Raw genomic sequence first — 48,345 nt, 5'->3', positions numbered from 1 at the left:
CCCAGCTCGGGCATGAATCCCTGCACGGCCGCCAGGATCGCGTAGTCACCGCAGCCCGGGCACCAGCGCACCTCCTGGTCCGACTTGAAGTCCTTCATGGACTGCTTGGCCTCGGCCTTGGGGACGAGCTGCAGCAGCCCGTCGGTGGCGTCGGTGAGGGCGTCAGTCATGGATGGCCTCCTTGAGCGCCGCGGCGAGCTGCTCGGCCTTGAACGGCATGCCGTTGACCTGGTTGTACGAATGCGCGTCCACCAGGTACTTCGCCCGGATGAGGGTGGCGAGCTGACCGAGGTTCATCTCGGGGATCACGACCTTGTCGTAGCCCCTCAGCACAGCGCCGAGATTCCTCGGGAACGGGTTGAGGTGCCGCAGATGCGCCTGCGCGATCGGCTCGCCGGCCGCGCGCAGCCGCCGTACCGCAGCCGTGATCGGCCCGTACGTCGAACCCCAGCCCAGTACCAGGGTCCTGGCGCCGTCCGGGTCGTCGACCTCGATGTCGGGGACGACGATGCCGTCGATCTTGGCCTGCCGGGTGCGGACCATGAAGTCGTGGTTGGCGGGATCGTAGGAGATGTTGCCCGAGCCGTCCTGCTTCTCGATACCGCCGATGCGGTGCTCCAGGCCGGGCGTGCCGGGGATCGCCCACGGCCGCGCGAGGGTCTGCGGGTCGCGTTTGTACGGCCAGAAGACCTCGGTGCCGTCCTCCAGGGTGTGGTTGGGGCCGCTCGCGAACCGCACCCGCAGATCGGGCAGCTCCTCCAGCTCCGGGATCCGCCAGGGCTCGCTGCCGTTGGCCAGGTAGCCGTCGGACAGCAGCATCACGGGGGTCCGGTAGGTCAGCGCGATCCGGGCCGCCTCCAGCGCCGCGTCGAAGCAGTCGGCCGGAGTCCTGGGGGCGACGACCGGGACCGGCGCCTCGCCGTTGCGGCCGAACATCGCCTGCAGCAGATCCGCCTGCTCGGTCTTGGTCGGCAGTCCGGTGGACGGCCCGCCCCGCTGGATGTCGACGACCAGCAGCGGCAGCTCCAGGGAGACCGCGAGTCCGACCGTCTCCGACTTCAGGGCCACGCCGGGACCGGAGGTCGTCGTCACGGCCAGCGAACCGCCGAAGGCCGCGCCCAGGGCCGCGCCGATGCCTGCGATCTCGTCCTCGGCCTGGAAGGTGCGCACGCCGAAGTTCTTGTGCTTGCTGAGCTCGTGCAGGATGTCGGAGGCCGGGGTGATCGGGTACGAACCCAGGAACAGCGGCAGATCCGCCTGCCGGCTCGCGGTGACCAGGCCGTACGCCAGGGCCAGGTTCCCGGAGATGTTGCGGTAGGTGCCCACCGGGAACGCCGTGGTCGCCGGGGCGATCTCGTACGAGACGGCGAAGTCCTCGGTCGTCTCGCCGAAGTTCCAGCCCGCCCGGAAGGCCGCCAGGTTGGCGTTCATGACCTCCGGCTTGCGGGCGAACTTCTGCTTCAGGAATCTCTCCGTGCCCTCGGTCGGCCGGTGGTACATCCACGACAGGAGACCGAGCGCGAACATGTTCTTGCTGCGCTCGGCCTCCTTCCGGCTGAGGTCGAACTCCTTCAGCGCCTCCACGGTCAGCGTGGTCAACGGCACCGGGTGGAGGCTGTAGCCGTCGAGCGACCCGTCCTCCAGGGGCGAGGTGCCGTAGCCGACCTTCTGCATCGCCCGCTTGGTGAACTCGTCCGTGTTGACGATGATCTCCGCGCCGCGCGGCAGATCCCCGATGTTCGCCTTCAACGCGGCCGGATTCATCGCGACCAGCACGTTCGGCGCGTCACCCGGAGTGAGGATGTCGTGGTCGGCGAAGTGCAGCTGGAACGAGGAAACCCCCGGCAGAGTGCCTGCGGGGGCCCGGATCTCGGCCGGAAAATTGGGAAGAGTCGACAGATCATTGCCGAAGGACGCGGTCTCCGACGTGAACCGGTCACCGGTGAGCTGCATACCGTCACCCGAGTCCCCCGCGAACCGGATGATCACCCGATCCAGGCGCCGGACGGCCTTCACACCGTCCGGCTTGCGCTGCTCTCCCACGACGGTTCCGTCGGCCTGTTCCCTTGTCCTGCTGACCTGGCTGGTCACTGAACTGGACCTCCTTCGAGGCGGCTGCCCGGGCGTGGTCGTCCCACGGACCATCCCGCAATCAACCCTACGTCGGTTAGGGTCGCCTTCCCGTGCCAGCTCGCATGCTGGACAGACTTCTGAGACGACCTGTCGCCCTGACTTGTCACGATTTTCCCTCCCCCTGGTCGCCTTCGGGTGCCGACACGGTGCCGTCGGCCCGTCAGGAGTTCAGATACGTCAGAACGGCCAGAACGCGCCGGTGGTCACCGTCGCTCTGGGAGAGTCCGAGCTTGAGAAAGATGTTGCTGACGTGCTTCTCGACGGCTCCGTCGCTCACGACCAGCTGCCGCGCGATCGCCGAGTTCGTCCGCCCCTCGGCCATCAGCCCGAGCACCTCCCGCTCCCGCGGGGTGAGGCCCGCAAGCACGTCCTGCTTCCTGCTCCGCCCGAGCAGCTGTGCGACGACCTCCGGATCGAGCGCCGTACCGCCCTCGGCGACCCGCACCACGGCGTCCACGAACTCCCGGACGTCCGCGACCCGGTCTTTCAGCAGATACCCCACGCCCCTGCTGGAACCGGCCAGCAGTTCGGTGGCATAACGCTCCTCCACGTACTGCGAGAGCACCAGCACCCCGAGCCCCGGATGCGCCTTCCGCAGCCGTACGGCGGCCCGCACGCCCTCGTCGGTGTGCGTCGGCGGCATCCGCACGTCCGCCACGACCACGTCCGGCAGCGCGTCCTGCGCGTCCAGCTCGGCGATGGTCTTGACCAGCGCCTCCGCATCCCCGACGCCCGCGACGACGTCATGCCCCCGGTCGGTCAAAAGCCGGGTCAGTCCCTCCCGCAGCAGCACGGAATCCTCGGCGATGACCACCCGCACCCTGTCCTCCACTGTTCTCCGGCCCCCCACACCCCGTCCGGCGTACATGCCTGCCCTGTCCGAAAGTCCAGCATTCCAGCATTCGGATCGGAGTGCGTGCAGCCAAGAAGAGGCGACAAACCAATCAGGCCGCCTGCCCGCGCCTTCGCCGGCCGACAACCAGCCTGTATGGCGTTTCATCATCCCGCCGACGTTTGCGGAGGAAGGCCGGTCTGCGCCCCCCCACCGGCCTGTCGGGTGTTTGTGGACGAAGGGCGGCTTGTACGCCCCACCGGCCTGTCAGGGGTTTGTGGACGAAGACCGGTCTGTACGCCCCACCGGCCTGTCGGGGGTTCGTGGACGAAGGCCGGTCCGTCCCCCCACCAGCCCGTCGGGTGTTTGAAGACGAAGGCCGGTCTGTACCCCCTCATCAGCCTGTCAGGCGTTGGTGGACGAAGGCCGACCCGTACCCCCCACCAGCCCGTCCGGCGCTGGAGGACGAAGACCGGTCCGCACCCCCCACCACCAGCCCGTCCGGTGCTGGAGGACGAAGACCGGTCCGCGCCTTCCACCCACCAGCCCGTCCGGCGTTTGAGGACGAGGCCGTTCAGGCCGATGCGGGGGTTCGGGGGCGGCAGCCCCCGGAGCGGGCGGTCGAAGGGGGCCCACCCCCTGGAGGACGGGACGGGTAGGGGCGGCGGGGGCGAGAACCCGCCCTCAGCCACGCCAGGGCAACTCCGCCGTCACCCGCGTAGGCCCACCCACCGGCGAGTCCACCACCAGCACCCCGTCGACCGCGTCCAGCCGCTCGGCCAGCCCCGCCAGCCCCGACCCCCGCGCCGTGTCCGCACCCCCCACCCCGTCGTCCACGACCTGCAGCATCAACCGGTCCGCACTCCGCCACACATCCACCACCGCCCCACTCGCCCGCGCATGCTTGCTGATGTTCTGTAGCAATTCGGACACCGTGAAGTACGCGATCCCCTCGATCGCCGCCGCCGGCCGCTCCGTCAGGTCGACCTCCACCCGCACCGGCACCGTGCACCGCGAGGCCACCGCGGACAGCGCCGCGTCCAGCCCCCGGTCGGTCAGCACCGCCGGATGGATCCCGCGGGCCAGGTCCCGCAACTCCTGCAGCGCGGTCTTCACCTCACCGTGCGCCTCGTCCACCATCCGTGCCGCGGCCTGCGGATCCTCCCGCAGCTTCTCCTTCGCCAGCCCCAGATCCATGGCCAGCGCCACCAGCCGTGCCTGCGCCCCGTCGTGCAGATCCCGTTCGATCCGCCGCAGATCGGCGGCCGCCGCGTCCACGACGATCCCCCGGTCCGACTCCAGCTCCACCACCCGCGACGCCAGCTTCGACGGCCCCAGCAGCCCGTGGACCAGCACCCGGTCCACCAGCGTCAGCGCCCGTACGATCCACGGCGTGGCCAACGTGAACAGCAGTCCCACCAGCGCGGTCACGGTGATCTCGAACGGGTTGTCGAGGTAGACGCTGTGGTGCGCGTCGCCATACAGCTGGAGCCCGCCCTGCCCGACCCACACCGGGAACACCCAGAACCACAGCGGATACGTCAGCAGCGCCCAGCCGTACGCCCAGAAGTTGAGGGCGACGACGAAGGAGAACATCGACCAGGGGAACTGCAGGACCGCGTACAGCAGATGACGCCAGGACGTGCCGCTCTTCAGGACCGCGCCGACCCAGGCGAAAAAACCCGGCTTGCGCATCCGCAGCGGCTCCGGATCGGCCACCTCCAGCTTCAGCAGCGCACGCGCGCGTGCCCGTTCCAGTGTCCCGAAGCCACGGCACCCGGCGAGGGCCACCGCCAGCAGCGGGATCCCGACGAAGGTGACCAGCAGACCGACGCCGAGGGACAGCATCGTCACGGTCCACACGAACAGCGTGACGCCGACCGGAAGACCCAGCAGGACATAGCCGAACTCACGCCGGCTGCGCGCCTCGAACGGCGCCCGCAGCACGGCCGGCACCCGATGCCGACGCTCCCCGTACGGCTCGTGGCCGTATCCGTGGTCCTGCCCGTACCCGTACCCGTACTCGTGTCCGTATTCCGTGGCCATCGGCGCCGTCCCCTCCTGTCCTGTCCGGTCCAGCCCCGCCCCATCGGCTTCACGGGCTTCACGGGCTTCACGGGCTTCACCGGCCCGTCCTGCCGAACCTCCTCCACCCTGCTGTGCCGCAGGTCCACGGACCATGGAGTCCGTCGGCGTCTTGAACGGGGGGTTTTCCCCACCCCCCTCCTGTTCCGTCCGCCCTGTTCCCCGGCTACGCCCGGTCGCGCCAGGGCAGCTCCGCGGTGACCGTCGTGGGACCGCCGGCCGGGGAGTCCACGACGAACAGGCCGTCGACCGCACCCAGCCGGTCCGCCAGCCCGCGCATCCCGGAGCCGCCGTCCAGACTCGCCCCGCCACGCCCGTCGTCCCGCACCTGGATCAGCAGCCGGTCGTCGGCCCGCCACACGTCCACCGAGGCGGTACGCGCCCCGCTGTGCTTGCTGATGTTCTGCAGCAGCTCGGAGACGGTGAAATAGGCGATGCCCTCGATCGCGGGCGCCGGTCTGGACGGCAGGTCGGCGGTCACCTGGACCGGCACCGTGCAGCGGGAGGCCACCGACGACAGCGCCGCGTCCAGCCCCCGGTCGGTCAGCACCGCCGGATGGATGCCCCGGGCGAGATCCCTGAGCTCCTGGAGCGCCAGCTTCACCTCGCCGTGCGCCTCCTCGACCATCACCGCGGCCGCGTCGGGATCCTCCAGCAGTTTCTCCTTCGCCAGACCCAGCCCCATCGCCAGATTGACGAGCCGGGCCTGGGCCCCGTCGTGCAGATCACGCTCGATGCGCCGCAGATCGGCGGCGGCCGTGTCGACGACCACCCCCCGGTCCGACTCCAGCTCGGCGATACGGCGCTCCAGCTCGTCGGAGGGCGACAGCAGCCCGCGCACCAGCGCCCGGTCCACGTTCGCGAGCCCGCGCGCGATGAACGGCAGCACCGGCCACAGCACGAACAGCGAGGTCAGCGTGGTGCAGAAGGTGAGGATGCCCCATGGCAGCCGAATGAAGTCGTACAGCAGCGTCCGCCAGCCCACCGGGTCCTTCAACGTCATCCACAGCCGCTGGGTGCCCGCACCCCGCCTGGCCCGGGGCAGCGGGGTCGGCTCCTCCACTCGCACCCCGAGCAGCGCACGCGCGCGGGCCCGCTCCAGCTTCCCCAGTTGCCGGGCGCCCAGCAGGGTCGCGGCCAGCAGGGGTATGCCGATCACCGTCAGCGTCAGTACACCGCTCACCCACACCGTCGTGACGACGTAGACGAAGCCGAACAGCGACACGGGCAGGTTCAGCAGGAGGTGCGCGATCTCCTTCCAGGTGTGACCGTCGTAGGCGAAGCGCACGGGCGGCAGTCGTTCACGGTCTTCTCCGCCGTCGGCGAAGCTGAGGGATCGGGGTGCGGATGCGGTCATATGCGCCAGCGTGCCGTGTGCCGTGGCGCGACGCCATGGAGTTCGCCGCCGGGCCCGTCCTGGGGAAAGCCCCCCGGTGCCCCGGTCTTGTGTCTCCTCTCGGGGCTCCACCCTGTCCCACCGCGTGACGGGCTGCTTACCGTGTCTTTATCAGGGCCTAGACTCCCGTGCGTACAGATCGTCGAATCAAGAGTTGACTGAGGTCACGGCACCGGGCCGGTTCGGGCCTGTGGTCAGTCGAGGGAATGAGGGACGGGCGATGCGGGAGACGGTGGGTGGTGAGCCGACCGTGGCCGTCGCGGCGGGCTACTTCGCGTCCTACTCGGTCGTGGGGCTGATGACGCTGGTCGGCGTGATCTTCGTCGCCGTCGCCTTCGGCGCCGGCCGGCTGCTGCGCCCGGTGGTCCCCACCCCCGAGAAGCTCCTCACCTACGAGTGCGGCGTCGACCCCGTCGGCGAGGGCTGGGCCCACACCCAGGTCCGCTACTACGTCTACGCCTTCCTCTATGTCATCTTCGCCGTCGACTCGATCTTCCTGTTCCCCTGGGCGACGGTCTTCGCCGCCCCCGGCTACGGCGCGACCACGCTCGTGGAGATGTTCGTCTTCCTCGGCTTTCTCACCGTCGGCCTGTTGTACGCATACAAGAAGGGCGTCCTGACATGGACGTGACGCCGGACGTGACGCCGTCGGAGCCCGTGCTGCTCCCGGAGCCGAAGCGGCTGGGCGCGCTCGCCCGCCTCGCCCCCGAACCGATGAAGGTCGTCCTCAACTGGGGCCGCCGCTACTCGCTCTGGGTCTTCAACTTCGGCCTCGCCTGCTGCGCGATCGAGTTCATCGCCGCGTCGATGGCCCGCCACGACTTCATCCGCCTCGGCGTGATCCCCTTCGCGCCGGGCCCTCGCCAGGCCGACCTGATGGTGGTCTCGGGCACGGTCACGGACAAGATGGCCCCGGCGGTCAAGCGCCTGTACGAGCAGATGCCCGAACCGAAGTACGTCATCTCCTTCGGCGCCTGCTCGAACTGCGGCGGCCCCTACTGGGACTCCTACTCCGTCACCAAGGGCGTCGACCAGATCATCCCCGTCGACGTCTACGTCCCCGGTTGCCCGCCGCGCCCCGAGGCGCTCCTCCAGGGCATCCTCAAACTCCAGGAGAAGATCGCCGCGGAGTCCCTGGGCGAGCGTTACGGCACCCTCCGTCCGTCCGCCGCGGCCCTCCAGAGCGGCCTGGTCCGGCCCCCGGCCGCCACGGCGGACGAGAGCGAAGGGGACGCGCGATGACGGCCCAGGCCGGCTGGCTGCCGGCCCCCGTCGAGGAACTCTTCGGCACGGACGCCACAGCCGACGAGTCCTACGGCGTCCTGACCGTCGACATTCCTCCCTCCTCCTGGCTCGCCGGCCTGGAGATCGCCCGTACGACCCTCTCCTGCACCTACTTCGACTGGCTGAGCGCGGTCGACGAACCCGGCACCGGCTTCCGCGTCTCGGCCCACGTCGTCGCCCTCGCCCCGGTCCGCCGTCTGCTCCTTCGTACGACCGTCCCGCACGCCGCCCCCGAACTCCCGTCCGCCGTCGGCGTCTACGCGGGCGCCCGCTGGCACGAACGCGAGACCCACGAGATGTTCGGCGTCCGCTTCACCGGCCACCCCGGCCTGGACCACCTCCTTCTCCCGGAAACCTTCGAAGGCCACCCCCTCCGCAAGGACTTCGTCCTCGCCGCCCGCGTCGCCAAGGCCTGGCCCGGCGCCAAGGAACCGGGCGAGTCCGACCACGGTGGCCCCAGGCGGCGCCAGACGCTCCCCGCGGGCGTCCCCGACCCCAACGAGTGGGGCCCCCTCAAAGGCCAGCTCCCACCCGCCCCCGCCCGCCCGGGCCGCCCGGCGGCCGGCCGCACGGCCGGCGACCGCCCGGTACGCCGCACCCGCACGACCGCGGAGGGCTCGGCGAGCCAGCCGACCGGGGCGGCTGAGGCAACCGGGACGGCTGAGGCAACCGCGGCGGCTCCGGCGACCGGGGCGGTTCCGGCGACCGGGGCAGGTGCGGCGGGTGCGCCAGGTCGCCCGGCCGCTCCGCGCCGGGCACGGAGCGCGAGTGCGGGATCTGCTTCGCAGCGGACAGCCGCCGGTACGGAAGAAGCGCCCGCCAGGGAGCCCGCCGCGGAAGGCTCCGGTGCGCAGGCGACCACTCCCGCGGCGGGGCCGCCGGCCGCTCCGCGAGGGCCGCGCCGGTCACGCACGGCCTCGGGCGGCTCCGCTTCACAGCGTGCGCAGGAGACGGACACGCCGGTGGTGCCCGCCACTCCGGCCCGCCCCACGACCCCCCGCAGCTCCGACGCGCCGTGGCACCACGCCCGTCCGGCCTTCGACGAACCGGAGGCCGGGAAGCCACGCGGGACATCGGTCGGCTCGACGGAGGCAACCGGGGCCGAGGCCGACGAGCCGGGGCCGGCCGCGGGGACGAGGGCGGTGCCGACGGGGGAGCCGACGGCACCGGGGCCGGCCGCGTCCAGCCCCGCCGCTGCCGAGGAGCCCGAGCCGGACCCCGCCGGGCCTGAAGCGCCCGACGACTCCGGCCCTGAACCATCAACCTCGCGGAACCGGGCTTCCGAGACCCCGGCCCCCGAGATCCACCCCTCCGAGGCCCCGCCCGACCGCGAAGCCCCGACCCCCGGCCACGTCACTCCCGACGACACTCCCCACGACGACTCCCCAGGAGGCCCGCAGTGAACGACGCTCTGGACGTCGCCCTGCGACTCCTCGTCGTGTTCGTCGTCTTCCTCACCTTCCCTCTGCTCGTCGGCCAGACCGAGCACAAGGTGATGGCCCACATGCAGGGGCGCCTCGGTCCTATGTACGCCGGGGGCTTCCACGGCTGGGCCCAGCTGATCGCCGACGGCGTGAAGTTCGCGCAGAAGGAGGACGTGGTCCCGGCGGGCGCGGACCGCCGTGTCTTCCAGCTGGCTCCCGCGGTGGCCCTCCTTCCGTATCTGCTCGTGCTGCTCGCCATCCCGATCGGCCCCGGTGAGGGCGCGGTCGGCCAGGTCCTGGACGCGGGTGTGTTCTTCGTGCTGGCCGTGATGGGCGTCGGTGTCCTCGGCTCGCTCATGGCCGGCTGGGCCAGCGCCAACAAGTTCTCCCTCCTCGGCGGCCTGCGCACCGCCGCCCAGCTCCTCGCCTACGAACTCCCGATGCTGCTCACCGCCGCGTCCGTGGCGATGGCGGCCGGAACCGTCTCCCTGCCGGGCATCGTCGCCGCCTTCCACTGGTGGTGGCTGCCCTGGCAGATCACCGGCGGCCTGGTCTTCTTCACCGCCGGTCTCGCGGAACTCCAACGGCCCCCGTTCGACATGCCCGTCGCCGACTCGGAGATCATCTTCGGCGCGTACACCGAGTACACCGGCCTGCGTTTCGCCCTGTTCCTGCTCGCCGAGTACGCCGGGATCGTCGTCCTGTGCGGTCTGACCACCGTCCTGTTCCTGGGCGGCTGGCACGGCCCGTGGGGTGCCGACGGCCTCGGCTGGCTGTGGACCCTCCTGAAGACGGCGCTCCTCGCCTTCGTCGTGATCTGGCTCCGCGTGACCTATCCCCGGCTGCGCGAGGACCAGTTGCAGAAGTTCTCCTGGACTCTCCTCGTCCCCCTTTCTCTCGCCCAGATCGCCCTCACCGGCATCGTCAAGGTGGTGATCTCCTAGTGGCCCCCATCCCTGGCTCCGGCCTCGCCAAGGGCCTGGCCGTCACCCTGCGCACGATGACCCGGAAGTCGGTCACCGAGCAGTACCCGGACACCCTTCCCGACCTCCCGCCCCGGACCCGGGGTGTGATCGGCCTGTTCGAGGAGAACTGCACGGTCTGCATGCTCTGCGCCCGTGAGTGCCCCGACTGGTGCATCTACATCGACTCCCACAAGGAGACCGTCCCACCGGCGGCCCCGGGCGGCCGCGAACGCAGCCGCAACGTCCTGGACCGCTTCGCCATCGACTTCGCCCTGTGCATGTACTGCGGTATCTGCATCGAGGTCTGTCCTTTCGACGCCCTGTTCTGGTCACCGGAGTTCGAGTACGCCGAGACCGACATCCGCGAACTCACCCACGAGCGCGACAAGCTCCGCGAGTGGATGTGGACGGTCCCGGCCCCGCCAGCCCTGGACCCCGGCGCGGAGGAACCGAAGGAGATCGCCGCCGCCCGCAAGACAGCCGAGAAGCTCGCGGCCGCCCAGGCCGCCCAGGCCGAGCCGGCCACCGACCGAACCGAGCCGGGGGAGGGGGAGGCGTGAGCCCGCTCACCCAGGCGCCGCACGGCTTCCTGTCCCCGACCGGTGTGGAGATCGCCTTCCTTCTCGTCGGACTGGTCACCTTCGGCGCCGCCCTCGTCACGGTCACCACCCGCCAGCTGGTGCACGCCGCCCTGTGGCTGGTGGTCGCCCTCGGCGGGCTCGCCGTCGAATACCTGCTGCTCACCGCGGAGTTCATCGCCTGGGTGCAGGTCCTCATCTATGTGGGTTCCGTCGTCGTCCTCCTGCTGTTCGGTCTGATGCTCACCAAGGCCCCGATCGGCCGCTCCCCGGACGCCGACTCCGGAAACCGCTGGGTCGCGCTGGCCGTCGCCGTCGTCGCCGCGGCCGCCCTGGTCTGGGTGGTCGTGGACGCCTTCCGTACCACCTGGATCGACCTGGACGGTGCCGCCGCCGGCTCGACGAAGGTCACCGGCGCGAGCCTCTTCCAGAACTGGGTCCTGCCCTTCGAGGCCCTCTCCGTCCTCCTCCTCGCGGCCCTGGTCGGAGCGATCGTCCTGTCCCGGAAGGCGAAGGCGGAGTCGGCCCCGCCCCCTGTGAACGGCCGGGCCGTCACACGGAGTTCCCCTTCCGTCACGGGTTCCGGGATTCACCCGATCGAGCAAGGGGCCGAGCAGCAATCCAAGCTGGTATCCCCGCAGGGATCCGAGCAGGGATCCGAGCAGGAAGGCGCCCGCTGATGCACCTCGCCTATCCCGCCGTTCTCTCCGCCCTCCTCTTCTGCACCGGCCTGTACGGCGTCCTGGCCCGCCGCAACGCGATCCTGGTCCTGATGTCCGTCGAGCTGATGCTCAACGCCGTCAACCTCAACCTCGTCGCCTTCGACGTCTGGCTGAGCAAGGCCGCCCGGGACACCCTGCACTCCGGTCAGGCCCTGACCCTGTTCACCATCGCCATCGCCGCCGCCGAGATCGGCATCGGCCTGGCGATCGTCCTCGCCGTCCACCGCAACCGCGGCACCTCCGACATCGACCGGCTCCGCGACACCGCCGAGGGCCCCGAGGACGGCACGCCCACGGACGGGGCGGCCGACGAGAAGGCTGAGGCCACCGCGTGACCACGACCACCCTCGCCGTCCTCGTCCCCCTGCTGCCGTTCCTCGGCGCCGTCGCCGGTCTGCTCCTGGGACGCGCCGCCCCCCGATTCGTCCGCCCGCTTGCTGTCCTGCCGACGCTCGCCGCGCTGGCTCTCGCCTGCACGGTCGCCGCCGACCAGGGCGGCGGCCGAGCCGTGGACGCCCACACCGAGCTCACCCCGACCGGCTCGGTCCCCATCGAACTCGCCCTGTACATCGACGGCTTCGCCGCCCTCGTCGCCGTCCTGGTCGCCTTCGTCGCCGCCTGCGTGCAGATCTACTCGACCGGCTACCTGCGCGACGACCCGCGCTACCCGTCGTACGCCGCCCTCGTCTCCCTGTTCACCTCCGCGATGCTGCTCGTCGTCTACTCCGGCGACCTGATCGTGCTGCTGGTCGGCTGGGAAGTCATGGGCATCTGCTCCTACTTCCTGGTCGGCCACTACTGGGAGACCCCCGAGGCACGCGCCGCCTCCATCAAGGCCTTCCTGGTCACCAAGCTCGGCGACGTGCCGTTCCTGATCGGCCTCTTCGCGCTGGCCACCGACGCCGGGTCGTTCCGCATCACCACGGTCCTCGGCACCGTCGCGCACGGCGGGCTGCACCACCCCACCCTGGTCGGCCTGCTGCTTCTGTGTGGTGTGGCCGGCAAGTCCGCGCAGTTCCCGCTGCACACCTGGCTCCCCGACGCCATGGCCGGCCCGACCCCCGTCTCCGCGCTGATCCACGCCGCGACGATGGTCGCCGCCGGTGTCTACTTCGTCGCCCGGCTCCTGCCGGTCTTCGAGGCCGGCGCGGCCGTGATGGTCGTCCTCGCCGCCATGGGCGCCGTCACGATGGTCGGCTCGGCCCTCGCCGCGCTCGCCCAGGACGACATCAAGCGCGTCCTCGCCTACTCGACGATCGGCCAACTCGGCTACATGACCGGCGCCCTCGCCGTCGGCGACCGCGGTGCGGCCGTCTTCCACCTGCTGTCCCACGGCGCCTTCAAGGCGCTGCTGTTCCTCGCGGCCGGCGTGATCATCCACGCCGCCGGCACCAACTCGCTGGCCGTCATGTCCCGCACCTCCGGCCTGCGCGACCGTGTCCCGGACGCCTACTGGACGATGACCGTGGCCCTGCTCGCGCTCGCCGCGATCCCTCCTTTCAGCGGCTTCTTCTCCAAGGAGTCCGTCCTCGGCGCCGCGGAACACGCCGCCACCGGCCACGCCGAGCACGCTCCCGGCAGCGCCGGCTGGATCGTCCTCGTCGCCGGCCTGGCCACCGCCCTGCTCACCGCCGCGTACGCGACCCGGCTGTGGCTGCTGGCCTTCCGGGGCCGTGGACCCGAGGCAGCCGACCACGGCAGGCAGCCGCTGTCCATGACCGTGGTCCTGTGGGTCCTGGCCGTGCCGTCCCTCGCGTTCGGCGGATTCGCCTACCGGTCACTGCCCGGCTGGTTCGACGGCCGCGCCCTCACCCCGACCCTCACCACGTCGGTCCTCGGCACCGGCCTCGCGCTCGTCGGCGGACTCGCCGCCTACGGCGCCTGGCAGCGCACCAGGACGCTGGCGGCCCGCGCCCCGCTGGGTGCCGTCGCCGCCCACCCGGAGGGCGACGCGGGACTGGTCGAGGCCGAGGCCGTCGCCGCCCACGAGCCCGCGTTCGGCGACGTGGCCTACGCACCCGATCCGGCAGACCCCGGCCGGCTGCTGCTCGGCCCGCTGCACCGGCACGCGGCCGAAGGCTTCCACCTCGACGCCGTCTACGACGCGCTGTTCGTCCGCCCGGTACTGGCCGCCGCGAGCCTCGTCCAGTTCCTCGACCGCGAGGTCGTCGACACCTACGTGCGTGGGGCGGGCGCTCTGCCCCGCCTGCTCGGCGCCGCCGTACGGCGCGCCCAGACCGGCAACGTGCAGACCTATGTGAGCGCGCTGCTCGCCGGCACCGTCGTCCTGACGGTCGCCGTCCTCCTCGTCGCCACGGGAGCGTGAGCAGGCGTGATCGATATCAGCGAGTCCGTGATGCAGTTCCTTCTGGCGTTGATCGTCGTCGGCCCGCTTCTCGGTGCCGTCGCCGCCCTGCTGCCCGCGCCGCCCGGGCTGAAGGGGAAGTCGCCGGAGCAGGCCGTGCTCCGCCACGCCGTGACCGTGACCGGCGCGATCCTCATCGCCGCGATCGTCCTCGCGCTCGGCTTCGACCGCGGCCATCCGTCGAGAATGCAGGCCACGACCGACATCAGCTGGATCCCCGCACTCGACGTGCGCATCCACCTCGGCATCGACGGCATCTCCCTCCCCCTCGTGGTCCTGACCGCGCTGCTGACCTTCCTCTGCGCGCTCTACTCGTACTTCAACCCGCCCGCGGGCGGGCCCCCGAAGGCCTTCGTCGCGCTGCTGCTCGTCCTGGAGTCCGGCACCCTCGCGAGCTTCGCCGTCCTCGACCTGCTGCTGTTCTTCCTCGCGTTCGAGACGGTGCTCATCCCGATGTACTTCCTCATCGCCCGCTGGGGCGGCGAGGGGCGCACCCGGGCCGCCTGGAAGTTCATCCTCTTCACACTGCTCGGATCCGTCGTCATGCTGCTCGGCCTGCTCCTGATCGGAATCAAGGCGGGCACGTTCGACATGGTGGCACTCGCCACTGACAACGGCCGGTCGCTCACCGCATCCGTGCAGGTCATCGCCGTTCTGGCGATCGGGATCGGGCTCGCCGTCAAGACCCCGATGTGGCCCCTGCACAGCTGGCTGCCGGAGGCCCACACCGCCGCGCCGACCGTCGGCTCGGTCCTGCTGGCCGGTGTCCTGCTCAAGATGGGCACGTACGGGTTCGTCCGGATCCTGCTGCCGGTCGCGCCGCACGGATTCCGCACCTTCGCGCCCTACCTCGCCGCCCTCGCGGTCGTCGGGATCATCTACGGGTCCCTGGCCTGCCTGAACCTGGCCAGACGGGGCGCGCAGGGCGACCTCAAACGCCTGATCGCCTACTCCTCCGTCGGCCACATGGGCTTCGTCCTGCTCGGCATCGCCACCATGACCCCGACCGGCGTCAACGGCGCCCTGTTCGCCAACATCGCCCACGGCCTCATCACCGGCCTGCTGTTCTTCCTGGTCGGCGGCCTGAAGGACCGCACCGGCACAACCGACCTGGACACCCTGGCCGAGGAGACAGGGGCCGCGCTGTACGGCAAGGCACCGCGCCTCGGCGGACTGCTCGCGTTCGCCGCCGTCGCCTCGCTCGGGCTGCCCGGACTCGCCGGGTTCTGGGGCGAGATGCTGGCCCTGTTCGGCGCGTTCAAGCCCGCCGCCGACCTGAGCCGCCCGGCCTTCCTCACCTTCATGGCGATCGCCGCCCTCGGCACCCTGCTGACGGCCGCGTACATGCTGGCCGTGGTCCGCCGCGTCTGCATGGGCGCCGCATCGCAGGAGGTGCCCAAGCTCGCCGACGTCCGCAGCTACGAGTTCGCGGCCTGGACCCCGCTCGTCGTTCTCACCGTCGTCGCCGGGCTGTGGCCCAAGGCCCTGCTCGGCCTGACCGACCCGGCCGTGCAGCAGCTCCTCGCAGGAGGCATCCGATGAGCGCCCTGGCCCACCCCCTGGCCGCGAACCTCGTCCAGTCCGTCGACTGGCTCGCCATCGCCCCGCCCACCCTCACCGCGGTCGTCGGCCTGGCCGTCCTCGTCGCCGACCTGTTCCTACCCGAGGCCAAAAAGCCGCTCCTCGGCTGGGTCTCGGTCGCCGGACTCGCCGCGGCCGCCCTCCTGCTGCTCCCGCTCCTCGGCCACGACCGCAGCACCTTCTGCCTGACGGGCACCACGCGCGCGTGCAGCTACACGGCCGACCGGTTCACCCTGGTCGTGCAGTTCCTCGTCCTCGCCGGGGCCCTGCTCACGGCCCTGCTGTCCGTCACCACCCTCAAGGACGGCAACCGCCGCTATCCCCAGGGCGAGTTCTGGTTCCTGCTGCTCTCCTCGGCCGCCGGCGCAGCCCTGCTGCCCGCCTCCCGCGACCTCGCCACCCTGATCGTCGCCCTGGAAGTCGCCTCCCTGCCCGCCTTCGCCCTCGTCGGCATCCGGCACGGCGACAAGAGGTCCTCCGAAGCGGCCCTGAAGTTCTTCCTGTCCTCGGTGACCGCGACCGCCGTCAGCCTCCTGGGCGTCAGCTTCGTGTACGCCACCACCGGCAGCCTCTACCTCACCCAGGTCGCCGACCGGATCCAGCACGTCGACGGACAACTGCACACACTCGCCCAGACAGGGGTCGTCCTCACCCTCGTCGGTTTCGCGTTCAAGACGGCCGCCGTCCCCTTCCACTTCTGGGTGCCCGACACCTACGTCGGCGCACCCCTCCCGATCGCCGCCTACCTGTCGGTCGTCGGCAAGGCCGTCGGCTTCTCCGGCCTGATCCTGGTCACCGTCGTCGCCTTCCCGTCGTACGCCGACGTCTGGGGACCCGCGCTCGCCGCCCTGGCCGCCCTCACCATGACCGTCGGCAACGTGGCGGCCCTGCGTCAGCAGGCCACGCGCGCGTACAGCGCGGTACGACTGCTCGCCTGGTCGTCGGTGGGCCAGGCCGGCTATCTGCTGGTGCCGATCGCCGCCGCCGGATACACCGACGACGCCCAGAAGGTCGTGGGCTCCACCGTCGCCTACGCCCTCATGTACGCGGCCGTGAACCTCGGCGCGTTCGCGGTGGCCGCCGCCGTCGCCCGTACGGCGCGGCTCAACCGGATCTCCGACTACCGCGGCCTGTACGCCAGGAACCCGCTCGCCGCGCTGCTCCTGGCGTTCTTCCTGCTGTGCCTCGCCGGACTCCCGCCCGGCATCATCGGCCTGTTCGCGAAGGTCACCGTCTTCTCCGCGGCCGTCGACGCCGGTCTCGGCTGGCTCGCCGTCGTCATGGCCGTCAACGTCGTGATCGCCCTCTACTACTACCTCCAGTGGACGGCCCTGCTGTTCCGCGCCCCCGAGGGCGAGCCCGCACGGCACCGCCTCCCGGCCCCCCTCACAGCCGCGCTCGCCCTCACCGGCACCCTCGGGATCGTGCTCTCCGGGGCACCGCAGCTGGTGCTCCGCTTCGCCGCCACCGGCCTGTTCTGACGCCCCGCACGCGCGCGTGCGGACCATCACGCGCGCCGGGTGCGGCTCTCACCCGGACGGCTCATGCGGCGCACAGCGGACACAAGGGAACTAGAGACCGTCGCCTGGCGTTGACCAGTGCGGGAGGGTCCACTGGACGTGACACCACGACACCGGTGGCATCGCAGATCGGAAGGCAGCACCGCAGGCAAAGGGTTCCCCTGCCGCACGACTTGGAGGGCGTACCGTGCACCGCCGGCACAACGGGCTCAGGACCGCAGTTCTCCTCGGAGGACTGTCGGCACTCATCATCGTCATCGGCAGCTTCTTCGGCCGAACGGGTCTGATCGTCGCGGTCCTCGTCGCCCTCGGCACGAACGCGTACGCGTACTGGAACAGCGACAAACTGGCGCTACGCGCGATGCGTGCGCGCCCGGTGAGCGAGTTCGAGGCCCCGGCTCTGTACCGGATGGTCCGCGAGCTCTCCACCCAGGCCCGCCAGCCGATGCCCCGCCTGTACATCTCCCCGACGGAGGCACCGAACGCCTTCGCCACGGGCCGCAATCCGCGCAACGCCGCCGTGTGCTGCACCGAGGGCATCCTGCGCATCCTGGACGAGCGCGAACTGCGCGGCGTCATCGGCCACGAGCTCAGCCACGTCTACAACCGCGACATCCTCATCTCGTCGGTCGCCGGAGCCCTCGCCTCGGTGATCATGTTCCTGGTCAACTTCGCGTGGCTGATCCCGGTCGGCCGCTCGGACGACGACGACGGCCCCGGCTTCCTCGGCCTGCTGCTGATCATGATCCTGGGCCCGCTGGCCGCCAGCCTCATCCAGCTCGCCATCAGCCGCTCCCGGGAGTACGAGGCGGACGCCTCCGGCGCCCAGCTCACCGGTGACCCGCTCGCCCTCGCCGGCGCCCTGCGCAAGCTGGACGCCGGCACCAAGCAGCTCCCGCTGCCCCCCGAGCCCCGGATCGAGACCGCGAGCCACATGATGATCGCGAACCCCTTCCGTCCTGGCCAGGGACTGTCCAAGATGTTCTCGACGCACCCGCCCATGGCGGAACGGATCGCCCGGCTAGAGAAGATGGCAGGTCGCCCGCAGTGAAGACCATCCTGAACATCATTTGGCTCGTCCTGAGCGGCTTCTGGCTGTTCCTCGGCTACCTGGTCGCGGGCGTGATCCTCTGCGTCACGATCATCGGCATTCCATTCGGCATAGCCGCTTTCCGTATCGGCGTGTACGCCCTGTGGCCCTTCGGGTACACGACCGTGGAGCGGCGCGACGCGGGTGCCCCCTCCTGCGTCGGCAACGTCCTGTGGCTGGTCCTCGCCGGCTGGTGGCTGGCCCTCGCCCACATCGTCACCGGCATCGCGATGTGCCTGACGATCATCGGTATCCCGTTCGGCATCGCCAACTTCAAGCTGATCCCGGTCTCCCTGTTTCCGCTCGGACGCGAGATCGTCCCCACGGACCAGCCGTTCGCGACCCGCTGACACCCCGTCACCCGACCCGGTCCGGCGCCTACGGCCCGCGAGTTGTCCACAGGCCGGAGTGTCTGCGGGAGGTTGTCCACAGGCCGCGCCGGTTGTCAGTGGCGGCCTGCATCATGAAGCCATGACCGAGATCGAGCAGTTGCTGACACGGGTGACCGCACAGGCCCGCAACTCGCGCCCGTGGGGGTGGCCTTCGCTTCCCGCCCCGGTCGACGCCGCCACGCTCGCCCGTGCCGGTCAGACCCTCGGCTTCCCCCTGCCCCCTCTCCTCGCCGCGCTCTACGAGAGGGTGGGCGACGGCGGCTTCGGCCCGGCGTACGGCCTGCTGCCCCTGTTGGACGCGGCGCCCTCGGGGGAACCGGCCGCCGTCGTCCAGTACCTCACGAACCGCGAGTACGGCCGCAAGCACCCGGACTGGCCCTGGCCCGAGGGCGTGCTGCCGATATCCCACTGGGGCTGCGGCATGTACGCGTGCGTGGACTGCCGGACCCCACAGGCCACGGTCCTGCTCTACGAACCGAACGCCGACGACGCCGAGGGCGCCTGGTTCGTGGACGCGCCCAGCCTCACCGACTGGCTGCGCGTCTGGCTGGAGGGCACGGGCTGGTACGAGGAGACCGACGAGGGCACGGATCTGGCGCCCTGGGACGGCATCCGGACCCGCACGGCCCCGGAACAGGCCTGCTGAGAGACGGGACCTCCCGAGCGCAGCCACCACCGTCCCACGCCGCGGGGCACGGTGGCGGTGCCGGTCACCGCGTCCGCCGGTCCGCTGCCCACCGCCGTACGGCGTACGCCACCGCACCCACCGCCAGTACGGCCGACCCCACGGCCACCGACGTCACCGGCAGCGCGAACGCGAGGATCACGCACCCCAGAAGTCCGAGCACCGGAACCAGTCGCGCGCGCGGTGCCGGATCCAGCGTCCACGCCGAGGCGTTGGCCACCGCGTAGTACGCCAGCACACCGAAGGAGGAGAAACCGATGGCACCCCGGACGTCCGCCGTCGCCGCCGCCACGGCGACGACCGCGCCGACGGCCAGTTCCGCGCGGTGCGGGACCTGGAAGCGCGGGTGCACAGCGGCCAGCGCCGGAGGCAGATGACCGTCGCGGGCCATGGCCAGCGTCGTCCGCGACACCCCCAGGATCAGGGCGAGCAGCGAGCCGAGCGCGGCCACCGCGGCCCCCACCCGCACCACGGGCACCAGCCCCGGCGCCCCGGCCGCCCGCACCGCGTCGGCCAGCGGCGCGGCAGCCCGCCCGAGCCCGTCCGTGCCCAGCACCGAGACCGCGGCCACCGCCACGCACGCGTACACCATCAGCGTGATCCCCAGAGCCAGCGGGATCGCACGCGGGATGGTGCGCGCCGGGTCCCGTACCTCCTCGCCGAGGGTGGCGATCCGCGCGTACCCGGCGAACGCGAAGAACAGCAGACCGGCCGCCTGAAGCACCCCGCCCACGCCCGACGGCAGCCCGATCTCCAGCCGCCTCGCGTCCGCCGCCCCGGACGTCAGGCACATGACCACCACGGAAGCGAGGACCGCCAGCACCACGCCCACGATCACCCGCGTCAGCCAGGCCGACTTCTGGATGCCGCCGTAGTTCACGGCGGTCAGCGCCACCACGGCCGCGACCGCCACCGCGTGCGCCTGTCCCGGCCACACGTACGCGCCCACGGTGAGCGCCATCGCGGCGCAGGACGCCGTCTTGCCGACGACGAACGCCCAGCCCGCGAGGTACCCCCAGAAGGCGCCGAGCCGCTCCCGCCCGTACACATAGGTGCCGCCCGACTGCGGGTACCGGGCCGCCAGGCGCGCCGAGGACATGGCGTTGCAGTAGGCGACCAGGGCGGCGACGGCCAGCCCGGGAAGCAGCCCGGAGCCGGCCGCGCGGGCCGCGGGGCCCAGAGCGGAGAACACGCCGGCCCCGACCATCGAGCCGAGGCCGACGATCACGGCGTCGCGCACGCCCAGTGTGCGTCGCAGACCGGAAGGGGAGGCTGAGGAAGTCACGGGCCGCAACCCTACTGATCACCGCAACCGTGCGGTGTCGCTCAGGCGTCCTCGTCATCGACAAGGCACAAACACACGCGCGACGGACACAGATGGACGGCTCGGACAGCAGGTCCGGCACCAGCTGTCCCGCACGGTCGGACCGGACCTAAATCACAGGGCCCGAACAGTGCGAACACAGCGCGGAAGGGCAGGTTCAGGTCATGGGCATCATCAGCTGGATCATCCTGGGACTGTTGGCCGGCGCCATCGCCAAATTCCTGCTGCCGGGACGTGACCCGGGCGGCTTCATCGGCACGACCCTCATCGGCATCGTGGGTGCGTTCCTCGGCGGCTGGATATCGGCGCGCTGGCTCGGCCACCCGATCACCAAGAACTTCTACGACGGTGCGACCTGGGTGGCCGCGATCGGCGGCTCGCTGGTCCTGCTGATCGCCTACCGCATCCTGTTCGGCAACTCGCGCGACTGAGTACCTCCCCGTGAGTACCTCCCCGGCGGGGGCCGGCGCACGAGAAGGGCGGGCACCGCGGGGTGCCCGCCCTTCTCGTACTTCGACGACGCTGCCTACCGGTAGTTCACGAACTGGAGCGCGAAGTCGAAGTCCTGGCCCTTCAGAAGCGCGATCACGGCCTGGAGGTCGTCGCGGCTCTTGGAGCTGACGCGCAGTTCGTCGCCCTGGACCTGGGCCTTCACGCCCTTGGGGCCCTCGTCGCGGATGATCTTCGCGACCTTCTTCGCGTTCTCCTGGGAGATGCCCTCCTCGATCGACGCGAAGATCTTGTACTCCTTGCCGGAGAGCTGCGGCTCACCCGCGTCCAGCGCCTTCAGCGAGATGCCACGCTTGATCAGCTTCGACTGGAAGACGTCGAGGATCGCCTTGACCCGTTCCTCGGAGTTCGCCTGCATCAGGATCTTCTCGCCGGACCAGGCGATCGAGGCGCCCACACCCTTGAAGTCGTAGCGCTGTGAGACCTCCTTGGCGGCCTGGTTGAGGGCGTTGTCGACCTCCTGCCGCTCGACCTTCGAGACGATGTCGAAACTGGAGTCGGCCATGTCCTGTGGCTCCTTGTATCAGGGGGCGTAACGGGATGCGTTCCGGCGCGCGGCGGCCGCCGAGCCCGGTGCGGAGACCGGGCCGCATCCGCACCAGCCTAGCCATCCCGCGTCCCGTGGGCGGCGATCAATCGGGTGGCGGAGCACCCCTGTGGATCGGGTATTGTTTACGTCGTTGCCAGGGAGCACCGCCGAAAAGCGGTTCGATCTGGTGGCAAACCCCCGGCGGTGTGCCCGAGCGGCCAAAGGGAGCAGACTGTAAATCTGCCGGCTCAGCCTTCCCAGGTTCGAATCCTGGCGCCGCCACACGGGAACGAAGGGCCCGTGACCTGCGATCAAGCAGGTCACGGGCCCTTTGTCATGTAGCTGTGCGTACGCCTTGAGCCGGGCCGAATCGCGCGGGCGCGGCGGCGTGATGAAGATCATGTGGGTGCTACGTCGGTGGTGCGGCCGGGGCGGTGGTCCGTCGTCCGGTGCCGTGCCCCGGGGCACACTGAACGTATGTCCTCCCGACGTAGAACCTGCCCGGTGTGCCGCCGTGAAATCGCCGTCGTGGCGGGCCGCTTCGCGCGGCACGACCCGCCCGGGGCGCGCGAGACCGGGGAACTGGTCTCCTGTTCCGGCTCGCGGCAACAGGCCCAGATCGGGGTCGTACAGCCCTCGTTGGACGGCTACGTCGTACCCGAGTTCCCCGGTCAGCTGGCGCTGTTCTGAGAACTCAGTTCCCGGCCACCGACTTCACGGCCACGCTGACCGGCGTCGACCCGCCGATCAGCTCCAGGGTCAGGCCGGCCGTCGCCGAGGTGTCCACCAACTCCGCCAGCACCGCGGCCACGTCGTCGCGGGTGACCGCACCTCGGCCGGTGTGCGCCTCCAGACGCACCAGACCGGTGCCCGGCGCGTCCGTCAGCGCGCCGGGGCGCAGGATCGTCCAGTCCAGGGCACTCTGCCCGGTCACGTACGCGTCGGCCGCGCCCTTGGCCCGCAGGTACACGTCGAAGACCTCGTCGCCCTGGTGTGCCGGGTCCGCGCCCATCGAGGAGACGACCACGAAACGGCGTACGCCCGCGCGCACGGCCGCGTCCGCGAACAACACCGCCGCGCCCTTGTCCACCGTCTCCTTGCGGGCCGTGCCACTGCCCGGTCCCGCGCCCGCCGCGAACACCGCCGCGTCCGCCCCCCGCAGATGCGCCGCGACCTCCTCGACCGACGCCGACTCCAGGTCCAGCAGCACCGGTTCGGCACCGGCCGCCCGCAGATCGCCGCCCTGCTCGGCCTTCCGGATGATCCCCGCGACCTCGTCTCCGCGCGCGGAGAGCAGCCGCTCCAGCCGCAACGCGATCTGACCATGACCACCAGCGATGACAATGCGCATGTCTCAGACCGTACGCCCGAAGCCCCGCATCCGCCGCACGACTTCATGCGCCCCGCGCGCGTGGGTTCCACCGAGCGCGCCGGTCCGGTTCGGGCTCTCCGGGCGGACGCCGCACTCCGTGCTGAGCGCTCCCGCCCCAGCCAGCGCCCCCACTCGGCGCCCCCCCGCCTAGCGCCCTCCGCCGGCGCCCGCGTTCCCGCCGCGTGCCCGCGCCGCTCAGGAGACCTCCCCCCGTCCCTGCCGAGGCAGTCCCAGTTCGGCGGCCACCGCCGAGTTGCAGTACTCGCGGACCGCGCTCGTGCGTGCCACCACGCGCCCCCGGTGCACCACGATCCGGCTGTAGGCGAGGGAGAGCGCACCGGCCAGGTGGTCGCCGCGTACCGCGAGGAGCTCGGCGGGGAAACCGGCCTCGACGCGGACCTCGGGGAGGCCGAGGGTGGCGCGGGAGGCGGCGCTCACGGTGTCGTAGGCGTCCTCGGGGCGCAGGCCGTGGCGGGAGGCCAGGAGGTAGGCCGCCTCCAGGGGGTCGCCGCGGCCGACGGGGTTCGACAGGTCGCGCAGGGCGCCGCTGCCGGCCGCGACCCGCACCCCGGCCGCGCGCAGCAGCCGTACCGGAGCCGTGCCGCGACGCTCGACGGAGCCGCAGCCGCCCTGAGGCAGGCACACCACCGTGATGCCGGCCGCGGCGAGTTGGTCCGCGATCCGCGCGGCCACCTCGGCGGGCAGGCGCGCGAGCCCGGCGCACGGGCCGAGGACCACGCCGGGGCGCATGCCGCCCGCCATCGCCGCGAGCCGGGCCAGCCGGGCCGGGTCGGTGGCGTCCGTGTGCAGGTCGACCGGGCAGCCGTGTTCGGAGGCCACCTCCAGGACCGCCTCCGCGTAGCCCGCGGGATCGGGGTCCAGGTCCGGGCAGCCGCCCACCACGGACGCGCCCATCTTCGCGGCGTCCCGCAGCATCGCGAGGCCGTCGGCGCCGGCGATCCCGGTCAGGACCCGTGGCATCGCGACCGCCGTGAGCTCCGCGAGCCCGCGCAGCGAGCGGCGCGCCTGGAGGACGGCGGCGAGGGCGCCGAGGCCCTGGACGTCGCCCACGCGCACGTGTGCGCGTACCGCCGTCGCACCGTGGCCGAGTTGCAGCAGGGCCGCCTCGGTGGCGCGGCGCTGGACGTCCTCGGGTTCGTACGAGACGGGGCCGCGGTGTGCGGCGGAGAGGGCGGTGTCGCCGTGGGCGTGCGGTTCGGCGGGGGCCGGGAGGAGGAGATAGCCGGTCAGGTCCACGCGCGTGCCGCCCGCGCGGGCCGGCCCCGGCGCCAGGCTGCCGGCCGTGCCCACCGCCTCGATGCGCCCGCAGCCCAGCCGTACGTCCACGGTCCGGCCGTCGGTGAGCCGGGCGCCGGACAGCAGGAGCGCGACCGGGTCGGAGGAGCCCGAGGAACCCTGCGGGTTGGACGACGAGGGCGGCTGCGGCTGGCTGTCGGGCATCGCGCTCCATGAGGGTCGGTCCAGGCATGGGACTCAAGATCACGCAGAGTGAGTCGAGCCTAGGACGGTGAGTCGCGTGGGGCGGGGAGGAGCGCAATAGTCGTACCGGAGCCGTCGGACCTGCGGGGAACGGTTCGGCACGCGCGCGTGGGGGGAGTGCCCGAAGGGGCCCGGGAGGCTGCCGCGAGCCGTGTGGAAGGGGCCGGGACGGGGGGCGGGAAACGGATTTGGGTGAACGGCGGCCGAGCGTGTAATGTCTTCATCGCTCGCCCCAATAGCTCAGTCGGCAGAGCGTCTCCATGGTAAGGAGAAGGTCTACGGTTCGATTCCGTATTGGGGCTCTGGTGTGAGAGGTCCCGCCGCGAGGCGGGGTCGATCTCATCAAAGCGGTGTAGCTCAGTCGGTAGAGCAAGCGGCTCATAATCGCTGTGTCACCGGTTCAAGTCCGGTCACCGCTACTGACAGTAGCCGATTGTGGGGTCGGTCCTTCGATCGGCTACTCTTTTATGCGTTAAACCATCCCATCCGTTCGTCAAGGAGCACTCACGTGGCTGCCACCGACGTCCGCCCGAAGATCACGCTGGCCTGCGTGGAGTGCAAGGAGCGGAACTACATCACCAAGAAGAACCGGCGTAACAACCCGGACCGTCTTGAGATGAAGAAGCACTGCCCGCGTTGCAACGCGCACACCGCGCACCGCGAGACGCGATAACAAACAGGCTCGTTCGTGAGGCCGTCCCCGCCAGGGGGCGGCCTCACGGCGTTTCGGGGGACCGCTTTCCCGCTAGTTTGTGGGGCATCACAGCAGATATCAGGAGGTGCCGGGCCAATGGCGCTCGACCAGTCCTTCGTGGGACGGACCTACCCGCCCACCGAGCCCTACGAGGTGGGCCGGGAGAAGATCCGTGAGTTCGCCGAGGCGGTGGGCGACACCAACGCCGTGTACACGGACCCGGAGGCCGCCAAGGCGCTCGGCTATTCCGATGTGATCGCCCCGCCGACCTTTGTCTTCTCGATCACTTTCCGCGCGGCCGGACAGGTCGTCGAGGATCCGCAGCTCGGCCTGGACTACAGCCGGGTGGTGCACGGCGACCAGAAGTTCGCCTACCGGCGCCCGGTGCGCGCCGGCGACCGGCTGACCGTGACCTCGACCATCGAGGCCATCAAGTCCCTCGCGGGCAACGACGTCATCGACATCCGCGGCGACGTGCACGACGAGGCGGGCGAGCTCGTGGTGAGCGCTCTGACCAAGCTGGTGGCCCGGGCGGCGGACGCAGCAGAAGGCGAGGCGTGAGGATCCGATGACGTCGAAGATCGCGTACGAGGATGTCGAGGTCGGCACCGAACTGCCGGCGCAGACCTTCCCGGTGACCCGCGCCACGCTGGTGCGGTACGCCGGTGCCTCCGGGGACTTCAACCCGATCCACTGGAACGAGAGGTTCGCCAGGGAGGTCGGCCTGCCGGACGTCATCGCGCACGGCATGTTCACCATGGCCGAGGCGATCCGGGTGGTCACCGACTGGACCGGCGACCCGGGCGCGGTCGTCGACTACGGCGTCCGCTTCACCAAGCCCGTCGTCGTCCCGAACGACGACCAGGGCGCCCTGATCGAGGTCAGCGGCAAGGTCGCGGCCAAGCTCGACGACAACACCGTGCGCGTCGACCTGACGGCGACGAGCGCCGGGCAGAAGGTGCTGGGCATGTCGCGAGCGGTCGTACGGCTGGGCTGAGCCCCGGCTCCACGACCGGGTAAGGGGCGCTCCGCACTGCGGGCGCCCCTTACGTGTAGCCGCATGCCGCCCGGTCGCCCTGCCCTTGACGTAGTTAGTAATTGAGCACTAACTTCGTCGCATGGCAAGGATGAGCGCCGAGGAGAGGCGCGAGGACGTCATCCGCGCGGCGATCGCCGAGTTCGCGCGGAGGGGCTACTACGGCACCTCCACCGAGGCCATCGCCCAGCGGGTCGGGGTGTCGCAGCCGTACCTCTTCCGGCTCTTCCCGGGCAAGAAGGCGATCTTCGCCGCGGCTTCGCAGCGCTGCATCGACCACATGCGGCAGCTCTTCGAGGAGGCGGCCGAAGGGCTGGAGGGCGAGGAGGCCCTGTGCGCCATGGGTGACGCGTATGTGCGGCTGATCCAGGAGCGGCCGGAGCTGCTCCAGATGCAGATGCAGACGTACATCGCCGTCGCGGCCGCGGAGGGCGAGGGTGAACGCGAGTTCGGCGAGCGGGTGCGGGACGGCTGGATGCGGCTCTGGGACGCCGTCCATCTGCTCTCGGGGGCCGATGTCGACGCCACCACGGCCTTCCTCGCCAAGGGGATGCTCATCAACACCTATTCGGCCATGGGGTTCCCGCCCGCGCACAGGGTCTGGCGGGGAGTGTTCCGTGATGCCGGGGCCACGGGGCGACCGGAGAAGTGCGGCGAAGCGTGAGGGGCGGTTCGCCGTTGCCGGCCGGGTCCTTTCCTGCGGCAGAAAATTAGTGATCGATAACTAATCAATCGAGTCACGCTTCTGGGGGAGCGATGTCACAAGAGACCGCACGTCGCGGTGGCGCCGGATGGGCGCTCGTCATCACCAGCGTCGCCGGATTCATGGCGGCCCTCGACAACCTCGTCGTCACCACCGCCCTGCCGTCCATCCGCAAGGACCTCGGCGGAGCCCTGGACGACCTCGAATGGACCGTGAGCGCCTACACGCTCACCTTCGCCGTCCTGCTGATGTTCGGCGCCGCCCTCGGCGACCGCTTCGGCCGGCGCCGGCTCTTCCTCGCCGGGCTCACCGTCTTCGCCGGCGCCTCCGCCGCCGCGGCCATGGCGCCCGGCATCGACTCCCTGATCGCCGCCCGCGCGGTGCAGGGCGTCGGCGCGGCGGTCATGATGCCGCTCACCCTCACCCTGCTGACGGCGGCCGTGCCCGAGGCCAGGCGCGGGATGGCGTACGGCATCTGGGGGGCCGTCAACGGACTCGCGGTCGCCTCCGGGCCGCTCATCGGCGGCAGTCTCACCGAGCACGTGTCCTGGCACTGGATCTTCTGGCTGAACGTGCCGCTCGGCCTCGCCCTGCTGCCGCTCGCCCGCCTCCGCCTCGCCGAGTCGTACGGCTCCGGCGCCCCGCTCGACGTCCCTGGCACCCTGCTCGCCAGCGGCGGCCTCTTCGGGATCGTCTACGGCCTGGTGCGCGGGCCCGCCGACGGCTGGACCGGCCCGTTCGTGCTCACCGGGCTGTTCGCGGGCGCCGCCCTGCTGGTCGGCTTCGTCATCCACGGCAGCCGCGCCAGGAACCCCATGCTGCCCATGCGGCTCTTCCGCTCACGGGCCTTCTCCGGGATCAACGCGGCCAGCCTGCTGATGTTCCTCGGGATGTTCGGGTCGATCTTCCTGCTCAGCCAGTACATGCAGGGCGTGCTCGGCTACTCGCCCACCCAGGCGGGCCTGCGGATGCTGCCCTGGACCGGCATGCCGATGATCGTCGCGCCGATCGCGGGCATCCTGTCCGACCGGATCGGCGGCCGCCCGGTCGTCGCGGCCGGGCTCTTCCTCCAGGCCGCCGGACTCGGCTACCTGGCCTCCGCCGTCACCGCCGACGCCTCCTACGCCGCCCAGCTGCCCGGCCTGATCATCAGCGGCATCGGCATGGCCCTGTACTTCGCCCCGGCCGCCAACCTGGTGATGTCCGCCGTACGACCGCAGGAACAGGGCATCGCCTCCGGCGCCAACAACGCGCTGCGCGAGGTCGGCGGCGCACTCGGCGTCGCGGTCATGTCGTCCATCTTCTCCGCCCGGGGCGGCTACGAGAGCGCCCAGAGCTTCGTGGACGGACTGCGGCCCGCCCTGGTCACCGGCGCGGCCGTGGTGGCTCTCGCCGGGATCGCCGCCCTGGCCATACCCGGCCGACGGCGCGTCGCGCGGCTGGTCGCCGAGGGGGAGCCGGCCCCGGCGCTGGGGGCCGTCGGCGGCTGACGACAGCCGACGGCACGCGCGCGTGGGGGCCCTGTTCACGGTATGGACGGGGCCCCACGCGCGCGTGCGGCTCGTGGCGGCGGGACCGCCGGTGGCGTCTCGTAGTCTTGGGCCCGTGCAGGAACTCCACGACGCCCCCCTCGCCCCCCTCACCACCTTCCGGCTCGGCGGCCCCGCCACCCGGCTGGTCACCGCGACCACCGACGCCGAGGTGATCGCCGCCGTCCGCGCGGCCGACGGCAGCGGGACCCCGCTGCTGATCATCGGCGGCGGATCGAACCTGGTCATCGGCGACAAGGGCTTCGACGGCACCGCCCTGCGCATCGCCACCACCGGCTTCGAACTGCGCGGCACGACGCTGGAGCTGGCGGCCGGCGAGGTGTGGACCGACGCGGTCGCCCGCGCCGTCGAGGCGGGCCTCGCGGGCATCGAGTGCCTCGCCGGGATCCCGGGATCCGCCGGAGCCACGCCGATCCAGAACGTGGGGGCGTACGGGCAGGAGGTCTCCTCGACCGTCACCGAGGTCGTCGCGTACGACCGGCGGTCCGGCGAGACGGTGACGCTGGCCAACGAGGAGTGCGCGTTCTCGTACCGGCACAGCCGGTTCAAGGCCGACCCCGAGCGGTACGTCGTCCTGCGTGTCCGGTTCGGGCTGGAGGACGCCGGCGGGCTGTCGGCGCCGGTGCGGTACGCGGAGGCGGCGCGGACGCTCGCAGTGGAGCCGGGGGACAGGGTGCCGCTCGCCGACGCACGGGAGGCCGTGCTCAAGCTGCGGGCCGGGAAGGGGATGGTGCTGGATCCCGAGGACCACGACACCTGGTCGGCGGGGTCCTTCTTCACCAACCCGATCCTCACGGACGAGCAGTTCGCCGCCTTCCACGCGCGCGTGCGGGAGCGGCTGGGCGACGCGGCCGAGCCGCCCGCCTACCCGGCGGGGGACGGCCGTACCAAGACCTCGGCGGCCTGGCTGATCGACAAGGCCGGGTTCACCAAGGGGTACGGCAGCGGCGCGGCCCGGATCTCCACGAAGCACACGCTGGCGCTGACCAACCGGGGCGGGGCCACGACCGAGGATCTGCTGGAACTGGCGCGGGAGGTCGTCGCCGGGGTCCGGGAGGCCTTCGGCGTGACCCTGGCCAACGAGCCGGTGACCGTCGGCGTGAGCCTCTAGGGAGGCAGCCGTGAGCCTCTGATTCGCCGGAGGCTCAAGTGGGCCACCCCCACCCCCTGCTTCACCGTCGCCGCGTCCTGGGCGGGCTCCCGTCGCCGAGGAGCCCGCCCGTGACCGGGAATCAGACCACCGGGGCGGTCAGCCAGGCGTCGATGTCCGCCAGGAGCCTGGCCTTCACGTCCTCCGGTGCCGCGGAGCCCCGGACCGACTGGCGGGCCAGTTCAGCCAGTTCGGCGTCCGTGAAGGCGTGGTGCACGCGCGCGAAGTCGTACTGCGCGGCCAGCCGGGAGCCGAACAGGAGCGGGTCGTCGGCGCCCAGGGCCATCGGGACGCCCGCATCGAAGAGGGTGCGCAGCGGGACGTCCTCGGGCTTGTCGTAGACGCCCAGGGCCACGTTGGAGGCCGGGCACACCTCGCAGGTGATCTCCCGGTCCGCCAGGCGCTTGAGCAGCCTCGGGTCCTCCGCCGCCCGCACGCCGTGCCCGATCCGGGAGGCGTGCAGGTCGTCCAGGCAGTCCCGGACCGACGCCGGGCCGGTCAGCTCGCCGCCGTGCGGGGCCGCCAGCAGGCCGCCCTCGCGCGCGATGTGGAACGCCCGGTCGAAGTCCCGCGCCATGCCCCGCCGCTCGTCGTTCGACAGCCCGAAGCCGACCACCCCCCGGTCCGCGTACCGGACGGCGAGCCGGGCCAGCGTGCGCGCGTCCAAGGGGTGCTTCATACGGTTCGCGGCGACCAGGACGCGCATGCCGAGTCCGGTCTCCCGGGAGGTCGTCTCGACCGCGTCCAGGATGATCTCCAGGGCCGGGATCAGACCGCCGAGACGCGGGGCGTACGACGTCGGGTCCACCTGGATCTCCAGCCAGCCCGAGCCGTCCTTCAGGTCCTCCTCGGCGGCCTCCCTGACCAGCCGCCGGATGTCCTCGGGCTCTCTGAGGCAGGAGCGCGCGGCGTCGTACAGCCGCTGGAAGCGGAACCAGCCCCGTTCGTCGGTGGCCCGCAGTTTCGGTGGTTCGCCGCTGGTCAGGGCATCGGTCAGCGCCTCGGGGAGGCGTACGCCGTACTTGTCGGCCAGTTCCAGGACGGTTCCCGGTCGCATCGAACCGGTGAAGTGCAGATGCAGATGAGCTTTCGGCAGCCCAGAGACATCACGTACGTGCTCCATCCCAGGATCCTGCCGTACGTACCTGTCCCACCGGTAGCGGATTCCCCGTTAGTGGCCTTGCTCGCACGGGCGAGCGGGCGCACGAGAGCGGGCCGCCTCCCGCAGGAGACGGCCCGCACGCGCGCGTGCGGCGCGCAAGGCGCCAGGCGCCGGCTGTCAGTCCTTCGCCTCGGCCAGCAGCTTCTGCATCCGGCTCACGCCCTCGACGAGGTCCTCGTCACCGAGGGCGTACGACAGGCGCAGGTAGCCGGGCGTGCCGAAGGCCTCGCCGGGGACGACCGCGACCTCGGCCTCCTCCAGGATCAGCGCGGCCAGCTCGACCGAGTTCTGCGGGCGCTTGCCGCGGATCTCCTTGCCGAGCAGCGCCTTGACCGACGGGTAGGCGTAGAAGGCGCCCTCGGGCTCGGGGCAGACGACCCCGTCGATCTCGTTGAGCATCCGCACGATCGTCCGGCGGCGCCGGTCGAAGGCCTCGCGCATCTTCGCGACGGCCTCCAGGTCGCCGGTGACGGCGGCCAGGGCGGCGACCTGCGCCACGTTGGAGACGTTGGACGTGGCGTGCGACTGGAGGTTCGTGGCCGCCTTCACGACATCCTTGGGGCCGATGAGCCAGCCCACCCGCCAGCCGGTCATGGCGTACGTCTTCGCCACGCCGTTGACCACGATGCACTTGTCGCGCAGCTCGGGCAGGATCGCGGGCAGCGAGGTGAACTTCGCGTCGCCGTAGACCAGGTGCTCGTAGATCTCGTCCGTGAGGACCCACAGACCGTGCTCCACGGCCCAGCGGCCGATCGCCTCCGTCTCGGCCGCGCTGTAGACCGCGCCGGTCGGGTTGGACGGGGAGACGAAGAGCACGACCTTCGTCTTCTCGGTGCGGGCCGCCTCCAGCTGCTCCACCGAGACGCGGTAGCCGGTGGTCTCGTCCGCGACGACCTCGACCGGGACACCGCCGGCGAGACGGATGGACTCCGGGTACGTCGTCCAGTACGGGGCGGGGACGATGACCTCGTCGCCCGGGTCGAGGATCGCGGCGAAGGCCTCGTAGATGGCCTGCTTGCCGCCGTTGGTGACGAGCACCTGGGAGGGGTCGACCTCGTAGCCGGAGTCGCGCAGCGTCTTGGCGGCGATCGCGGCCTTCAGCTCGGGCAGACCGCCGGCGGGGGTGTAGCGGTGGTACTTCGGGTTCTTGCACGCCTCGACGGCGGCCTCGACGATGTAGTCCGGCGTCGGGAAGTCGGGCTCACCGGCGCCGAAGCCGATCACCGGGCGCCCGGCGGCCTTGAGGGCCTTCGCCTTGGCGTCCACGGCGAGGGTGGCGGACTCGGAGATCGCGCCGACTCGGGCGGAGACCCGGCGCTCGGTGGGAGGGGTTGCAGCGCTCATGGGGTCCATCGTTTCAGACCGGAAACCTGCCCGGCACGCCGGTTTCACGTACTGAACAACTACGGGCCGAACCATGAACAAGCGTGCGGATCCCGCCCCCGGCCAGGACGATCTTCCGTACGGTCCCTGCGGCTTGCCACTTTCTGTTCGACGCGGCGCCGTGGACCACGTACACTCTCACCTCGTTGGCCTTCGACAGCCGTGCCTGAGCGGGTACACACCGAGCACCCGGGCGGATGCGGTACGTTGGGGGACACGCAAAGGGTCGTAGCTCAATTGGTAGAGCACCGGTCTCCAAAACCGGCGGTTGGGGGTTCAAGTCCCTCCGGCCCTGCTACACACACCGCCAGGATGTGTGCGCATGTACGTACAAGCATTGCACCGCCGTGCGGCTCCAGAAACCGGGCGCGGCACGGCCATGACCCGGGACCAGGTGAGGATGAATGACGGACGCCGTGGGCTCCATCGACACGCCTGATGCCGATGAGGTGCAGGAGTCCAAGAAGAAGGGCCGCAAGGGCGGCAAGCGGGCCAAGAAGGGTCCGCTGAAGCGCCTTGCCACTTTCTACCGCCAGATCATCGCGGAGCTCCGCAAGGTCGTCTGGCCGACTCGTAACCAGCTGACGTCGTACACCACCGTGGTGATCTTCTTCGTCGCCATCATGATCGCTCTGGTGACCGTGATTGACTATGGACTCAACCACGCGGCCAAGTACGTCTTCGGCTGAGCACAGAGCGAAGGGCGCCGTGGTACCGGCGCCCGTTTTCGCATGTTCCACCCCTATGTATCCAGGAAGAAGCAGCCATCGTGTCTGACCCGAACCTGAACGACGCCGTCGAGCCCCAAGAGGCCGTCGAGGACGAGCTGGACATCGTCGAGGGCGCGGACGAGCAGGACGAGTTCGAGGCTGCCGAGGCCGAACTGGGGGAGCCGGCCGAGGAGGCCGCGGTCCACGTCGAGGACGAGGACGAGGCGGACGACGAGGACGCCGAAGAAGCCGAGGAGCTCGAAGGGGCCGTCGAGGAAGAGCCGGCCGAGCCGGTCGACCCCGTCCAGGCCCTGCGCGAGGAACTGCGCCTGCTCCCCGGCGAGTGGTACGTCATCCACACGTACGCCGGCTACGAGAACCGCGTGAAGACCAACCTGGAGCAGCGCGCCGTCTCGCTGAACGTCGAGGACTACATCTTCCAGGCCGAGGTGCCGCAGGAAGAGGTCGTCCAGATCAAGAACGGCGACCGCAAGACCATCAAGCAGAACAAGCTGCCGGGTTATGTGCTCGTCCGTATGGACCTGACCAACGAGTCGTGGGGTGTCGTCCGCAACACCCCCGGCGTCACCGGCTTCGTCGGCAACGCGTACGACCCCTACCCGCTGACCCTGGACGAGATCGTCAAGATGCTCGCGCCGGAGGCCGAGGAGAAGGCGGCGCGCGAGGCGGCGGAGGCCGAGGGCAAGCCGGCGCCGCAGCGCAAGGTCGAGGTCCAGGTGCTGGACTTCGAGGTGGGCGACTCGGTGACGGTGACCGACGGTCCGTTCGCCACGCTGCAGGCGACGATCAACGAGATCAACCCCGACTCCAAGAAGGTCAAGGGTCTGGTGGAGATCTTCGGGCGTGAGACGCCGGTTGAGCTTTCGTTCGACCAGATTCAGAAGAACTGAGGCAGTACCTCAGCTGCGGGTCGGTGGGGGCTGGTCGCGCAGTTCCCCGCGCCCCTTTCGGGGCGCCCCGATTGACGTCCGTGTCAGGTCAGGCGCCTTTTCCCGGCCCCTGACCTGCTCGGTTTTTGGCCGCGCATCTATACCCGTTATCGTTGTGCGGTATGCCTGCGTTCGGGTTGGTCCCCTCACGCAGGCAGGACCCGAAATGAAAGGACCCGGAGAGCCATGCCTCCCAAGAAGAAGAAGGTCACGGGGCTCATCAAGCTCCAGATCAACGCCGGTGCGGCGAACCCGGCTCCGCCGGTCGGCCCCGCGCTGGGCCAGCACGGCGTCAACATCATGGAGTTCTGCAAGGCCTACAACGCCGCGACCGAGTCGCAGCGCGGTTGGGTCATCCCGGTCGAGATCACGGTCTACGAGGACCGCTCCTTCACCTTCATCACCAAGACCCCGCCGGCCGCGAAGATGATCCTCAAGGCCGCTGGTGTCGAGAAGGGCTCCGGCGAGCCGCACAAGACCAAGGTCGCCAAGATCACCGAGGCGCAGGTCCGCGAGATCGCCCAGACCAAGCTTCCCGACCTGAACGCCAACGACCTGGACGCCGCGTCGAAGATCATCGCCGGCACCGCCCGCTCCATGGGCATCACGGTCGAGGGCTGAACCCCACCTTCGTAGAACCACCGTGGTAGGGCCTGCTCGGCCCGTACACCACGCCTCCTTCAGAACACACAGGAGCAAGTTGTGAGCAAGCGCAGCAAGGCCCTTCGCGCTGCGGACGAGAAGATCGACCGGGAGAAGCTGTACGCCCCGCTCGAGGCCGTCCGTCTCGCCAAGGAGACCTCCACGACCAAGTTCGACGGCACCGTCGAGGTCGCCTTCCGCCTGGGTGTCGACCCGCGCAAGGCCGACCAGATGGTCCGTGGCACCGTGAACCTCCCGCACGGCACCGGTAAGACCGCCCGGGTCCTGGTCTTCGCGACCGGTGACCGTGCCGAGGCCGCGCGTGCCGCGGGCGCCGACATCGTCGGCGCCGACGAGCTCATCGACGAGGTGGCGAAGGGCCGTCTGGACTTCGACGCCGTCGTCGCCACCCCGGACCTCATGGGCAAGGTCGGCCGCCTCGGCCGCGTCCTCGGCCCGCGTGGTCTGATGCCGAACCCGAAGACCGGCACTGTGACCCCGGACACCGCCAAGGCCGTGACCGAGATCAAGGGCGGCAAGATCGAGTTCCGCGTCGACAAGCACTCGAACCTGCACTTCATCATCGGCAAGACGTCCTTCGACGACGACAAGCTGGTGGAGAACTACGGCGCCGCGCTGGAGGAGATCCTCCGTCTGAAGCCGTCCGCCGCCAAGGGCCGCTACATCAAGAAGGCCGCGGTCAGCACCACCATGGGCCCCGGCATCCCGGTCGACCCCAACCGCACCCGCAACCTCCTCGTCGAGGAGGACCCGGCCGCCGTCTGAGCCCCGCGCTCGGTCCGGTAGCCGCGTCAGGGACGCGACACCACCAGGACGGGCCCCGCAACCCCAAGGGTTGCGGGGCCCGTTCCGTTGTTCGTACGACTTCCGGCGCTCTGTCGGTGCCCTGGGTTAGCGTCGGGGGAGACGGGACCTTCACGGGGGTGGGCGGGATGAAGAGCCGGCGCGTGCGTCGTAGAGCCCTCTCGATCACGGTGGCGGCCGCGCTGACGGGGGTGGCCGCCTGCTCGGCGGGGGCTTCCGGAGGCTCCGGCGGCAAGGACCGGGCCGACGCCCCTGCCGCGAACCGGGTCGGCCCCGTCGCCGCGCTGCGCTCCGCGGAGAAGTCCACGAGCGGCGCCGACTCCGCCCGGATCCGCTCCACCACCACCATGGGCTCCCTGCTGTCCATGACGACGCACGGCAGCCTCGCCTGGGACGGCGGCATCACCGGCACGGTCACCATCACCTGCACCGGCGGCAGCACGGCCGAGCTGATGCGCCGGCTCGGCACGACGTCGATGGAGGCCCGCTATCTGCCCGACGCCTACTACGCGAGGATGAGCGACACGTTCGCCGCGCGGACCGGCGGCAGGCACTGGATCCGGTACGGGTACGGCGACCTGGCCTCCCTCCCCGGCGGCTCGGGCGGGCTGCTCAAGGACCGGATGCGGAACACCACGCCCGACAAGCCGGTGCAGATGCTGCTGGCCTCGAACGACGTGCGGAAGGTCGGCGCCGAGAAGGTCGACGGCCAGGCCACCACCCACTACGCGGGCACGGTGCGGGTGGCCGACCTGGCCGGGCGGAGCAGCAGCCTCACGGCGAGCCAGCTGGCCGGTCTGAAGAAGCAGCTCACCCAGGCCGGTGTCAGCACCGAGACCGTCGACATCTGGGTCGACGACCGGGACCTGCTGGTCAAGAAGACCGAGAAGGCCGACACGGCGACCGGCACGATGACCCAGACCGCGCACTACAGCGACTACGGCGTGAAGGCCGGCGCGCGGCGGCCCCCGGCCGGCGACACCGCGGACTTCAGGACGCTGCTCAAGAAGCGGGGCGCGAGCGGTCTGACCTCCTGAGCCGGCCGGGCGCACCGCCGAGGCCACCCGGCCGACCCCCTCAGGGGCCCGGACGGGGCCGATTTGCTTGACAGCGCACCGGTCCCGTACCCTCCTAACGAAGCCAAAGACCGCTGGTCGTTGCCGTGTGCTCGCAAGAGCGTGCGGTGGCCGAAGGATCCGCTGGATGGCGGACGACCCGCGCAGGTGACTGTGGAAGTGCTCCCGGAGACACATGCATAGCGTGTGTGACTTCGGTCGAGCTACGCCCCGTGCGCCTGCGCCGGGGCGTTTCGTTTTCCCCAGCCCCTTCTGAGCGGTCCTCATCACCCGGAAGGAGGCCGACGCTCTATGGCAAGGCCCGACAAGGCTGCCGCGGTGGCCGAGCTGACGGAGCAGTTCCGCAGCTCGAACGCCGCCGTGCTGACCGAGTACCGGGGTCTCACCGTGGCGCAGCTCAAGACGCTGCGCCGGTCGCTCGGTGAGAACGCCCAGTACGCCGTGGTGAAGAACACGCTGACCAAGATTGCGGCCAACGAGGCCGGGATCACGACGCTCGACGACCTGTTCAACGGTCCGACGGCGGTCGCCTTCGTCACCGGTGACCCGGTGGAGTCGGCGAAGGGTCTTCGTGACTTCGCCAAGGACAACCCGAACCTCGTCATCAAGGGCGGTGTCCTTGACGGCAAGGCGCTGTCCGCCGACGAGATCAAGAAGCTTGCGGACCTCGAGTCCCGCGAGGTTCTGCTCGCCAAACTGGCGGGCGCCCTGAAGGGCAAGCAGACGCAGGCTGCTCAGGTCTTCCAGGCGCTCCCGTCGAAGCTCGTCCGCACCGTGGACGCGCTTCGCGCCAAGCAGGACGAGCAGGGCGGTGCCGAGTAACTCGGCTCGCGAAATGACCGCCGCCCGGGGCCGACGCCTGAGGCTCAACGCCTGAGGCTCAACGCCTGAGGCACAGCGCCTGAGGGAGCGGTCGTAGCGGGCCGAACGTACGCCCGCCAGACATGTACATCCCGGCACCAGCCGAATTAGTGGAAGGAAAGCCATCGTGGCTCTCACCCAGGAAGAACTGCTCGCCGAGTTCGAGACCATGACCCTGATCCAGCTCTCCGAGTTCGTGAAGGCGTTCGAGGAGAAGTTCGACGTCACCGCCGCCGCCGCGGTTGCCGTCGCGGGCCCGGCCGGTCCGGCCGCCGCCGCCCCGGTCGAGGAGGAGAAGGACGAGTTCGACGTCATCCTCACCGGTGCCGGCGACAAGAAGATCCAGGTCATCAAGGTCGTGCGTGAGCTGACCTCGCTCGGCCTGAAGGAGGCCAAGGACCTGGTGGACGGCGCCCCGAAGCCCGTCCTGGAGAAGGTCGCCAAGGACGCCGCCGAGAAGGCCGCCGAGTCCCTCAAGGGCGCCGGCGCCTCCGTCGAGGTCAAGTAAGGCCTCTGAGGTCGAGCAGACCTCTGTGTGCTGAAACACCCCCTCGGGGGCTGTAACGCGCAGACCGCGAAGAGCGATCATCCATCCGGGTGGTCGCTCTTCGGCGTTCCCGGAGGGCCGACCACGGTTGCCTTGCACCCGTGACGGCGGGGGGTATGGTGATCTTCGTCGTGTCTCCGGCGCACCGGGTTTGCGCAGGGGGGCCTTGACGAACCGCACGCAGCGCGCAATTCTCAGGACGCGTCGCCAGAACGGTCCGAATCCGAGGCATGGATCGGCGACGAAGAGGGCAGTATCAACGTGCGTTGAGGGCAGGCAGGACGCAGGCGTTGACGATGGCGAGGGTCTCAGAAAATGGAGACTGGACATCAGTGTGCCAAGTGGCTACACTGACCCTTTGCGCTGCCTGTTAGCTGTCCCCTGCCCGTCACCAGGGGTCTGCCCTCACCCGAATGCCGACGACCGAACTCCTCTGAACTGGGGTTTTCCGTCTCTGCGTCCGGAAGGGACCGGGGAGCGCGTAGTGAGTCCGAGCCCTCGGAAGGACCCCCTCTTGGCCGCCTCGCGCACTGCCTCGAACGCGAATATGAACAACGGCGCCAGCACCGCCCCGCTGCGCATCTCTTTTGCAAAGATCAAGGAGCCTCTCGAGGTTCCCAACCTGCTCGCGCTGCAGACCGAGAGCTTTGACTGGCTGCTCGGGAACACCGCCTGGCAGAGTCGGGTCGAGGAGGCTCTGGAGTCCGGTCAGGACGTCCCCACCAAGTCCGGTCTCGAGGAGATCTTCGAGGAGATCTCCCCGATCGAGGACTTCTCCGGGTCGATGTCGCTGACGTTCCGCGACCACCGCTTCGAGCCGCCGAAGAACAGCATCGACGAGTGCAAGGAGCGCGACTTCACGTACGCGGCCCCGCTCTTCGTCACGGCCGAGTTCACCAACAACGAGACCGGTGAGATCAAGTCCCAGACGGTCTTCATGGGCGACTTCCCGCTCATGACGAACAAGGGCACCTTCGTCATCAACGGCACCGAGCGTGTCGTGGTGTCGCAGCTGGTCCGTTCGCCCGGTGTCTACTTCGACTCCTCGATCGACAAGACGTCCGACAAGGACATCTTCTCCGCCAAGATCATCCCGTCCCGGGGTGCCTGGCTGGAGATGGAGATCGACAAGCGCGACATGGTCGGTGTCCGTATCGACCGCAAGCGCAAGCAGTCGGTCACCGTGCTGCTCAAGGCGCTCGGCTGGACGACCGAGCAGATCCTCGAGGAGTTCGGCGAGTACGAGTCCATGCGCGCCACCCTGGAGAAGGACCACACCCAGGGCCAGGACGACGCGCTGCTCGACATCTACCGCAAGCTGCGTCCGGGCGAGCCCCCCACGCGCGAGGCCGCGCAGACGCTCCTGGAGAACCTGTACTTCAACCCGAAGCGCTACGACCTCGCCAAGGTCGGCCGCTACAAGGTCAACAAGAAGCTGGGCGCGGACGCCCCGCTCGACGCCGGCATCCTGACCGTCGAGGACATCATCTCGACGATCAAGTACCTGGTGAAGCTGCACGCCGGCGAGACCGAGACGGTCGGTGACAGCGGCGGCTCCATCGTCGTCGAGACCGACGACATCGACCACTTCGGCAACCGTCGTCTGCGCAGCGTCGGCGAGCTCATCCAGAACCAGGTCCGCACCGGTCTGGCCCGTATGGAGCGCGTCGTCCGCGAGCGCATGACCACCCAGGACGTCGAGGCGATCACGCCGCAGACCCTGATCAACATCCGGCCGGTCGTCGCCTCCATCAAGGAGTTCTTCGGCACCAGCCAGCTGTCCCAGTTCATGGACCAGAACAACCCGCTGTCGGGTCTCACCCACAAGCGCCGTCTGTCGGCTCTTGGCCCGGGTGGTCTCTCCCGTGAGCGGGCCGGCTTCGAGGTCCGTGACGTGCACCCGTCGCACTACGGCCGTATGTGCCCGATCGAGACCCCCGAAGGCCCGAACATCGGTCTGATCGGCTCGCTCGCCTCCTACGGCCGGGTCAACGCGTTCGGTTTCGTCGAGACCCCGTACCGCAAGGTCGTCGACGGCCAGGTCACCGACGAGGTGGACTACCTGACCGCCGACGAGGAGGACCGGTTCGTCATCGCGCAGGCCAACGCCGGCCTCACCGACGAGATGCGCTTCTCCGAGGCCCGGGTGCTCGTCCGCCGTCGTGGCGGCGAGGTCGACTACGTCGCCGGTGACGACGTGGACTACATGGACGTCTCGCCGCGCCAGATGGTGTCGGTCGCGACCGCCATGATCCCGTTCCTCGAGCACGACGACGCCAACCGCGCCCTCATGGGCGCGAACATGATGCGCCAGGCCGTGCCGCTGATCAAGAGCGAGTCCCCGCTCGTCGGCACCGGCATGGAGTACCGCTCCGCGGTCGACGCCGGCGACGTGGTCAAGGCCGAGAAGGCCGGTGTGGTCCAGGAGGTCTCCGCGGACTACATCACCACCGCCAACGACGACGGCACGTACATCACCTACCGCCTGGCCAAGTTCGCCCGCTCCAACCAGGGCACCTCGGTCAACCAGAAGGTCATCGTGCTGGAGGGCGACCGGGTCGTCGAGGGCCAGGTCCTCGCCGACGGTCCCGCCACCCAGAACGGCGAGATGGCCCTCGGCAAGAACCTGCTCGTGGCGTTCATGCCGTGGGAGGGGCACAACTACGAGGACGCGATCATCCTGTCGCAGCGCCTCGTGCAGGACGACGTCCTCTCCTCGATCCACATCGAGGAGCACGAGGTCGACGCCCGTGACACCAAGCTCGGCCCCGAGGAGATCACCCGGGACATCCCGAACGTCTCCGAGGAGGTCCTCGCCGACCTCGACGAGCGCGGCATCATCCGCATCGGCGCCGAGGTCATCGCCGGTGACATCCTCGTCGGCAAGGTCACCCCGAAGGGTGAGACCGAGCTGACGCCGGAGGAGCGCCTGCTGCGCGCGATCTTCGGTGAGAAGGCCCGTGAGGTCCGTGACACCTCGCTGAAGGTGCCGCACGGCGAGACCGGCAAGGTCATCGGCGTGCGCGTCTTCGACCGCGAGGAGGGCGACGAGCTGCCGCCGGGCGTGAACCAGCTGGTCCGCGTCTACGTCGCGCAGAAGCGCAAGATCACCGACGGTGACAAGCTCGCCGGCCGCCACGGCAACAAGGGTGTCATCTCCAAGATCCTGCCCATCGAGGACATGCCGTTCCTCGAGGACGGAACTCCGGTCGACATCATCCTCAACCCGCTCGGCGTCCCGTCCCGGATGAACCCGGGACAGGTCCTGGAGATCCACCTCGGCTGGCTCGCCAGCCGCGGCTGGGACGTCTCCGGTCTCGCCGACGACTGGGCCCAGCGGCTCCAGGCCATCGGTGCCGACCAGGTCGCCCCGCGCACCAACGTCGCCACCCCGGTCTTCGACGGTGCCCGCGAGGACGAGCTGGCGGGTCTGCTGCAGCACACCATCCCGAACCGGGACGGCGACCGCCTGGTGCAGCCGTCCGGCAAGGCGCGGCTGTTCGACGGCCGCAGCGGTGAGCCGTTCCCGGACCCGATCTCCATCGGCTACATGTACATCCTGAAGCTGCACCACCTGGTCGACGACAAGCTGCACGCCCGTTCGACCGGCCCGTACTCGATGATCACCCAGCAGCCGCTGGGTGGTAAGGCCCAGTTCGGTGGCCAGCGGTTCGGCGAGATGGAGGTGTGGGCGCTGGAGGCGTACGGCGCCGCCTACGCCCTCCAGGAGCTGCTGACCATCAAGTCCGACGACGTCACCGGCCGCGTGAAGGTCTACGAGGCCATCGTCAAGGGCGAGAACATCCCCGAGCCCGGCATCCCCGAGTCCTTCAAGGTGCTCATCAAGGAGATGCAGTCGCTCTGCCTGAACGTGGAGGTGCTGTCCAGCGACGGTATGTCCATCGAGATGCGTGACACCGACGAGGACGTCTTCCGCGCTGCGGAGGAGCTCGGCATCGACCTGTCCCGGCGCGAGCCGAGCAGCGTCGAAGAGGTCTGACGGGAGTCCGGGGGGCCCTGAGCCATCAGGGCCCCGCCGACCCCCAGGCCCCCGTATCAGACCAAAGACTCACAACCCTGAGAGGGATTGACGCATAGTGCTCGACGTCAACTTCTTCGACGAGCTCCGGATCGGCCTGGCCACCGCTGACGACATCCGTCAGTGGAGCCACGGCGAGGTCAAGAAGCCCGAGACGATCAACTACCGCACCCTCAAGCCGGAAAAGGACGGGCTCTTCTGCGAGAAGATCTTCGGCCCCACCCGGGACTGGGAGTGCTACTGCGGCAAGTACAAGCGCGTCCGCTTCAAGGGCATCATCTGCGAGCGCTGCGGCGTCGAGGTCACGCGCGCCAAGGTGCGCCGTGAGCGGATGGGCCACATCGAACTGGCCGCGCCCGTCACGCACATCTGGTACTTCAAGGGTGTCCCGAGCCGGCTGGGCTACCTGCTCGACCTGGCTCCCAAGGACCTCGAGAAGGTCATCTACTTCGCGGCGTACATGATCACGTTCGTCGACGAGGAGCGCCGTACCCGCGACCTGCCCTCCCTGGAGGCGCATGTCTCCGTGGAGCGCCAGCAGATCGAGAACCGCCGGGACGCCGACCTGGAGGCCCGCGCCAAGAAGCTGGAAAGCGACCTGGCCGAGCTGGAGGCCGAGGGTGCCAAGGCCGACGTGCGCCGCAAGGTGCGCGAGGGCGCCGAGCGTGAGATGAAGCAGCTGCGCGACCGTTCGCAGCGCGAGATCGACCGCCTCGACGAGGTGTGGACCCGCTTCAAGAACCTCAAGGTCCAGGACCTGGAGGGCGACGAGCTGCTCTACCGCGAGCTGCGCGACCGCTTCGGCACGTACTTCGACGGCTCGATGGGTGCCGCGGCGCTGCAGAAGCGCCTGGAGTCCTTCGACCTCGACGAGGAGGCCGAGAGGCTCCGCGAGATCATCCGCACCGGCAAGGGCCAGAAGAAGACCCGTGCGCTCAAGCGCCTGAAGGTCGTCTCCGCGTTCCTGCAGACCAGCAACAGCCCCAAGGGCATGGTGCTGGACTGCGTGCCGGTCATCCCGCCGGACCTTCGCCCGATGGTGCAGCTGGACGGTGGCCGCTTCGCGACCTCCGACCTGAACGACCTGTACCGCCGTGTGATCAACCGCAACAACCGTCTGAAGCGCCTTCTCGACCTCGGTGCGCCCGAGATCATCGTGAACAACGAGAAGCGCATGCTTCAGGAGGCCGTCGACGCCCTCTTCGACAACGGCCGTCGTGGCCGTCCGGTCACCGGTCCCGGTAACCGTCCGCTGAAGTCCCTCAGCGACATGCTGAAGGGCAAGCAGGGCCGGTTCCGTCAGAACCTGCTCGGCAAGCGAGTCGACTACTCGGCGCGTTCCGTCATCGTCGTCGGCCCGCAGCTGAAGCTGCACCAGTGCGGTCTGCCCAAGGCCATGGCGCTGGAGCTCTTCAAGCCGTTCGTGATGAAGCGCCTGGTCGACCTGAACCACGCGCAGAACATCAAGTCCGCCAAGCGCATGGTGGAGCGCGGCCGCACCGTCGTGTACGACGTCCTCGAAGAGGTCATCGCCGAGCACCCGGTGCTGCTGAACCGTGCGCCCACCCTGCACCGACTCGGCATCCAGGCCTTCGAGCCGCAGCTGGTCGAGGGCAAGGCCATCCAGATCCACCCGCTCGTGTGCACCGCGTTCAACGCGGACTTCGACGGTGACCAGATGGCCGTGCACCTGCCGCTGTCCGCGGAGGCGCAGGCCGAGGCCCGCATCCTGATGCTGTCCTCGAACAACATCCTCAAGCCCGCCGACGGCCGTCCGGTGACGATGCCGACCCAGGACATGGTCCTCGGTCTGTTCTTCCTCACCACCGACGGCGAGCTGCGTGACACCAAGGGCGAGGGCCGGTCCTTCGGCTCCACGGCCGAGGCGATCATGGCGTTCGACGCCGGCGAGCTGGCGCTGCAGTCGCCGATCGACATCCGCTTCCCGGTGGGCACCATCCCGCCGCGCGGCTGGACCCCGCCGGCCGTCGAGGAGGGTGAGCCGGAGTACCAGACCGGCGACACCTTCCGGCTGCGCACCACGCTGGGCCGCGCGCTCTTCAACGAGCTGCTGCCCGAGGACTACCCGTTCGTCGACTACTCGGTGGGCAAGAAGCAGCTCTCCGAGATCGTCAACGACCTGGCGGAGCGCTACCCCAAGGTCATCGTGGCGGCGACGCTCGACAACCTGAAGGCGGCCGGCTTCTACTGGGCGACCCGTTCCGGTGTCACCGTCGCCATCTCCGACGTCGTCGTTCCCGAGGCGAAGAAGGAGATCGTCCGCGGCTACGAGGCGCAGGACGAGAAGGTCCAGAAGCAGTACGAGCGCGGTCTGATCACGAAGGAAGAGCGCACTCAGGAGCTCATCGCGATCTGGACCAAGGCGACCAACGAGGTCGCCGAGGCGATGAACGAGAACTTCCCCAAGACGAACCCCATCTTCATGATGGTTGACTCGGGTGCCCGAGGAAACATGATGCAGATGCGGCAGATCGCCGGTATGCGTGGTCTGGTGTCGAACGCGAAGAACGAGACCATCCCGCGTCCGATCAAGGCCTCGTTCCGTGAGGGCCTGTCCGTGCTGGAGTACTTCATCTCCACGCACGGTGCCCGTAAGGGTCTCGCCGACACCGCCCTGCGTACCGCCGACTCGGGTTACCTGACCCGTCGTCTGGTGGACGTCTCGCAGGACGTCATCATCCGCGAGGAGGACTGCGGCACCGAGCGCGGCCTCAAGCTGCACATCGCCGAGGTCGGCGCGGATGGCGTGCTGCGCAAGGCGGACAACGTCGAGACGTCCGTGTACGCGCGCTGCCTCGCCGAGGACATCGTGGTCGACGGCCAGGTCCTGGCCCCGGCCGGCACCGACCTCGGTGACGTCCTCATCGAGGAGCTGGTGGCCCGTGGCGTCGCGGAGGTCAAGACCCGCTCGGTCCTGACCTGCGAGTCCGCCGTCGGCACCTGCGCCATGTGCTACGGCCGTTCGCTGGCCACCGGCAAGCTGGTCGACATCGGTGAGGCGGTCGGCATCATCGCCGCCCAGTCCATCGGTGAGCCCGGTACCCAGCTGACGATGCGTACCTTCCACACCGGTGGTGTGGCCGGTGACGACATCACCCAGGGTCTGCCGCGTGTCGTCGAGCTCTTCGAGGCCCGTACCCCGAAGGGTGTCGCCCCGATCTCCGAGGCCCAGGGCCGCGTGCGGATCGAGGAGACCGAGAAGACCAAGAAGATCGTCATCACGCCGGACGACGGCAGCGACGAGACGGCGTACCCGATCTCGAAGCGCGCCCGACTCCTGGTCAGCGAGGGCGAGCACGTCGAGGTGGGCCAGAAGCTCACCGTGGGTGCCACCAACCCGCACGACGTGCTGCGCATCCTGGGCCAGCGTGCCGTCCAGGTCCACCTGGTCGGCGAGGTCCAGAAGGTGTACAACTCGCAGGGTGTGTCGATCCACGACAAGCACATCGAGATCATCATCCGGCAGATGCTGCGCCGCGTGACGATCATCGAGTCCGGCGACGCCGAGCTGCTGCCCGGTGAGCTGGTCGAGCGCTCGAAGTTCGAGCACGAGAACCGTCGTGTGGTCCAGGAGGGCGGTCACCCGGCCTCCGGCCGTCCGCAGCTGATGGGTATCACGAAGGCGTCGCTGGCGACGGAGTCGTGGCTGTCCGCGGCCTCCTTCCAGGAGACGACCCGAGTCCTGACGGATGCGGCGATCAACGCCAAGTCCGACAGCCTCATCGGTCTGAAGGAGAACGTCATCATCGGTAAGCTCATCCCGGCCGGTACGGGTCTGTCCCGCTACCGCAACATCCGGGTCGAGCCGACCGAGGAGGCGAAGGCCGCGATGTACTCGGCCGTCGGCTACGACGACATCGACTACTCGCCGTTCGGCACCGGCTCCGGCCAGGCCGTCCCGCTGGAGGACTACGACTACGGTCCGTACAACCAGTAGCAGGTGGCTCTGAAGGGCGGTCACCCCGTTTCGTACGGGGTGGCCGCCCTTCGGCTGTCAGCGCTTGTTCTGCGAGCGGGCCTGCAGGTGGTGCAGCCGTGTGTGGACGTCGGGGTGCGAGGCCAGTAATCGTGCGATCACGCCTTCCTTTTCGAAGGACAGCCCCGCAGCCGTGGCGGCGGCTCGTTCGGACTGCTCCCTCTCGTGTTCCTCACGCAGCACCGTCATCAGCTGCGGCGCGAAGCCGAGGGCCGCCGCATGCTCGTCCGCCCGCAGCTCGGAGCGCCGCGCCACGGCAGCAGTCAGGTAGGGAGCGGCGAACGGGAGGAAGACCAGGCCGTACGTCGCTGTCGCCACGGCGGCCACGGCAGCGCCCAGCACGCCGATCACCACGGCGGCCATGCCGGTGGAGAGGCGGTCGACGCGTGTGGCAAGCCGGCGAAGCAGGCGCCAGGTCAGTCGGCCGGGCAGTGCGTACCAGAAGGTGACAAGCGACGCCCATGCGTGTCCCTTCGTGTGATGGCCCAGCTCGTGCGCGAGTACGCCGGCGAGCTGAGCGGGCGTCAGCGAGCTGAGCGAGTGGCTGGTGACGCCGACGATGTGTCCGGCCGCGGCCATCGCGTTGATCTCGTCGCTGTCCTCGACCCAGAGCTGGTAGGTGCTCCCGTCCACTCCGGCGCGCGCGGTGACCTCGCGCCAGACGCACCGGAGCTTTCGGTACTCCTCCGGCGTCGGGTAGCGGAGTTCGAAGAGCCAGCGGGCCAGCAGACGCTCGCAGGGCTGGTGGAAGACGAGCACACCGCTGAGCACCCAGCATCCGCTCGGGATCCACCAGGGCAGGCCGATCAGGATGCCGACGACGTATGACAGCCCGAGGACGACGGTCAGACCGGCGAGCAGGTGCGGGAGATGGAGCGCCAGACTGCCGAGCGTGGTGGCATCCACGCCTCGCTGGCGTGCGGTGATGTGAATGCGGCCGCGGCGGCGGGGGAGATCGTCGTCAGAGCCTGCGTGGGAGGAGCGCGTTTCCTTGAGTTTTTCCCAGTCGTACGGCATGGACATGGTTCTTCCTTCGGGTGTGGGCGGGCGCGCAAGGGGCGGTTCAGCCGACCAGCAGTGAGCAGGGCAGCAGCACCGCCGCGGTGCCGAAGGCGATCAGCCCGGCGCGGATCCAGAAGTTCTTGCGGGCGGCTATGTCGCTCGTTTCGGCGAGGGCGAGCAGTAGGCCGCGACCCGGGTCTCGCCAGGTCTCCGTGAGGGCGGTGGCGAGCCGGCCTGCTCGGGCGGCCTCTCGTATGTCTCCGAAGTAGGTGAGCGGGCGCCCAGGCCTCCAACGGCTCATGCCATAGCGGGGCGTCACCGCCAGCAGGAGGGCGAAGAGCGAGGTCACCAGGGAGGCGACTCCCGTCCACCACAGCAGTGCGGCAGGGGCCGGGAGGCGCCCGGGGCTCCAGTTCCGGCTGGTCAGGAGGACCCCCAGCGCGCCGGTGGCCATGCCGAGCACTCCGACCAGCACCGCGGCCTTGGCGTCGGCGCGTGCGATCTCGCTCCGGAGGTCGCTGAGCAGCTGGACGCCGGTCTGCAGGCGTGGGTCGTCCGGTGCGGGGGGAGCCGGAGTCATGCGCCGGTCCCCGGACGGTCCTCAGGCGGTGCGGATTCGACCGCCGACGCCTGGGGCGGCAGCTCCGGGTAGGACTGGGGTGCCTCTGCTTCGGAGAGGGCCGTGGTCCGCAGGAGGGCTGACATCCGGTCGGCGATGAGCTGGCGCGGTTCGTCGAGTTGGTGGTCCTCCAGCTGCTTGCTCTCCAGAGCCTGGTCGATCAGGCGCATCTGGGTGTCCACCAGCCTGTTCTGGCCGGCCTGAAGGTGATCGAGGACGAGCTGGGTCTCGTCGGGATGTGCCGTCAGGTGCAGGGCGAGCGCGGCGGTTCCGCCCCGCGCAAGGGTGGTCTCGTAGAACCTGATCCGCTCTGCCCGGCGCTCGACTTCGTACGACTCGCGAAGGTGGGCTGCCTTGTGCTCCGGCTCCGCGGCCTCGGCCTCGTGCCGGGCTGTCCTCAGCCGGGCCTGGTGGGACCGCTCTGCGGCGTCGCAGCGCAGGCGTACGGAGCAGGAGACCTTCAGCCCCTGTCCGTCGCCGAGCCACGTGGCATGGGCCACCGCGTCCGACACGGCTCGCTCGGCCTCCGCGGTCGCCCTCACGGGATGGCGGCGGCTGGCTGTGCGCAGCTGCGGCAGCAGCTTGCGGGTGATGAGGCCTGGTACGTCACGCTCCTGGCTGCGGACGAGCTGTGCCGGGTGGTCCACGCGCCAGGTGATGTCGACGGTGGCTTCGAACTCGGCGTCGTCGTCCAGGCTGGGCAGCGGGATGTTCAGCTGGAAGGAGTGAGGGTCGGTGTCGATCTCGTACAGGGCGACGTAACGCCGTACGGTCGTGGGCCGGTCGGGCGGCAGGAAGGTTTCGTACGCTCCCTGACGGGTCACGCAGACCAGGGCGTGGTCGATACGTCCCGTGAAGCGCCTGCTGCCGAGGCGGAAGCGCGGCAGCTGCCAGACGGTGTGGACGGGGTCGGCGTCGGTGTGCGGCACCGCGGAGTGCTGGGGCTCCTGCTGGAACCAGTCGAGCCGCTCGGTCTGTTCCTGTTCCCCGGTGTGCTCTGCCTGGCGCGGTTGCTCCGGTTGCTCCGGTTGCTCCGGTTGCTCCGGTTGCTTCGGCTGTTCAGGCGGTTGGCCGGTGCGCTGCATGGTTGATCTCCTCAGTGGTGCTCTCGG

Annotated in this window: 43 protein-coding genes, 4 tRNA genes and 1 pseudogene; 34 read left to right on the top strand and 14 right to left on the bottom strand. The window is 70.0% G+C overall.

Going from position 1 to position 48,345, the window contains the following annotated elements:
* The 5 genes and pseudogenes from AB0P24_RS35380 to AB0P24_RS35360 form a co-directional block, all read right to left on the bottom strand.
* Positions 1-170, bottom strand: a pseudogene (locus tag AB0P24_RS35380) (2-oxoacid:ferredoxin oxidoreductase subunit beta); the annotation flags it as partial.
* Positions 163-2,091: a 2-oxoacid:acceptor oxidoreductase subunit alpha gene (locus AB0P24_RS35375; protein ID WP_365801315.1), complete on the bottom strand. Its 1,929-nt coding sequence runs from the start codon at positions 2,089-2,091 to the stop codon at positions 163-165. The gene AB0P24_RS35375 and the pseudogene AB0P24_RS35380, both read right to left, overlap by 8 nt.
* A gap of 202 nt (positions 2,092-2,293) precedes the next feature.
* Positions 2,294-3,001 carry a response regulator transcription factor gene (locus AB0P24_RS35370; RefSeq protein WP_362747343.1) on the bottom strand — a complete coding sequence of 236 codons (708 nt, stop codon included), beginning with the start codon at positions 2,999-3,001 and terminating at the stop codon, positions 2,294-2,296.
* A gap of 648 nt (positions 3,002-3,649) precedes the next feature.
* Positions 3,650-5,011, bottom strand: coding sequence for a sensor domain-containing protein (locus tag AB0P24_RS35365; protein ID WP_365801313.1), 1,362 nt, complete (start codon positions 5,009-5,011; stop codon positions 3,650-3,652).
* A gap of 205 nt (positions 5,012-5,216) precedes the next feature.
* A complete protein-coding gene (locus AB0P24_RS35360) occupies positions 5,217-6,407 on the bottom strand; it encodes a sensor domain-containing protein (RefSeq protein ID WP_365801311.1) in 1,191 nt (396 codons plus the stop codon).
* A gap of 259 nt (positions 6,408-6,666) precedes the next feature.
* Between AB0P24_RS35360 and AB0P24_RS35355 the strand changes: the two genes are divergently transcribed.
* The 13 genes from AB0P24_RS35355 (at position 6,667) to AB0P24_RS35295 (ending at position 19,013) form a co-directional block, all read left to right on the top strand.
* Entirely contained in the window at positions 6,667-7,077 is a 411-nt protein-coding gene (locus AB0P24_RS35355) for an NADH-quinone oxidoreductase subunit A (RefSeq protein WP_365801309.1), read from the top strand.
* A complete protein-coding gene (locus AB0P24_RS35350) occupies positions 7,068-7,688 on the top strand; it encodes an NADH-quinone oxidoreductase subunit B (RefSeq protein ID WP_181806354.1) in 621 nt (206 codons plus the stop codon). Before AB0P24_RS35355 ends, AB0P24_RS35350 begins: the two co-directional genes overlap by 10 nt.
* Entirely contained in the window at positions 7,685-9,133 is a 1,449-nt protein-coding gene (locus AB0P24_RS35345) for an NADH-quinone oxidoreductase subunit C (protein ID WP_365801307.1), read from the top strand. Before AB0P24_RS35350 ends, AB0P24_RS35345 begins: the two co-directional genes overlap by 4 nt.
* Positions 9,130-10,098 carry a complex I subunit 1 family protein gene (locus tag AB0P24_RS35340; RefSeq protein WP_365801305.1) on the top strand — a complete coding sequence of 323 codons (969 nt, stop codon included), beginning with the start codon at positions 9,130-9,132 and terminating at the stop codon, positions 10,096-10,098. The genes AB0P24_RS35345 and AB0P24_RS35340 overlap by 4 nt, the downstream gene beginning before the upstream one ends.
* On the top strand, positions 10,098-10,679 hold the full coding sequence (locus AB0P24_RS35335; protein ID WP_365801303.1) for an NADH-quinone oxidoreductase subunit I: 582 nt from the start codon (positions 10,098-10,100) through the stop codon (positions 10,677-10,679). The genes AB0P24_RS35340 and AB0P24_RS35335 overlap by 1 nt, the downstream gene beginning before the upstream one ends.
* Positions 10,676-11,377, top strand: a complete 702-nt coding sequence (locus tag AB0P24_RS35330; protein WP_365801301.1) for an NADH-quinone oxidoreductase subunit J — start codon at positions 10,676-10,678, stop codon at positions 11,375-11,377. The genes AB0P24_RS35335 and AB0P24_RS35330 overlap by 4 nt, the downstream gene beginning before the upstream one ends.
* Entirely contained in the window at positions 11,377-11,754 is a 378-nt protein-coding gene (nuoK, locus tag AB0P24_RS35325) for an NADH-quinone oxidoreductase subunit NuoK (protein WP_365801299.1), read from the top strand. Before AB0P24_RS35330 ends, nuoK begins: the two co-directional genes overlap by 1 nt.
* Entirely contained in the window at positions 11,751-13,745 is a 1,995-nt protein-coding gene (locus tag AB0P24_RS35320) for an NADH-quinone oxidoreductase subunit L (protein ID WP_365801297.1), read from the top strand. Before nuoK ends, AB0P24_RS35320 begins: the two co-directional genes overlap by 4 nt.
* Positions 13,746-13,751: 6 nt before the next feature.
* On the top strand, positions 13,752-15,326 hold the full coding sequence (locus AB0P24_RS35315) for an NADH-quinone oxidoreductase subunit M (protein WP_365801295.1): 1,575 nt from the start codon (positions 13,752-13,754) through the stop codon (positions 15,324-15,326).
* Entirely contained in the window at positions 15,323-16,846 is a 1,524-nt protein-coding gene (locus tag AB0P24_RS35310) for an NADH-quinone oxidoreductase subunit N (RefSeq protein ID WP_365801293.1), read from the top strand. The genes AB0P24_RS35315 and AB0P24_RS35310 overlap by 4 nt, the downstream gene beginning before the upstream one ends.
* Positions 16,847-17,072: 226 nt before the next feature.
* Positions 17,073-17,936 carry a zinc metalloprotease HtpX gene (gene htpX / locus AB0P24_RS35305; RefSeq protein ID WP_294006341.1) on the top strand — a complete coding sequence of 288 codons (864 nt, stop codon included), beginning with the start codon at positions 17,073-17,075 and terminating at the stop codon, positions 17,934-17,936.
* Positions 17,933-18,325 carry a YccF domain-containing protein gene (locus tag AB0P24_RS35300; RefSeq protein WP_365801291.1) on the top strand — a complete coding sequence of 131 codons (393 nt, stop codon included), beginning with the start codon at positions 17,933-17,935 and terminating at the stop codon, positions 18,323-18,325. Before htpX ends, AB0P24_RS35300 begins: the two co-directional genes overlap by 4 nt.
* Positions 18,326-18,446: 121 nt before the next feature.
* A complete protein-coding gene (locus tag AB0P24_RS35295; protein ID WP_365801289.1) occupies positions 18,447-19,013 on the top strand; it encodes an SMI1/KNR4 family protein in 567 nt (188 codons plus the stop codon).
* A gap of 64 nt (positions 19,014-19,077) precedes the next feature.
* Here the strand turns inward: AB0P24_RS35295 and AB0P24_RS35290 are convergent, their stop codons facing one another.
* Positions 19,078-20,337, bottom strand: coding sequence for an amino acid permease (locus AB0P24_RS35290; protein WP_365801287.1), 1,260 nt, complete (start codon positions 20,335-20,337; stop codon positions 19,078-19,080).
* A 203-nt stretch (positions 20,338-20,540) separates the two neighbouring features.
* Here AB0P24_RS35290 and AB0P24_RS35285 point away from each other — a divergent pair, with 203 nt between their 5' ends.
* The gene (locus tag AB0P24_RS35285; protein ID WP_365801285.1) at positions 20,541-20,807 is read left to right on the top strand and encodes a GlsB/YeaQ/YmgE family stress response membrane protein; all 267 of its coding nucleotides are present in this window, start codon (positions 20,541-20,543) and stop codon (positions 20,805-20,807) included.
* Between the two features lie 95 nt (positions 20,808-20,902).
* On the opposite strand, the gene AB0P24_RS35280 is transcribed toward AB0P24_RS35285, so the two are convergent.
* Positions 20,903-21,391, bottom strand: a complete 489-nt coding sequence (locus AB0P24_RS35280) for a YajQ family cyclic di-GMP-binding protein (RefSeq protein WP_234534004.1) — start codon at positions 21,389-21,391, stop codon at positions 20,903-20,905.
* Positions 21,392-21,615: 224 nt separating this feature from the next.
* Here AB0P24_RS35280 and AB0P24_RS35275 point away from each other — a divergent pair.
* Positions 21,616-21,697: transfer RNA gene (locus AB0P24_RS35275), tRNA-Tyr, on the top strand.
* 195 nt (positions 21,698-21,892) lie between these two features.
* The gene (locus AB0P24_RS35270; RefSeq protein WP_365801283.1) at positions 21,893-22,105 is read left to right on the top strand and encodes a hypothetical protein; all 213 of its coding nucleotides are present in this window, start codon (positions 21,893-21,895) and stop codon (positions 22,103-22,105) included.
* A 4-nt stretch (positions 22,106-22,109) separates the two neighbouring features.
* On the opposite strand, the gene AB0P24_RS35265 is transcribed toward AB0P24_RS35270, so the two are convergent.
* Both AB0P24_RS35265 and AB0P24_RS35260 read right to left on the bottom strand, forming a co-directional pair.
* A complete protein-coding gene (locus tag AB0P24_RS35265) occupies positions 22,110-22,766 on the bottom strand; it encodes an SDR family oxidoreductase (protein WP_365801281.1) in 657 nt (218 codons plus the stop codon).
* A 216-nt stretch (positions 22,767-22,982) separates the two neighbouring features.
* Positions 22,983-24,248: an amidohydrolase family protein gene (locus AB0P24_RS35260; protein WP_365801279.1), complete on the bottom strand. Its 1,266-nt coding sequence runs from the start codon at positions 24,246-24,248 to the stop codon at positions 22,983-22,985.
* Between the two features lie 268 nt (positions 24,249-24,516).
* Here AB0P24_RS35260 and AB0P24_RS35255 point away from each other — a divergent pair.
* From AB0P24_RS35255 to AB0P24_RS35220, 8 genes are all read left to right on the top strand, one after another.
* A tRNA-Thr gene (locus tag AB0P24_RS35255) sits at positions 24,517-24,589 on the top strand.
* Positions 24,590-24,633: 44 nt separating this feature from the next.
* Positions 24,634-24,706: transfer RNA gene (locus tag AB0P24_RS35250), tRNA-Met, on the top strand.
* Positions 24,707-24,795: 89 nt separating this feature from the next.
* Positions 24,796-24,960: a 50S ribosomal protein L33 gene (gene rpmG, locus AB0P24_RS35245; RefSeq protein ID WP_003948671.1), complete on the top strand. Its 165-nt coding sequence runs from the start codon at positions 24,796-24,798 to the stop codon at positions 24,958-24,960.
* 117 nt (positions 24,961-25,077) lie between these two features.
* Complete coding sequence (locus tag AB0P24_RS35240) at positions 25,078-25,542, top strand: MaoC family dehydratase N-terminal domain-containing protein (protein WP_181808226.1); 465 nt, start codon at positions 25,078-25,080, stop codon at positions 25,540-25,542.
* Positions 25,543-25,549: 7 nt separating this feature from the next.
* Positions 25,550-25,978, top strand: a complete 429-nt coding sequence (locus tag AB0P24_RS35235) for a MaoC family dehydratase (protein ID WP_365801277.1) — start codon at positions 25,550-25,552, stop codon at positions 25,976-25,978.
* 121 nt (positions 25,979-26,099) lie between these two features.
* Entirely contained in the window at positions 26,100-26,681 is a 582-nt protein-coding gene (locus AB0P24_RS35230; protein ID WP_365801275.1) for a helix-turn-helix domain-containing protein, read from the top strand.
* Positions 26,682-26,773: 92 nt separating this feature from the next.
* A complete protein-coding gene (locus AB0P24_RS35225) occupies positions 26,774-28,210 on the top strand; it encodes a DHA2 family efflux MFS transporter permease subunit (RefSeq protein ID WP_365801273.1) in 1,437 nt (478 codons plus the stop codon).
* A gap of 115 nt (positions 28,211-28,325) precedes the next feature.
* Positions 28,326-29,381, top strand: a complete 1,056-nt coding sequence (locus tag AB0P24_RS35220; protein ID WP_365801271.1) for a UDP-N-acetylmuramate dehydrogenase — start codon at positions 28,326-28,328, stop codon at positions 29,379-29,381.
* A gap of 121 nt (positions 29,382-29,502) precedes the next feature.
* Here AB0P24_RS35220 and AB0P24_RS35215 read toward each other — a convergent pair whose 3' ends face one another.
* Both AB0P24_RS35215 and AB0P24_RS35210 read right to left on the bottom strand, forming a co-directional pair.
* Positions 29,503-30,543 (bottom strand): adenosine deaminase, encoded by a 1,041-nt coding sequence (locus AB0P24_RS35215; RefSeq protein WP_365801269.1) that lies wholly within the window; start codon positions 30,541-30,543, stop codon positions 29,503-29,505.
* A 156-nt stretch (positions 30,544-30,699) separates the two neighbouring features.
* A complete protein-coding gene (locus tag AB0P24_RS35210; protein WP_365801267.1) occupies positions 30,700-31,926 on the bottom strand; it encodes a pyridoxal phosphate-dependent aminotransferase in 1,227 nt (408 codons plus the stop codon).
* Positions 31,927-32,187: 261 nt separating this feature from the next.
* Between AB0P24_RS35210 and AB0P24_RS35205 the strand changes: the two genes are divergently transcribed.
* The 10 genes from AB0P24_RS35205 to AB0P24_RS35160 all read left to right on the top strand — a co-directional run bounded on the left by AB0P24_RS35205 (position 32,188) and on the right by AB0P24_RS35160 (position 45,573).
* Positions 32,188-32,260, top strand: a tRNA-Trp gene (locus AB0P24_RS35205).
* 109 nt (positions 32,261-32,369) lie between these two features.
* Complete coding sequence (secE, locus tag AB0P24_RS35200; protein ID WP_093499675.1) at positions 32,370-32,654, top strand: preprotein translocase subunit SecE; 285 nt, start codon at positions 32,370-32,372, stop codon at positions 32,652-32,654.
* An 80-nt stretch (positions 32,655-32,734) separates the two neighbouring features.
* Entirely contained in the window at positions 32,735-33,586 is an 852-nt protein-coding gene (nusG, locus tag AB0P24_RS35195) for a transcription termination/antitermination protein NusG (RefSeq protein WP_365801264.1), read from the top strand.
* A 225-nt stretch (positions 33,587-33,811) separates the two neighbouring features.
* On the top strand, positions 33,812-34,246 hold the full coding sequence (gene rplK, locus AB0P24_RS35190; protein ID WP_055515278.1) for a 50S ribosomal protein L11: 435 nt from the start codon (positions 33,812-33,814) through the stop codon (positions 34,244-34,246).
* An 81-nt stretch (positions 34,247-34,327) separates the two neighbouring features.
* Positions 34,328-35,053: a 50S ribosomal protein L1 gene (gene rplA, locus AB0P24_RS35185; RefSeq protein WP_181803601.1), complete on the top strand. Its 726-nt coding sequence runs from the start codon at positions 34,328-34,330 to the stop codon at positions 35,051-35,053.
* Between the two features lie 167 nt (positions 35,054-35,220).
* A complete protein-coding gene (locus AB0P24_RS35180; protein ID WP_365801261.1) occupies positions 35,221-36,129 on the top strand; it encodes a hypothetical protein in 909 nt (302 codons plus the stop codon).
* 330 nt (positions 36,130-36,459) lie between these two features.
* On the top strand, positions 36,460-36,990 hold the full coding sequence (gene rplJ / locus AB0P24_RS35175) for a 50S ribosomal protein L10 (protein WP_009330729.1): 531 nt from the start codon (positions 36,460-36,462) through the stop codon (positions 36,988-36,990).
* A gap of 163 nt (positions 36,991-37,153) precedes the next feature.
* Positions 37,154-37,537: a 50S ribosomal protein L7/L12 gene (gene rplL / locus AB0P24_RS35170; protein ID WP_181803605.1), complete on the top strand. Its 384-nt coding sequence runs from the start codon at positions 37,154-37,156 to the stop codon at positions 37,535-37,537.
* A gap of 553 nt (positions 37,538-38,090) precedes the next feature.
* Entirely contained in the window at positions 38,091-41,576 is a 3,486-nt protein-coding gene (rpoB, locus tag AB0P24_RS35165; RefSeq protein ID WP_181803603.1) for a DNA-directed RNA polymerase subunit beta, read from the top strand.
* 97 nt (positions 41,577-41,673) lie between these two features.
* Positions 41,674-45,573, top strand: coding sequence for a DNA-directed RNA polymerase subunit beta' (locus AB0P24_RS35160; RefSeq protein ID WP_365801258.1), 3,900 nt, complete (start codon positions 41,674-41,676; stop codon positions 45,571-45,573).
* A 57-nt stretch (positions 45,574-45,630) separates the two neighbouring features.
* Here the strand turns inward: AB0P24_RS35160 and AB0P24_RS35155 are convergent, their stop codons facing one another.
* From AB0P24_RS35155 to AB0P24_RS35145, 3 genes are read right to left on the bottom strand one after another with little or no spacing between them, the layout of a single operon-like run.
* Entirely contained in the window at positions 45,631-46,635 is a 1,005-nt protein-coding gene (locus AB0P24_RS35155) for a M48 family metalloprotease (RefSeq protein WP_365801256.1), read from the bottom strand.
* 40 nt (positions 46,636-46,675) lie between these two features.
* On the bottom strand, positions 46,676-47,194 hold the full coding sequence (locus AB0P24_RS35150; RefSeq protein ID WP_365801254.1) for a Pycsar system effector family protein: 519 nt from the start codon (positions 47,192-47,194) through the stop codon (positions 46,676-46,678).
* On the bottom strand, positions 47,191-48,318 hold the full coding sequence (locus tag AB0P24_RS35145) for a hypothetical protein (RefSeq protein WP_365801252.1): 1,128 nt from the start codon (positions 48,316-48,318) through the stop codon (positions 47,191-47,193). Before AB0P24_RS35145 ends, AB0P24_RS35150 begins: the two co-directional genes overlap by 4 nt.
* Between the last annotated feature and the right edge of the window lie 27 nt (positions 48,319-48,345).

Source organism: Streptomyces sp. NPDC086519 (assembly GCF_040686075.1).
GTDB lineage: Bacteria > Actinomycetota > Actinomycetes > Streptomycetales > Streptomycetaceae > Streptomyces > Streptomyces shenzhenensis.
Note: the sequence above shows the minus strand (reverse complement) of the source record. Positions and strands in the feature narration are given on the sequence as shown.

Coding starts and splice junctions, on each gene's coding strand:
- rplJ (WP_009330729.1), top strand. CDS start 36,460: ATGGCAAGGCCCGACAAGGCTGCCGCGGTGGCCGAGCTGACGGAGCAG.
- AB0P24_RS35240 (WP_181808226.1), top strand. CDS start 25,078: ATGGCGCTCGACCAGTCCTTCGTGGGACGGACCTACCCGCCCACCGAG.
- AB0P24_RS35310 (WP_365801293.1), top strand. CDS start 15,323: ATGAGCGCCCTGGCCCACCCCCTGGCCGCGAACCTCGTCCAGTCCGTC.
- rplK (WP_055515278.1), top strand. CDS start 33,812: ATGCCTCCCAAGAAGAAGAAGGTCACGGGGCTCATCAAGCTCCAGATC.
- AB0P24_RS35150 (WP_365801254.1), bottom strand. CDS start 47,194: ATGACTCCGGCTCCCCCCGCACCGGACGACCCACGCCTGCAGACCGGC.
- AB0P24_RS35350 (WP_181806354.1), top strand. CDS start 7,068: ATGGACGTGACGCCGGACGTGACGCCGTCGGAGCCCGTGCTGCTCCCG.
- AB0P24_RS35230 (WP_365801275.1), top strand. CDS start 26,100: ATGGCAAGGATGAGCGCCGAGGAGAGGCGCGAGGACGTCATCCGCGCG.
- AB0P24_RS35295 (WP_365801289.1), top strand. CDS start 18,447: ATGACCGAGATCGAGCAGTTGCTGACACGGGTGACCGCACAGGCCCGC.
- AB0P24_RS35265 (WP_365801281.1), bottom strand. CDS start 22,766: ATGCGCATTGTCATCGCTGGTGGTCATGGTCAGATCGCGTTGCGGCTG.
- AB0P24_RS35365 (WP_365801313.1), bottom strand. CDS start 5,011: ATGGCCACGGAATACGGACACGAGTACGGGTACGGGTACGGGCAGGAC.
- AB0P24_RS35235 (WP_365801277.1), top strand. CDS start 25,550: ATGACGTCGAAGATCGCGTACGAGGATGTCGAGGTCGGCACCGAACTG.
- AB0P24_RS35285 (WP_365801285.1), top strand. CDS start 20,541: ATGGGCATCATCAGCTGGATCATCCTGGGACTGTTGGCCGGCGCCATC.
- AB0P24_RS35215 (WP_365801269.1), bottom strand. CDS start 30,543: ATGGAGCACGTACGTGATGTCTCTGGGCTGCCGAAAGCTCATCTGCAT.
- AB0P24_RS35210 (WP_365801267.1), bottom strand. CDS start 31,926: ATGAGCGCTGCAACCCCTCCCACCGAGCGCCGGGTCTCCGCCCGAGTC.
- secE (WP_093499675.1), top strand. CDS start 32,370: ATGACGGACGCCGTGGGCTCCATCGACACGCCTGATGCCGATGAGGTG.
- AB0P24_RS35345 (WP_365801307.1), top strand. CDS start 7,685: ATGACGGCCCAGGCCGGCTGGCTGCCGGCCCCCGTCGAGGAACTCTTC.
- AB0P24_RS35355 (WP_365801309.1), top strand. CDS start 6,667: ATGCGGGAGACGGTGGGTGGTGAGCCGACCGTGGCCGTCGCGGCGGGC.
- AB0P24_RS35260 (WP_365801279.1), bottom strand. CDS start 24,248: ATGCCCGACAGCCAGCCGCAGCCGCCCTCGTCGTCCAACCCGCAGGGT.
- AB0P24_RS35280 (WP_234534004.1), bottom strand. CDS start 21,391: ATGGCCGACTCCAGTTTCGACATCGTCTCGAAGGTCGAGCGGCAGGAG.
- AB0P24_RS35180 (WP_365801261.1), top strand. CDS start 35,221: ATGAAGAGCCGGCGCGTGCGTCGTAGAGCCCTCTCGATCACGGTGGCG.
- AB0P24_RS35145 (WP_365801252.1), bottom strand. CDS start 48,318: ATGCAGCGCACCGGCCAACCGCCTGAACAGCCGAAGCAACCGGAGCAA.
- AB0P24_RS35270 (WP_365801283.1), top strand. CDS start 21,893: ATGTCCTCCCGACGTAGAACCTGCCCGGTGTGCCGCCGTGAAATCGCC.
- AB0P24_RS35225 (WP_365801273.1), top strand. CDS start 26,774: ATGTCACAAGAGACCGCACGTCGCGGTGGCGCCGGATGGGCGCTCGTC.
- nuoK (WP_365801299.1), top strand. CDS start 11,377: ATGCACCTCGCCTATCCCGCCGTTCTCTCCGCCCTCCTCTTCTGCACC.
- AB0P24_RS35370 (WP_362747343.1), bottom strand. CDS start 3,001: ATGTACGCCGGACGGGGTGTGGGGGGCCGGAGAACAGTGGAGGACAGG.
- AB0P24_RS35155 (WP_365801256.1), bottom strand. CDS start 46,635: ATGTCCATGCCGTACGACTGGGAAAAACTCAAGGAAACGCGCTCCTCC.
- AB0P24_RS35360 (WP_365801311.1), bottom strand. CDS start 6,407: ATGACCGCATCCGCACCCCGATCCCTCAGCTTCGCCGACGGCGGAGAA.